Origin of the sequence: Psychromonas arctica (genome assembly GCF_036697365.1) — a bacterium.
Classification (GTDB): Bacteria; Pseudomonadota; Gammaproteobacteria; order Enterobacterales; family Psychromonadaceae; genus Psychromonas; species Psychromonas arctica_A.
The window spans coordinates 173,014-230,684 of sequence record NZ_JBAHZA010000001.1 but is presented as its reverse complement, the minus strand read 5'-3'; the positions used below and the strand labels follow the sequence as shown (position 1 = coordinate 230,684).

The following is a 57,671-nucleotide window of genomic DNA, read 5'->3' as shown; positions in this document are numbered from 1 at the left end:
CAACACGTCAGGTGATAGCTGGTTTATTGATGACTTACTGTGTACTGAAGATGATGATGGTGTAGTTACTCACCCATTAATTCGTTTAGAAAGTGCAACTGCGATCAATGATGACGGTGTGGTATTAGCTGAAGGTTTCCAATATGACAGTGATAGCGACTATAACAGCAGTATTAACGCAACAGCGATCATGGTGAAATTAACACCTAGTACGACAATGGAACCCGATGATAGTCCGAACTGTTGGGATTCTGAAACATTATCAGATTCAGACTCTGATTCATCTCGAAGTGGTGCGGCAAGCTTATGGTTATGGCTACTTGTTTTACCGTTAGCACTTGTTCGTCGTGTTTATAATAAGAAAGTGTAAAATTAAATAATCATATAAATGATTGATAAAAAAGGTTTATTGCTGAATAGTGATAAACCTTTTTGTTTTTTGTGAATAAAATAATTCACATGTAATGAAAGTGTCATATTAAACCTTCATATTAAGCAGCATCGCTACGAAGCGTAATGAATATTTTGTTAAATAGATAATAAAATACAAATCGTATAAATTAACTTAGTAGAAAATGGAGTTTTGAATGAAACTTAAAATGTTAGCCGCAGCGGTTACTTTAGGTACTGCGTCATTAATGTCAACAACTGCTATTGCAGCAGATCACGAATTACACTCTTACACAAAAGTAAGCGGTATTTCAGGTAATCTTTCATCTGTTGGTTCCGATACATTAGCAAACATGATGACTTTCTGGGCAGAAGAATTTAAGCGTCAATACCCAAACATCAACATTCAAGTTCAAGCAGCTGGTTCTTCAACAGCGCCACCTGCACTAACTGAAGGTACTTCACAATTCGGCCCAATGAGTCGTCAAATGAAGTCTAAAGAAATTGAAGCATTTGAAAAACATTACGGTTACAAGCCAACAGCTGTTCGTGTTGCAATCGATGCACTAGCTGTATTCGTAAACAAAGATAACCCAATTGAAGGTCTAAAAATCAGCGACGTTGATGCAATCTTCTCTTCAACTCAAAAATGTGGCGCAGACAAAAATGCTACACGTTGGTCTGATGTTGGTTTAGGTGGAAATTGGGCAGAGAAAGATATCCAATTATTTGGTCGTAACTCAGTATCTGGTACTTACGGTTACTTTAAATCTAAAGCACTTTGTAAAGGTGACTTCAAGAGTTCTGTAAATGAGCAACCAGGTTCTGCATCTGTAGTTCAGTCAGTTGCATCTTCACTAAACTCTATTGGTTATTCAGGTATTGGTTACAAAGTTGCCGGTGTTAAAGCAGTACCACTTTCTAAGAAAGGCACTGATTACATAGCAGCAACAACTGAAAATGCGATTAGTGGTAAATACCCGCTATCTCGTTTCTTATACGTTTATGTAAACAAGCACCCAAACAAGCCATTATCTCCACTGCAAGCTGAGTTCATTAAATTAATGTTATCTCAAGAAGGTCAAAACATCGTAGATAAAGATGGTTATATTCCACTACCAGTATCTGTAGTAGAAAAAGAGTTGGCTAAATTAGGTTTATAATTCACCTAGCTTAATAAATTAACAATTAAAAACAGCGCTTCTTAGCGCTGTTTTTGTCTGTGTAGAGGAAAGTAATCAAAAGGAAAACGAAAATCATTCGCTGCCCCAAAAATCAACCTGGCAACTAAAAACTATTTAAAAGATTCAACGCACTCTTATTCATTAATATGACTAGCAATGTGTCAGTCGGATCTAGATAAATTACTAATGCCAAGCATAATTTTCGATGTAAGGAGAAGACGAGATCAGTCCATCACTAGTTAACCCTGTTTTTTCAACAAAATTCCATCTTATATTCAGGTTTATATTTGTTTCATTATAATCAGCTGCATAATTCGAGCTAATTAAACCTGCAATTTCCCAATGTGGTGAGAGTAGCCATTGTCCTTCAATAAGAAATTGACTGCCGATACCGCTGTCATTATCTTGGCTGATTGTGCTAGAAGTTGACGCATAAGGGAATTGTTCAATACTACCTGGTGTTACCCAGTAATATCCCAAGCTTAACTGACTACGAATTTGCCAATCAATATCTTCTAGTGTTAGTAATTCAGCTCTTCCACCTAAACTAATATAATTTTCAGGACTGAAATAACCGCCATTTCCTTCTGTGTAATAATTTAAATTTTTATCGTAACTCATCCAATTAAGGGTAGGGCCAACTCTTAGGTAATCAAGCTTATCTGAATATAGTGCTGTTAGATCTCTAGTAAAACCTAAATTCAATGCTAACTTAGTATTATCTTGAACACTTTCACCGGTTAGCTGAGCTATATTTAGTTCTGGTGTCACCGACCACTTTGGTAAAAAGGTATAGGAAGCTAGAGCGCGTAATCCTGTTTCGTTCACCGCTCCCCACCTTTCAGTTTCAGACCCATAAAGCCCCATCAAGCTAAGAAAACTGTCATCAACTCTTTCTCGGTATAAAGTTGCTGCGGTTATTAGAGAGGGAGAGTTAAACCATACGGCGGATAATTTGGCCGATAAACTAGAGGCTAAATCACCGTCTGCTTGTGTATATTCAACTTCAGCAAAAGTATTCAAGCGTCTGCTTTGACGTTTTATAAATCCACTAATACCAGTTTCAACTGCCTCATTATCCCCAGATAAAGAAGAGGTCAATGTTTCCTGCCAAAAATCATCGCCGACATTAGATGTATCGCTATTTACCATCTCATAATTAACACGCATACCATAGCGGTAATTATTCCAAAACTTTATAAAACCTAAATAGTAATTGAGGCTTTGTAAGTTGGCTACTTCATCTTCACTACTTTGTTTGCGCCAATCAAGGCCAGCTTCTAAAGTCAGTTGCTCTTCAGTTTTTTGTTGATCTTCAAGGTTATTGAAGTGATCAAATTGCTTGCGTGACCACGCGATTTGCATCTCACGTTTTTTTAATTCAGCAGCCATTGCAGGTGATTGTATTGCCAGTTGATCCAGTTGTTTCTGGTCATCAGCTAATAGGGTCATTAATATTTTGGCATAATCACTATTATCAGGCTGATTTGAAATTAAAGTTGAAAATGCTGAAAGGCTTTCAGGTTGATTATTTAAGTTATATTGAGACCATGCGTATAAAGCAAGTTGATCATCATTCAATGCTTTATATTCTTGTATTTTCGCTGCAGCAACTAAACTAGATTGATATTGTTGTTGATTGTATTGGTCAAGTTGGATCACCGATAATGCATTAACGCAGTAGTCAATTAATGACGTTTGAGTTGGATTATTACAGGCTAAGCGAGTTGCTTCTGTTTGACGACCTTGTTTCTCTAAAACAACTAATTGCGCATCATAATTTTCAGTAAATTCAAACCAATCTAATGCTGTTGCATATATCTTTTGATCAACTGCTTGCCAGGCATGAGAATCAATCATGTCGTTAATTGGTTGGTCAGGATATTGCTTTATCAGCGCAAAAAGACTGGCTTTATCTTGCTGTTTTACTGCTTCGGAAACTAAAGCTGTAATCGCTTTGGATTTTACGTTATTAGCACTAGGGTTATTTAAATTCGTCTTTTCTACCATTTTTATATGGTCAAGTGCTGTTTTGTAATTCCCCCTGTAAACAGAAACCCAAGCCATTAGCGTATTGTTGCTCAATGTTTTGTCTTTGAAAGCAAGGGTTGATGCAAGTTGATAATGTGTTTGGGGCATTTTTTGCCAATAATTTGGCCCTTTTTTAGCAATATTTACAAAATTGATGATGATTGCTTTCGGGTCTTTAGCTTGTTCTTCTGTAACTTGATTAGTTGAGGGTTGACTGGCTATTTGATTATTCAACTTAATCGGTTTAGAAAGGTTGTCTATCGCATTGATGAGTGCTGTTTCAGGTTCCCAATTAGGAAATACTCGCTTAAGGTTCGCATATTCTTGTTGTGCTTGCTCAGTAAATTGATTATTGATGTAATACCAGATAGGAGTGGTATCGACATCGGTTTGAGTATCATTTAACGGTTTTTGGGCATCGTTAGTACTCTGTACGTTAATGCTTTGAGCGCTGTACTGGACTGCAATTTGTTCTGCATAAGTAAGCTGACCACCAACACATAGAGTAGTGACTACCATTACATTTTTTAACTTCATAATATCAAATCACTTTTTAACAGGGCAAGTTGCGATAACAAAATAAGGCTTGCTGAATAATAATCTGTTGTATCGTCTATCTCAGGTAAAGCCGTAGCTTGTCGGTTAACAATCGATTGAGTTGCTTTTGCAATTGCCTGCATGCCGCTATTATAACCATACTCAGCAAACTCCCCAGTCTCCAGATTGATCGTGGCGGGAACCATTTCTTGTGACCAGAATGCGATAAAAGGATCAATTAGTGTTTTATTTTTATCTTCGGCCAACATTAAATAAATGGGTAATCTACATGCGTTATATCCATAATCGCTAGATAATGCACCATCCAAGGTGATTCCATTCTCAGAAATAATCGCCCAATCAGAAGGTAGCTGCCAATCAGTAAAACGTGCGATTTCCATTAAAGTAAGGCCTGATTGATAGAGCTCATCCCAAATTGGATCATTGGTAACTTCAGAAAATAAGTTAAGTGCAGGAAATACCCAATAGGATAAATTAACTTGAATACTGCCATTAGGCTGCTTAAAGCCAATTTCACCAGGTAAAATAAGTTGATATCCAAAACTATTTATAACCAATTTAGTTTTAATGGGGGTTAATATGGCATTAGCTTGCTTTAGATAAGCTTGAGTCCCCCATTTTTTATGTGCCTCTAGTAACGCCCAAGCAATTAGGATATCACCATCGGTTGCATTATTAGGATCAGTAATACATGCTTTATCGCATTTTCCGTTTTTTGAAGGCGTGTATTGCCAACTAAATAGTTGATCATCTCGTTGTAAAGTTTGCTGAGTCCATTTCCATATTTTTTTAAATTGTTTTTTATCATCAGCAAAAACAGCAAACAATAAGCCATAACCTTGTCCTTCACTATGCGATATATCTTGATTACCAGTGTCGATGACACGACCAGCATCGATAAACTGTGTTTTATAAGTGGCCCAGTTTTTTTGAAATGGCGTCAACTCAACTTCATTCCATTGATTCCAAGCTAATATAGTAATGACAATTAATATTACGACATACTTGATGTTTTTCATTCTTTCCAATCTTCCTTAATTTTTTGATGACGTAATTTCAACAGTAACCAAGTTAACACCATAAACATAAATACAACCGAAACTATAATCAATAATAAATACCAAGGGTGTTGAGTTCCCCATGCACCTAAAGCAGTCCATGAGTCAGCTTTACCTAGCATGTAAGCGCTAGATACTTGCATTACAATTAAAGGAGAATTCGCGTCACTCCAAGCAAAGAAGTCTCCACCTAATTGACTCCACAATGAACCTTGAACAAGCTCTTCTACACGCTCGTTCAGCAGTTCAGGTGTCTCGGCTGCAACAATAAATAAGGTACCTGTGCTAGTAGAAATTGGGTTTTTAGCTGCAAGCAATAATGAAAAATCACCTAGAGTACTTTGCTGAGTAGTAAAGCCCGCAGCAGTGTTTGGTTGTAGATTAGAGTTATTCTTAGCGGTTATACGATTATATAGTTTATTTTGTAAACGATATGGCCACCTTTTACTATCGGTGATTGCTGTCGTTAAATCACCATACAACTCAGCGGTCAAATCATCTGGAGTCGCTAGCACCATCGCTGTATCAGTTAGCGTTTCAGAAATCCCCATTTCAACGTATAGATTAGGAATTAAATTACCCGATGATTGAGCAATTTTACCAGCCATGGTTAATGCAGCTGATCGCATTGACTCTTGTGTAATATAAATACCTGTATCATTTTGTGTCTGATATTGAGCAAAAGGGTAGCCCGTTTGTGCCATTAATTTAAGATCAGGCTGTCTCGCTAGGTGGGCAACTGTGGGAATCTCAATTACAGAATCAGTATCCAATTGGAAATGTAAATAATCGCCGTTTACACTTCGACATTCACCAATCAACTGTATTGAATTTTGATTAACAGTGAACGCGAGCTCATTCTTTCCGCCTTCAAATAACCTAGCTGGAATAGAAAGTTCGTAATTATGGTAAAAATCACCATCTTTGCTATCTAGTTTTAGACCATGAATGACTTTATTATTCACGGTGATATTGAACGTCGAGCCATCTTCATAGCCAGCACCGTAACTAAAATCCAAAGCTAATTTTACAGTGTCTGTTTCTCCTGCATAAAAATCAGCGGGTAGTCTAATATCGACTTTTTTGGTGAACAAACCTGGACCATTAAAGCTAATGCCATTCACCCCTAATTCAGAAAGTATGTATTTTTTGCCTGGAAGTAATGTCACTTGTTGTTGTGGATTAAACGCATTGTTAACGGTGGAGTCCACATTAATGGCTTGATCTGGGTTTAGTCGGTCATCCATATAAGCTAACGTAGTAGCCGCTCGAACAACATCTTGTTCAGAAAGTCCTGATACAATTAAACGAATTTGTGGTGCTACTAATTCACCATTACCAACGGTAATTGCAGGAGTTCTTTCTATTTTTAGATAAGGCCCATTAATTTCCTTTAGGGTCTTTTCTGATAAAGCCTGTTGTAATGCTGTTTTATTCCCCACGAGTACATGAATATCATTATTTTGTTTCCCAGTAATATACCAGCTACTTCTTCGGTATTCTGATTCAGATATCTGTGAGCCCAGTTGATTCAAAGCTACGTCATTACTATTAATGTTTTGGTAATCAATATTTAGGGATTGGTATTGTGTTCTTAATGCAAGTGCTTGAGTAACGGTTGAGATAGCAAATTTTTTGATAACAGAGTTTGCTTGATTATCATCTAATGTGAAAATCTGAGTTTGATGTTGCCCGCCAATACCTGGGTTAAAAAAGTCAGATAATTTTTGTAAATTTAATTGATCAATAACTTTAGTTGTATCGAAGGTAATATACGAATCATATAAATTGATTTCACTCCATAAGTCTGGCGCATTAGTATCTTGGCAACGATCAACATATTGGCTAGCGGCAAAGGTTAATGTATTGAATTGTGGACGCCATAATTCACTAGGGATTGTTATATCAGCCTTTAAGTTAGGCTTATTAGGGTTAAGGGCTATTTGCCCGATAGTCACATTATTGAAGCGCACATTTAAGGTGGAGCGTTCTTGTAACATCGTAATCGAAGAGGTGGCTTTTAAGTGTAGTGTTGCCGAGCTCACCGCTAATAAAGGAGACAAAGTAATACCTAAATCTTGAACAGGTCTTTCACCATTGAGCCTAAGCAATGAATTGCCTCCATAAAATTCACTCAAACGAAACTCGTTCGATGTTTTAGCATGTGTTTGCAGACTAAAAAACGCAATAAACAATAGCGTTAATAATTTAATTTGAGGTTGAATCGATTTTAAAATTAACATTAGCTTCTCTGTTTTAATTTCATATAAATATGCAAAAATAAAGGTTTCATACTGACGCTGACCACATGCTTGAGCCCGTAAAAGTATGATATAGGTCTTGTTCTACGTTTTTGAAAACTATCCCAACGCTCGCTATCGCAAAGTGTATAAGCAATAACATTATTTTTTTCTTGATCATTTCGAGTTAAAAACTGCAATCTGACTTCATTGCTTTCTTTATTTTGATACATCACCTGACAAGCTATTTTTACTCGTTTATTGAGCGCATTTGAGTAGCCAATTAAACAGATTTCTTCAGGTAGTGCCTGTTCAAACTTCAAGGTTAAGTTAGCTCCCGTTCGCGATAAATTGCGCAAGTTACCTTGCCAAGTCTGCTGTTCTGAAATAACTATTTGTACCTCGTCGTAAGCTGGTAGTCTGGATGCTTTACGTACTTGTTTTTTTTCAATCAATACATCTAATAAACTGACACATAAAATAAAGTTAAAAGCATTCCAAGCGAATACAACGAAGGTGAGCTCCCAAGATTCTGGCGTATTATAAAAGTGATAAATAGCCCCTAAATTACCGATAAATAACATTGCTAATAACCAATAAAAAGAGTTAGCTAGCGATGAAATATAGGTCTTACTTTGATCTTCTCCTTTTGGTGTGACTAAAAAACTTGGATCATTAGGATTTTTAATCACCGTTATTAATGCTCTGAATAAAAAGGTACATTGTAAAATTTCATATAATTCAGAGACTAAAGGCCAACGGTTTTTACCAAATAAAACATGAGAGAGCCGAAAACTAACGATGATATGAGGGACGGTATAGATGAGAATTTCCGTAAATGTGGCATGGATCAGTTCTAGTCCAAACAATAAATAACCTAATGGAGAAAGTAAAAAGACTAAACGCGCAAAGGGGAAAAACCAAAACAGGATAGAGCTCATGTAACCACATTTTTGATACCAACTTAATCCTGAATTTAAGAATGGTTTTTTCAGGATCAGAATTTGCGCCATTCCTTGTGCCCAACGTTCTCGTTGTTGAATAAATGATGAAAAACTTTCTGTTGCTAAACCACTGATCATCGGTTTTTCTACATAAACGGATTTATAACCTAAAGCATGAAGTTCTAACGCTGTTTCAGCATCTTCTGTAATAGAGTCACCGGCAATACCACCTACCAGATCAAGGTGGCGCCTTCTGAGCACCGCCGCTGAACCACAAAAGAAAGAGGCAGACCAAAAATCTAATCCTTTTTGAATGGTGTTATAAAACATATCATTTTCAGATGGCATTCTTGTAAAAGCAGAAAAATAGTTGCGTTCAATAGGATCTGGGTTATCCATAAAGTGCGGAGATTGTACTAAAAATACCTTTTCATCCTTAATCATCCAAGGTGCGGTGCGATCTAAAAAGTCAGTCGTCGGTACGTGATCAGCATCTAAAATAACGACTAATTCACCATTCATATTTAATAAGGCGCTGTTGATATTACCGGCTTTAGCATGTTCATTTTTCTCTCGGGTATGGTATTCAGCGCCCAAGGATTGGCATAGAGCCTGTAGTGTTTTACGTCGGGTTAAAGCTTGCTGGCCAGCAACAGCATTTTCTTGAAAGACTTTTTGGTCGGTTCCTCCATCATCTAACAGATGGATTTTTAGTTTTTCTGTTGGATAGTCGAGCATCATTGCTGCTCGGATTGTTACCTCTAATAGATCTTCTGACTCATTATAGCTTGGGATAACTAAATCAACCGTTGGTATTTGTTCAGTTTTAAATTGTTTGATGCTTTGTCTTGGGCGATTTAAAGGAAAAATATTAACGAAGCAGCCTAACAGGTGAATAATGCCTGAATATATTTCAGCCATAAATAACATGAGCATAGCAATAAATGAGAAGATATCGTCGGATTCTAATGTATTCACACCACGCCAAATTAAATAACGAAGCGATAATAAGCAACCAATAATAATTGCAAATAGGCGAAATAACTCTCTTTTTTTACTGTGTTGGATTGCTTCAGAAGATGCGGTGTATACAAATACGATAACACCCATGGACAGGGCGAGTTGACTAGCTGCATGTAACGGAATACTGGCAAGTGCAATCAGAAGAAATAAAGTCACCAAAGTTAATAATTTTAATGTCAACTTAGGCATTGTTGATTTTAAACGTTGCAATAGAGGTGAAGTGCTCTTCTTAGTTGCCATTCTATTATCGTTCCATTTGGCAATAAATTCGCGAATTACATCGATTAATTAATAAAATTTTTGAATCAGAAAACTCAACATTAAAATCTTCTTCATAGAACTTTTTAGATAGCTCATTTCGGTGAGTTAAGCTCAAGTTTGTTAGAGGTGTCACCCACATCAAAGTAACAACAGAGATGATTAATAAAACAAATAAAGTGATAAACATCAACCCAGGTAAAGTTTGAGGTGTTAGAGCATTAAAAGTAATAGCAGTTAGAGAAAGTGTGATAATGCTAAAGCTTAATAATTTAAATAATTGGCAACGACGCAATGCATATTCTGCGTTTTTCCAATGCATTAAGCGTTTTGCTAGCAAAGCATATTGAATTGAAGTGGGTCGATCGGATAAGACTATCCTTGGTGATACTTGTGTCATTGCTCACTCTAATAATAATTATTGGTATTTTAATGTAATTACCAGTTTTTAATACGAATTAGGTATAAATTTAGTTTCGTATTCTAAACAAAGTTATTTAAAAGGCAAATTAAGTTCTCATTTAATACTTTTATATGTTGACAGTGCAACCTAAATGAAATACGTATTTTTTAGTTGTGTGTGAGGAAAATTGACTTTTGAGGCTATAAAGGGCATTTAATTTTAACCTAACGCATCATCTCATATTAAATGACGCCTTAGGTTAAAACTGGGGTGAAGAGGAGGTATTAATAACTGGATTAATGATCACTGACACCAACTTGATTTCGGCCATTATTTTTAGCTATATATAAGCCTAGATCAGCTCTTTCTATCCAAGACTCAAAGTTAGGAATGTTATCCGTAATCTGTGCAACGCCAAAGCTAGCAGTAACTTTTACTTGTTGATTTTGATATTCAAAATGGATAGCTTCTATGGCTTCTCGTAAACGTTCCGCTACTAATTTAGCTTGTTTTAAATTGGTATCGAGTAACAGTAGAGCGAACTCTTCACCGCCTACTCGACCAATAACATCTTGTTTCTTACTTTTTTGACGGACTGCTTCAGCTATCCCTTTCAGTACTTCATCACCGAAAGGATGGCCATAGGTATCATTCACTTTTTTGAAATGATCGATATCAAAAATAATCATCGATGTCGGATTAGCTGAGTTCTTACTATTGATAAACTCATTTTCACACAAATTACGCCAGTGGCCCTGATTATTGAGTTGAGTTAAGCTATCAGTATGGCTCAAGTATTTTAACTGGGAGTTTGCTTCTTGAAATGCCTGTTTGGTTAAGGCGATATCGGTTACATCATAAACAATCATACAAATTTGTGTAATTTGCCCTTGGAAGTCAGCCAAAGGTAAAAAGGTCACGTTTTGATACATGAACTCAGCATTAGTGGTAATAGGGCGATAGCTTTTAAATTTAAAAAGGTAAGGACGTTGTTCCCAAGTAGTAAATGCTTTGTTTTTTAACAAACAAACACTATTAATTTTTTGCTGCAACCAAGTTTTTGGAATGCTGGTAAACACATCGGTAATTTTTTTATCGATCATGTGTGCCGCTAGTAAACCCGAATGATTTTCCATAAACCCATTCCAGACTTTAACGGTATAATCTTTCTCAATAATCACCAGACCTACATCGATATTATGGACCATATCAATCAGCCAATGAATGTCTTTCAAATCTATATTGGTAGTCATTAGTCTAGTAAGTATCCTAGTTGAGTTTGAATAACTGGAATGGAATCTTCTGTGAATAAAAGTAACAAATCACATTTGATATCGTGATCTTGAATACGATAATTCACTTCAATTGTGAGCATTTTTTGCCAGCATTCTTGCTGGTTTTTGATGATATCTTCAATTTTTGCATGTTGACCTAATACATTAGGTTGGCCTTGACTGAAAGGAATACTCAATTGTTCCGCTAAACCATTTAAAAATGCACCAATCAAAATATTAGCAATGTCATTCATTACTTCAATTTCTAAATGGTTACTTTCTAAATCTTCGTATTGCAATAATTTAGCCATGTCACTAAAGCTCGCATCATGAAATATGATAATAGCTTCACCATTAATCCCAGAACCAATAAAGCCTTGGCTTACCGCAGAAACCTTTTCATACTGCGCAATGTGGCTCAGCGTCATGTGTAGCTCACTGCCTTCGAGCGTATTCACATTGGGAACGGGTAATAAAATAAACACATCTAATAAACGACCTAACAAATCACCGGCATGCCCCATTGCGATATTAGAGACTTCTTGTAATGCATCACGCAGTTCAATTCGCTCTGTAATTTCTGGTGCTGAACGTGAGTTATAACCGCCTGGTTTGTAAATTCCATATTGCTCTAACAGACTTGTTAACTTTTCGTTATTAATTGGTTTTTCAATGAAATCAATCGCGCCTAATTCACGTACACGTTTATAGGCTTCAGACTGAACATCACCAGAAATGACAATGACAATGGCAGGTAAATCTTCACGTTTAATGGTTTCTAATACTTCATAACCGCTCATTACTGGCATATTAAGGTCAAGAAAAACGACGTCACCTTTATGCTGTCTAATACTTTCAACACCTTCTAGGCCATTGTTGGCGAAGTGTATTGATATATCCCAATCTTTGGGTAATGACAGTGCTATTTGTTTTCGGGCTAAGGCCGAATCGTCACATATTAAAACAGGTGTAGACATAGTATTCCCATTGTATTTCCATATATATCAACAGTCTAAGTAACATAAAATCAGTCTAAAAGACAAAATAAGGGGGAGCAGCACAAAGTAAAATACAACTGATTTCTAATACTTTTTAGGTGTTTATATCATAAGACAGAAAAGTCAAAATTACAAAGAGGAGTAGTGTTTTTATACTTAAATGTTGCAAACTTATGCTCAAATTATACAACTCATTATAAAAAACATGTTTATTTTGTATTACTGATGGATTTTTGCTTTTAAGTTTTTATTTTTGTGCTTTTTGAAGTGCTAACAACATATCATCTGGGTTGCGGATAGCTCTCACTGATTGTAAAAAAGTGTCTGCTTCGACATGCTGTAGCTTCATAAACATTAGCCATTGTTTAATGCGGCTTGGCATAAACTTCTCTTTATCTTCAATTTGGCGTAACCATTGAAAATATTGTTCCATGACAGCAAGATTTTGCTGCCATGAATAAGGTGCTTCAATACCTTTTAACGCATTAGCTAAATTGGGAACAGCGAGTGAACCTCGTCCAATCATTAAATGATCACAACCACTCATTTCCATGCATTTTTGGGCATCTTCGACATTGAATATGTCACCATTAGCAATAACCGGGATATCAATTGCTTGCTTGATTTTCTTAATCCAGTGCCAATGCGCTGGTGGTTTATAACCTTCCTCTTTAGTACGGGCATGAACGGCTAATTCAGTGGCGCCAGCTTCGGCAATCGCCTGAGCATTTTCAATAGCTAAACTTTTATCATCATAACCTAATCGAATTTTGGCGCTTACCACATGTTCACTTGGTACATTATCTCTTACTGCCTTTACAATTCGGTGTAATGCTTCAGGGTCTTTTAACAAAACTGCACCACCACGACTTTTATTTACAGTTTTAGCGGGACAGCCAAAATTTAAATCAATACCTTCAGAACCAAGCTTTATGGCGCGTAATGCATTTTCAGCTAAACACTCAGGATGCTGACCTAATAATTGTACTCGTACTGGTGTGCCAAACTCTGTGCGACTCGCATTTCTTAATTCCGGACATAAGCGATAAAAAACACGAGAAGGTAAAGGTAACTCAACCACCCGAACAAACTCAGTTACACATCGATCTATGCCACCAATGTCTGTTAAGAATTGGCGCATGTGAAAGTCCATTACACCTTCCATTGGAGCAAGCGTTATATGCATTTAAGTTCTCGGTTAATTCAGCTAAATAAAGAGCGCGGATTATACCTACTCGCTTAATATAAGCAAAATAAACACCATGCGCTTCATTTCGTAAAATGAAGATAAAAAAGAGTGAGAATATGAATAGTAAAAATCATAATAAAAGAGGTTATTTTATGTTACTTATTTACACCTTTTGGCACTTTCGTAGACTTTTTAGTCAAATATCAAAATACTTTGCCAGTTTATGACAAGACACCTTGCACTCCTGCAAGCAACTATTTAACCTTATACAATTAATATAGACAGGAAAGTAAAGAAGCTCATGCAACCAATAGCATTAATTAAAAATAGCATTAAAAGTATCGAAGATTATCCAATCCCAGGTATTATCTTTCGTGATGTAACTAGTTTAATCGAAAACGGTGAAGCTTTTGCTGCAACCATCGAGCTATTTAAGGCTCGTTATGAAGGCCAAAAAATTGATAAAATTGTTGGTACTGAAGCTCGAGGTTTCATATTCGGTGCTCCTTTGGCTGCAGTGTTAGGTGCTGGCTTTGTCCCTGTACGTAAACCTAACAAGTTACCGCGTGAAACAATACAAGAAAGCTATGAATTAGAATACGGTGATGACACGTTACAACTTCATAAAGATGCCATCAAGCCGGGTGAAAAAGTATTGTTAATGGATGACCTATTAGCAACGGGCGGTACAGCTGAAGCATCTGTTAAGTTAATTAAACGTCTTGGTGGTGAAGTAGTGGAAGCTGCTTTCGTTATTGAGCTACCTGACTTAAAAGGTAGCGATAAATTAACTGCTTTATCTGTACCTGTTTTTTCTTTGATTGAATACGCAGGTGAATAATCAGTGAGCTATCAAGTTCTAGCAAGAAAATGGCGACCACAAACCTTTAAAGAAGTGATCGGTCAACCACACGTGTTAACCGCATTAGAAAATGGGTTAACACAAGATCGTGTACATCACGCATATTTGTTCAGTGGCACACGTGGTGTGGGTAAAACCACCATCGCTCGTATTTTGGCTAAAAGTCTTAATTGCGAAACGGGTGTAACTGCAACACCTTGTGGCGTATGTGCGAACTGTCAAGATATCGATCAAGGTCGGTTTGTAGACTTGTTAGAAATTGATGCGGCGTCACGTACCAAAGTAGACGATACACGTGAGCTACTAGACAACGTGCAATATAAACCAGCGCAAGGGCGCTATAAGGTTTATTTAATCGATGAAGTACACATGCTGTCTAAGCACAGTTTTAACGCTCTGTTAAAAACCTTAGAAGAGCCACCAGAGTATGTGAAGTTTCTACTAGCGACCACAGATCCTCAGAAACTACCCATCACTGTTTTATCGCGTTGTTTACAATTTCATTTAAAAGCGATTTTACCAGAGCAGATAGAACAGCAATTATCGGCTATTTTAACTCACGAAAAAGCAACTTTTGAACAGCCTGCTTTACGTGTTATCGCCAAAGCCGCTGATGGCAGTATGCGTGATGCATTAAGCCTTACGGATCAAGCCCTCGCGTTTGGTGCAGGGCATTTAGAATATGCTGCAGTGCTTAAAATGTTAGGCACTATTGACCAATCACATTTACATTACTTGTTGCACTATATTGCATCGGGTAACAGCCCAAAAGTGTTTGAAAAAATTCAAGAGTTTGTACGATTAGGTGCTGACTTTTCTGCGTTGCATCAAGAGTTAGCTAGTCTGTGCCATCAAATAGCGTTAATGCAGTTACAGCTCAATGCCAATGTCACTGAAAAAACGACTGTTCAATTGTTAGCGGAGCGATTAACACCTGAAGAAGTTCAACTATTTTATCAAATTGCAGTACAAGGCTTTAAAGATTATGCCTATGCGCCAAATGGTAAAATAGCTTTAGAAATGACGGTGATGCGTTTATTAGCCTTTAAACCTGCTAATTACGTGGATGTTGACGAGTCAATGATGACCAAAGCAGAGCAAGTAGAGCCGATTACTGCAGATCCAATAGTTGCACAGCAACCTGTATTACCGACTCCAAGTGTTCAAGCAAAAGAACCAACAGTAAATACACCTGAAAGTGTCGCACCTGCTAATCATGTATCTGTGCAGCCTGAAGTGTCTGCTGAACCGCAACAGTCAGTCCCACAGCCTGAGCCACAAGCAACACCTAATGTGAATCAACAGCATAGAGCAGAAGCTTCAACTGAATCTTCACCAGTACAAATTCCAGCACAAGCAGTGCAACCAGAGACTGTGACTGAGCAAGTTGCTCAAGCAGAGCCTACTCATGAACAAGTTGCGGAAATGGCTCGCATGGCGCAGCCTGCGGTTGAGGTACAACCAACTGCGCCAGAGCCTCAGCCTGAAACATCTAGCTTTGATTTAGCGGCAACCAATAACTCTCGTAACATGTTACGTAGCCATAGAATGAAGCGAGAAGCGCTAAAAAAGACTGAAGCGACAGCTGAACAACCTAAAGCTCGATCACAGGACCAGTATGTCGCATCACAAAGTTCAGTAGCTACTCCAAAAGCGAAACCAACACCTGCTCCAGTTGAAACAGCGATTGAACCGGAAATAGTTGCACAAAAGCCAAATCGAACTGAGCAAAGTGAATCAAATCAACAGGAATTACCTCCTTTAGATTCTTATAACGAGCAATCAAGCAGTCAAGCTTACGAACAATATCAGCCTAGCGGACAAGACTACTTTACTGAATACCAAACTGATAATTATCAGCCGCAAGAAGCAGAGCTGCCGAATGCACATTCAGTAACTGATACTTCTCCTGCAACGCAGGCTGCAATGGCCCGTGATCAGCAAGTGTCAGCACCAGCAGAAATCGCGAAACAGGTAGCACCAAAAACACCAGTAACCAAACCTATCGGTGCTGATGATATTTCTGCATTGGGTACAAGCAAAAGTATGGCGACTGAGGTTACATTAATCAACGAGCCTAATATGGCCGTAGAAGAGATTGATGTAGCTGGTTACGTTGAAGATAAAATGACAGACCCTTGGTTTTTAGATATTAAAGCGATGCAACTGGTTGGTTTTGAAAAATTATTAGCGAAAAGTTGTGTGATGCAAACGCAACAACAACATATCCTCTTGTTATTAGAAAGTGCACAAGCACATTTACTTAATAATCAGAGTTTATGTGAAGACTTGAAAGCAAAGATACGAGAATACTATGGAGCACAATATACTGTGAGTATCGAGCAGGGAGAAGTCGAAGGACAACATACTCCTGTTCAATTAGAGAAAATAGTATTTGCTCAATATCTCGACAACGCAAAATCATCGATTAAAAACGATCCAATAATACAGACTTTGGTAGGAGATTATTCTGCAAAGGTCTATGAAAATAGTGTCGTGCCGTTATAATCGGCATGGTAAACCTTCACTAATTATAAAGAGAGAAAATATGTTTAATAAAGGCGGAATGGGCGACTTAATGAAGAAAGCCCAAGAGATGCAAGAAAACATGCAAAAAGCACAAGCTGAAATCGCAAACACAGAAGTGGTAGGTGAGTCGGGTGCTGGCCTAGTTAAAATTACCCTATTAGGTAACCACAACGTACGCAAAGTAGAAATCGATCCAAGCCTATTGGAAGATGACAAAGAGATGCTTGAAGATCTTGTCGCTGCTGCAATGAATGATGCTGTTCGTCGTGTAGAAGAAGTTAACAAAAGTAAAATGAGTGGTCTAACCGGCGGTATGGATCTACCACCAGGCTTCAAAATGCCATTCTAGGCCTTTTGCCTTTTCAAAACAGCACGTTATGTTTTGTTTAGTTGAATGGGGTCAGGTAGGGGTCAATACTATGTGTTTTTTACTCTTATCTCTCTTCAAATAAATAAAGGGCCATTTAGGCCCTTTATTTATTATTAGTATCTGAACATCATCTCTTTTATTTATTGGAGTTTTGAGTTGATTGCTTTTTTTCTGCTTCTTTAAGCTGACCTAATTTTTCTGCCAATTCATTTCTATATTCTGGTCGTTCATTTGGGATCCACTTTCCATATATCTTTCTAATCATCCCCCAATCAGTATGCCCTAATTGTTTTGCCAGCCAAATCGGATCTGCTCCTATCATTAACATTTGACTAGCAAATGTATGCCTTAGTTGATATGGCTCTCTATGAATCAGTTTTGCTTGTCGAAGCCAATCTGCCCATTGTTTAGGGACTGTAGATAATTCAGGGCGTTTGAATGGTTTGTTTTCTCTACTTAAAAATACACGCCTTCTAATTACTTGTTGAGTTTTACCTAGCTTATAATGCACTGTTTCAATTAGAGGCGGTATTAAATAAGTTTGACTACGTTGACGTTTTAAAACATCTAAGGCCAGCGGTAATAACTCTATTTTTCTTATACCTGATTTGGTTTTTGGAGGCTTTAATTGCCCCTGACGGTTGATGTTGTATTTAACATGAGCAATCCCTTCTTTCAAATCAATGTCTTCCCAGGCAAGCGCTTTCATTTCACCTGGTCTCATGCCTGTCCATGCTAAAAACTGAATCATCTCTTTTGTTTGTTCTACGTGAACAACTGCAAGTAAGCGTTTCAGCTCGCCTTGTGTAAACGGTATTGTTTGTTCTTTTACGTTGTACATTTCATCTGATTTAATACGTCGAACACGTGAAAAAGGACTGATTGTTATCGAACCGTCATTCACTGCTTCTTGAATAATGCGCTTAAATAATATTGTGTAATCATCCACTGTAGATTGCTTTAACGTTTTTAAACTATTTTTGATAGCAGACTCTATTTCTAAATGGCTTAAACTAATCACTTCTTTATTAATCAGCTTATGTTTTGTTAACCATGTTTTAAGTGATTTCATTTTAGACTGAATACTGAAAGATAATTCTCCCTCACGCAGTTGTTTATAGTAATCAATGTAATCACCAACTGTTGTATAATGAGAAAGGTTGCTTGTATCTGTTGGAAAATGTTTTCGCCAAAACTGTTTAGGGTTAATGTCATAAAGGCCTGATGCAATATCTGTTTTAATTGCACCAAGGCGATTATTCGCCACATTCAGATTATGATCGGTAGGTACTAAACCTAATGTTTTTCTAATAGATGTTTGTGCACCCGGTAGCCTAAACTGTAACCGAAGCGAACCATTGTGAACTGATACACCTTTAGTGTTTTTTATTTTTGTTTCTAGTCGTTTATTCATGAAGTCAGTTTTCGTTGTTAATATCTGTTTAGAAAATCAGTCGCATTAAGCTTTAAAAAATCTTATTGAGTTCTTTCAGGTTGATCATAATGGCGCAGCCTTTGCTTTTTTGTCGCCATACAACATGCTCAGGATAATGTTCATTAACAATACGTTGTGCTAATGCATCACGGCTTATTCCAACTAAAGAAGCCGCTTGTTTAATGGTCATCCATCCTTGATATCCACCATTTCTTTCAAGCTTTTCGACTTTTTTATGAAGGTCCTGCATTACTTCAAGTAACATATTAATGTCAGGCATAGTAATGGGGGATAGGTTAGTTTGTTGTGCTTGCATGATTAACTCCTTCAGTTTTAAATTCTTGGTTGTAAGCTGTAGACCAAACAAGCTGGGCTAATGGCCTGTTGTATCTTTTTGCCATGAAATGTTGATATCTATAAAACTTTCTAATATGCCAATTCATCATCGTTAGCACCTACTCGTTAGTTACTCTATAAATTGCTCCTGGTGAAACAATACATTCATCATCACGCATTTGACTTAATGGTGAACCACCATCCTCATCAATGTAAGCGGGTCTATCGAACATCATTTTTTGACCATTGCTTATAATCCAAACAGGTATTTTTGAGTTTCCAAAATCGATTGTTTCAATACTTTTTTTCATGTTCTTCACTTCCTCTTTCTCGGTAGCTATAAGTTGTCGCCAATCATTAAATATATCGCTGCTTTGGTATGTCTCTAAGTGACGGGTGCACTTTAAGCAGTCTAACCATTCATGGCCACAGCCATCTGCGTCATATTTAACTTCGCCGTCACAATGACACTCTATGCTCATATTATTGATTCTTCTTAATAAAGTTAGATGGCTATTGTTATGTAATCGCCATCTAAACCTTCACCATTTACTTTTAAACATCGCTCTATTTCGACTGCGCTTTGTTTAGTTAGGTTTTGGTCAATGATTCTACCGCCAATATTTAATACTTCTTTTGTCGTTGTTGGTGTTGGTTGGCTGTCCGGTATCCAAACCACAGTAAACAGCTTCATTTTTTTCTCTCATTAACTGTAGGTAATGGCATCCAGGCGATTAATGCACCTGCTGTTTCGTATTCGGTATCGAAAAATGTGTCATTCCATTTACCTTGATATAAGTTCACTTGAACAACCGAGAATATCCATTGAGATTCTGGTTCATTCCAGGTGCATAGAACCGGGAGTGAGGAGCACTCAAAAATAGCAATAAATACCTCATCTTTCGGTGCTGTTCGTGCTGGTTGCCATTGGCTAAAAATTTCTTTATTAGACATAATTAATTCTTTTGAAGGTTGCTTTGGTTAGTTTAGGGTTAGTCACCCACATAGAAGGACATTTATTACCATTCTTAACTTGATTTGGTGTTTGAATAAGCAACTCCTGTTTTATTGCATATGTGAGTACTGATTTGGTTTGTTTGGCGTTATGCTCCCATTGAAAGTGCTGCTCAATGCTTTTTATGCTTTTTTCGATACTGCAATAAGCAAGCAAGGAAATGAGTAATTCAAAGCTAAGTTTCATTAGTTAACCCTCTAAAATTAAGCAACTGTCTTTGGTTTTTACATCGTCGTTATAATTCACCGCCATCATATCTTTGTCTTTCACTACTCCACCTTGAAGGCTATTAACCGTATATAACCAATTTTTAGCAAACTCCTTTGTTTCTGGGCTCGGTCTTAATCCAGCTCTAGGTGATTTAGATAGGTATGCTTCCCCATCGTAAGGATCAAAATGAATAAGTGCTGCTCGCCCACTTTGATGCATGTAAAGTAAAGATCGGGCTTCAAATTGTTCACCATCTGGGCGCTCTACAATGGTTTTCTCAGGCCAAATAATTAAATGATGTTCTCCATTGTGATATAGGCCTGAACCAGTATTGTGAGCGAGTTGTTTATTTAATAGACGAATCATTTCATCTTTTGTGTGCAATAGGTTAGTTGCTTGTGCAATGGCTCTACGGGCTTCTTTTAATGCACCTTCTTGTACTGAAAGGCGTTTTTTATCACTGGTACTTTTTTCTTTAATACGTTTAATTTGTTCACGTAAGCGTTTAGGGTTTTCCCCACTTTTTAAAGTGGAAAGTTCTTTTTGTAGGCTGGATATTTGCTGTTTACTTAATAGCAGTTCTCGTTGTGTTGCATGATGTTGATGTGCTTTTTTCTGCGCTTCTAAGGCATTCTGTTCATAATCTACGAGCTTTGATTTTGTTTCCGCTAAAGTGCTTGTTAAATCGGCATTTATTGTTTTTTGTTCATCAAACTCGGTATAGCTTTGTGCTAGTTTGGCTTCAAGTAACTCTATTTTATCTTCGTTTTGCTCTGCTACGATTAAATCAGCATTGTATGCATTTATGAAGTTAGTTAAAAAACCACTCGTGTCTGCTTTGTTAATTTTTATATAGTCGTTAAACATGCTCTGTACCTTTGTGCTTTGGTTGGTGTTTTGTTGTATTTTCTAGACTTTGGTAATAGCCACTCGATTATTATTTTGTAAACCAGTTATTTGGTTTCTTTGGTGTGCCATTAGACGGATGAAATAAGCTTCGGTGTTATCAATACTTACAATAGGTGACGTATTAGTTTGTTGTTCGATTGATGTTGTTTGATGCTTTTTAAGTAATGTTACTAGCGATATTTGTCTCATAATTTCTCCCTCATATTCCAAGCGCTATTTATGTTATGGGATAAAATATAAGTAAACTTACTTTTGTTTGCAAGTTTTATTTATAAGTAAACTTACTTTTTTGTAAGAGTAATCATACTTTAATGGTATTAGGTAAAGTTAAGTAAGTGAGTTAGGTTGCTTTGGTGGGGGATAATATGAATGATGTTTGGAGTGAGAAAGGGCGGTTAAACCCTTATTTTAATTTTTATGTATGGACTATGCTACATTCATTAATTCTAAAGAGGGACAGACTTCTATATTATTACTGGTAATAAGTAATTCTGTTCCTTTACGTTTTTTTGCAGCGCTATAGTTTAAATTAAATCGGTATTTAGACTGATTTGAATATAGTTTTTCTATTTCAGGTGCATTGTCATAGGTTAATATCCAAGGACGATCTAACTTTAAAATAGCTTCTGATACTTGCTTATGATCATCTGGATTATAAAAATTTGTGTAGAGCGATGAGCCCTTTGCAAAGTAAGGGGGATCAATACAGTACATACTATTTTCCGGTAAGGCTTCATTTGTTTTTTGTATAAAGTCAACCGCATCTAAGTTATACAGGTGAATACGATGACGATATTGATAGATACGTTTAATGCGCTCAATTAATCCAGACTTATTAAAACGACAGTCTAATTTGTAATCGCCTGCTTGCTTTAAGCCTCCAATTACACCGGCTTTTAGGATAATACCTGAACGGTTAGTACGGTTAAGAAAGAATGATGAATAAGCTAATTCAAAATCATTAAAATCATTTTTATTTTGTTGAATATTTCGTTGTATATGCCATTCATCAATGGTGATGTCTGTATTTTTAATTTTATCAATTAAAGATTCAGTATCATTTAATACTGTATGCCAGAAAGACCATATAGAGCGATCTATATCGTTTAAATGAATCTCGTTCACTAAATCATTAAATAATAAAGATAATGCTAAACCTCCGCCGCCAGCATAAGGCTCTGCATAGTCGCCATCACCGAGATTATTATCTTCAATAATTTTTGATACCATGGGTAAAATAGACGTTTTCCCTCCTGGGTAGCGGAGTGGTGATGGTGTTATAGCCATAATTTTGCCTTCAATATAATATTATCAAATCTATTTTAACACTGCTTTTAAAACATGGCCATCTTTTATTCTTCAGCAATTTTATTTAACATATAACGAATGATTTCTGCGATATTATCCCATTCAATTTTTAAATCATTTGCAGTTGGGTAATAACCACCATGAGCATTCGCACCTAATGTTTTAGGCGATAAAAGATGTCCTTGAGATTGTATTCGCTTTAGTGCAGCTAAAGCATTTTTCTCTAGTTTTGTAAGTTTTTCATCTTGTTCAATAATTGCTGATATTTTACCAATTCGTCTATTGGTATCCATTTCAGTATGGTTGCCTTGCATTTTAAAGTGGTAACGCTCATATAAAAGCTCTAAGAACACTCGAAAAACAAGTGTTGAGCCTAATGTTTGTTCATCCACTGAAATTGATTTTAGCTCACCATAAGCCCTGCGTAATGTGGCATTGGGGATTTGTGCTGTAAAGGATTGAGGGATTAATTTTGTCCTTTTATTTGGATGAGCAGAATCTCTAGGTGCACGGTTTGGTTTCTGACTCTTTGAGCTAGATGAGGTGCTTTGTGTCATTTCATCATTTGTAGCCTGCTCCATAAGTGCAATAGCATTTTTAAGCCTTTTCTTTGGAGCTTCCTCATTTTCGATTAAGCTGCGGGCATATGAACCTATTTTCTTGACGTCATGCCTTGAAGTTACTTTTTGGTTCTCTAAAGCATCTTGTAAAAATATTTTAATAACGCGATCAAATTCGGTAACTTCAACATCAATTAAGATTTCTGGGCTTGAACTTTTAGATCTTAAGCCAATCGTGTTTCTGAAGTATGGGTTACTCACATACCGTGTAACGGTTGTTAAAATTTTATTCTCTAAATTCTCTGGTAAATAACCTTGTTGCTGCCCATAAACTAGCAGGGAGGTTGCTAATGCATTTTTATCTGCTTTTCCTCTACGTATATTGAATCTACTTTTCTGCTCCGCATCCCATTGTGTAGTCCCTTTACCCTCCTGTTCCCCTGAATGACGACGTTCGATCCATATATCAGCTGCTTCTCTATTCTCAAAAACAGTGCATCGAACTTTTTGTGGGATAAGTGTGCCATTTTCTTGCAATTTGGCAAAAAAATCTTTAGTTGGTTTATGTTTTTGCGGGCGATTTAATAGTGTTAATGCACAAATACGTCGATTACCTTCGACCACAATATATTTGCCTGTATTACTTTCATCTTCGATAACTGCAAGAGTATCAATAGGGCTAAGTCCATTCACTGCAATATCTTTAGCAAGGTTTTTTATGTTTTCTTTATCAATAAGGTGTTTGATTATTTTTTCTTGTGTATCAAGGCTTGCATCGTGACGCGGATTTAGAATGTCTAATTGAATTTTACTAATTGAGATCTGTTTGTTTAACACCTAATTTTCCTTAATATAGTATAAGCTAAAACAATCTGCCTGCAAATATCACTACGCCGACTATTGTGCAGTTGCCGTTAACAGGTTGTATTGGGGTTGGCCATTGTGGATTTGCCGCTTTTAAGAACTTATGGCCATCTTCTATGATTAGCTGCTTTAAAGTGGCTTCGTTCTCGTCATCTAACCTGGCAACGACATACTTTCCATTAATAGCATCGACTTCTGGGTCGATAAATATTAATTCGCCTTCATTAAATATAGGTGCCATGCTTTGGCCTCGTACTTTTAGAAGGAATGTTTTGTCACTGCATTTTACTGGGCAGGGGTAATGATCTGCCTCATGGTAGGGTAATTCATTAATTGCAGACCAATTACCTGCTTGTACCCAATCCAGTACTGGATACTGCCCTTGTAGCTTGTTTAATGGAGTAACAGTATTTTTTTCTGGATTACCTTTTCCATGCAATAACCAGTCAGGGTCACACCTTAGCGTTTTAGCTAATAAAAATAAATTTCCTCCTTTGGGGGCGGTTTCATCTTTCTCCCACAGAGTTACGGATACAGAAGATACACCAACAGACTTACCAATTGCAGCTTGGGTTAACTTCAGTTCTTTTCTTCGCTCTTTAATTCTATTACCTAATGTTTTCATGTAAGTAATCTTACATCTTGTTGATCTAAGTTATCTTTATATTGTAAGATAAGAATACTTAGATTTTTGGGTGGGCTTATGAAGAAAGCAGTAGCAATAAAATTTTTTGGAAGTGGAGCTAATTTGGCTAAAGCATTAAAAATTAACTCGTCGGCAGTATACCAATGGCCTGAAGTCATTCCTCGTCTCCGTGCATTTGAGATTGAGCGTTTAACAAAGGGTAAGTTAAAAGCTGATTGATCTATGAGTGTCAGTATAAAACGCTGGCAATAAAAATAACTATTTGAATAAAAGGGATGTAAACAATGGATGGCTTAGATTTAGCAATTTATCAAACTTCGCATGTCGATTTACCGGCACTCGCTAAAGCGATGGGACTGAATGAACAGAGCTTGCGCAATAAAGTCTGCTTAACCAATGATGTTGCGAAATTGTCTGTACAAGAATGGCGTTCGATGATGTTGATTACGCAAGATGTGCAATCGCTTCGTGTTATGGCTATGGATTTGGGGATGCAGTTAGTGGGGCAGGCAGCTGATTCCACAACAGTACTAGATGCCTTATTAAGTTTTAATAAAGAGCAGGGAGATGTTTCATTGAGCATTCAATTAGCATTTCAAGATAATCATTTAAGTGAACGTGAATGTGCAAAAGTTCGTGGTGAAATTAATGAAGCTCGTCATGCATTGGATGTACTTGAGCAATCTATCGTCGCTAAAGTCGGGGAAAAAATATGAATAATAGAGCAATGTTATTAGTGAATGATGAAAATGAAAAAGCCCTGCACGAACAGGGCCATACACTTTCAACCAAAATACCAACCAAAGCACAAAGGAAGGAAGTACAAGGAGACTATCAAGCATTTAAGGACGTTGCAATTAATTGTTTTCAGTTTATTAATCGTGAACCTAGGCATGCAAGTTTACGGGTTACTCGGTGTGATAGGCATGGGAACAGTATACGCATTGCGATTAATGGTCGAGCTGGCCGGAGTGATTGCCACTTGGTTAGTGCTGAACAAGTAAATGATTTAATTGAACGTTTAACTCAGTTGAAGTTTGGGTTGGTGGTAGCTGAGAATAGAGGTAAGTCATAGTGAGTGTTTTATTAATGGCTAAAGCATGGCAGGCGAGTGTCAAAAATGCAGCTCGTAAGCTTGTGTTAATGAAGTTAGCTGATAATGCTGATGATGATGGTGTTTGTTGGCCTAGTTATAACCATCTTGCTGCTCAATGTGAAATGAGTCGTCGAACAGTTATACGTCATGTCGATGATTTGATTTTGTGTGGCTTTATGAAGAAGACGACTCGTAAAGGGGGTCTCCATTTTAATAAGTCGAACATGTTTCAACTGTTGATTGATGAAGGTGATATTAATAATTTAGAAACAAAGAAAGCAGCGGCTTTAATTGCTAAAAAACAGGGTAAAAATAAAACACCTAGTGACAATTTGTCATCAGGTAGAGTGGTGGCAGAAGATCACCCCTCTAGTGTCACAGGATCACCCGACCTAGTGACAGAAACGACACTACCTAGTGTCACAGGATCACCCAGAACCATCATAGAACCATCAGTTGAACCACCATTAGAACCATTATGTAAAAATCAAATTAAGAAACCTGATTATATTCGCTATTTATTCGAAGCTTACCCTGCACATCGACGTGGTGGAACGGATGCTCAATTCTGGAAAGTTTGGAAACAAGAAAAGTTAAATGATCAGGATGCTGCTTTATTTTTGAATTGGGTTGTTTCAGCTGCTAAATCTGACCCTCAACAATGGGGTATTCATGCAAATGGTCAATTTGTTGTAGGGCTTACTAAATTCATTCGTGAACGTCGTTGGTTAACTCCTGTACCGGTTGCTCAAGTTCAGCCAAATATAAATCAACCTGCAAATTTTCATTCAGGTGATGTTGGCTGGGCTGAAAATTTAGGGGATTTGTAATGCGCAATATAAATTCGATGCTTAGAGATACTTCTGTAAATCAGGTTGTGCGTTCTGCACAGGTTAATATGGATGGATTTCAGTCTACTCCAAAACTTTCTCATGAAACATCGATGTTGGTTAATCGTTTGTTTTCTGAGTTACAGGCTATTTTTCCTGCTTGGCGAAATACGTTTCCAACGGAGGAAGCGTTAAATCATGCAAAGCGTTCTTGGGTGAAAGGTTTTTTAGATGCGGATATTCGCACCTTAGAACAAATTAGATTCGGGGTTAAACATGCCAGGTTATCTGTATCTCCTTATTGGCCTGCATTGGGTGCATTTATTGAATGGTGTAAACCAACGGCTGAAGATTTTGGTTTGCCATGCCGTGAAGATGCTTATGCAGAAGCTATTGCAAATTTGGGTTGCTATATCACTGCTAATTGGTCTCATGCTGCTGTTCAAGAAGCGGTTAGAAATACCACTACATATGTTTTAAAGAACAAATCAGAGCATGTATCTCGTGCCGAGTTTTATCGTAATTATTCGGTATTAGTTAAGCGAGTGATGTCTGGTGAGAGTTTACAGTTTGATGTGCCTAAGGCAATTGCCGAAAAGCCTGATTATTCACCTGTTCCCCGTGAGGTTGAGCTTAACTACCTTTCTAATATGAAAAAAATGGTAGGTTTGTTATGAGTAAAACACGTGTTGTACGTATTTCTGACTCTAAAATTAAGCAGTTTATGAATGATGATTCAGTAAGCCAGTTACGGGATACTCGCCATTCTACTTTACGTTTTCGCTTTGGGGTTAGAGGTCGTGGTTCTTGGTATTTGGTTTTGCATCGCAATGCAAAAACAGAGTGGAAAAAGATTGGCAATTTCCCTGCTGTTGGAACAAGCAGTGTTTTGAAACATTTACCTGAGCTGTTAACACAATATTCGCTTATTCCTCACACTACGGTGCAATTATCTGAATGGGAGTTAGTTGGCGATTTGTTGGGGTGGTATGTCGAAAGGGTGGAGCTTAATGGTTTTCTATCTTCAAAGCGTAAGGCTTCAATCCGTTCTGTCGTAAAGGTCCATTTACTACCCAAGTTAGGTGAGTTTCTCATCGAGGATTTGGACCATGCATTATTAGACAGAGAACTGGTTTGGCCTTTGCAGTGTGATTATGAATTATCTACTGTGCGTTTGATTTTATCCGTTTTAAAGAAGGCTTTTAAACAAGCTCGAACGTTAAAGTTGATCCCATTTAATCCTATTGCTGAAGTTAAGTTTTCTGATTTTACTGATGCTCAAATTATGCCTAAAAGCTGTGCTATTCAAGCAAGTGCTTTACCTCGTGTAGTTAGACAATTAGAAAAGGTTATTGAAAGTGAGCGTGTATTTATACTGATGATGTTGTTGCACGGTACCCGTATTGGTGAAACGCGGTTAGCAAAATGGGATCATATCGATGTTGATAATAAGACATGGTTTATTCCTAAAGAGAACACAAAAACTAAGGTCGATTTAGTGCTGCCACTTACTGATGTCGCATTGTCTCTATTAACGGGGTTTAGTGATAAGCATCAAGGCTTTATTTTTAAAAGTAATGGATTAACAGGGTTATCTGAAGTTGCTGCTAATGATGTCGTGCAGCGAGTTAGTTTGCGAGAGTGGCGAGCACATGATTTGAGAAAGTTTGCTCGCACTTCATGGATGGATTTAGGTGTTGATTATTTAGTTGGTGAAATGTTGTTAAACCATGTGTTGAATAAAATGGATAAAACTTATATTCACACTCATGCAAATAATTTAATGCGCCAGGCGTTGGTTACTTACCATGATTGGTTAAGTGAGCAGGGGCTGAGTAGACTACTAAATCAGAAAACAGCAGGGTGGGTTTAATGTATCCGACTCGACCAAGAGAGCATGCTTATCGCATTGCTAAACTACCTACATTAGCAGAACGCAGACAAGCAATTTTAGATATCCCTGAAGCGTATCAAGCTATGGTTAAAACACATTTGAAAATGATATTTATAGATAGAAAAACGAGGCAGATTAGATGACAGTTGCTAAATCGGTGAAAGAACGCAAACAGAAGCAACGTGCTAAGTTAAAAGCTCTAGATATTAGTGTCGTAGAGGTTAAGCTTTCCGCTAATGAACGCATTTTGTTAGATGAAGGTTGTGAATTACGCGGAGGTATTAGCGGGGCTTATTCTCGTGATGAGTATATTGCTACATTGATTCGCAATGATAATGAAAAGCTTAAGCGTGACTTGTCACAATTAATGCCTTGTGGAAAGTGTAGTGCTGACTTACCTAGCGGTTGTGATGGCTTGTTTAAAGGGGATGCTCAGTGTTTTCATACTGTTAATGCCCGTAATTTAATGCTTTAGGGGGCTTTGATGGTTCAACTTTCATCTAAAAATACAGATTGGTTGTTATCTCAATGGGCATTATGGTCTAGAACGGGCAGCTCTAAACCAAAAGGGTACGGCGAAGGTGTTATGTTTAATGATGTTGCACGCTTAACTAAATCTAAAGCGATTTTAATTACTGATGATGAAGGTCTGTTAATAGATAAAATAGTGGCACAGCTGAAAATACGTGATCGAGAAATGGCAATGGCCATCATCATTTATTATTTTAGTGGTGGTAATGCTTCGCACGTAGCGAGAGTTTTGTCTGACCGTTCTGAGGAAGTGGTAAATCGTAAACGCGTTGATGTATTGGTTAAATCTGGCACCGCTTGGGTAGATGCTTGCTTGTTTATGGAGTGTGAGGGGTGATGAAGTTAGCCGGTGTGTTGTCGTTGGCCTCTTTATTACTATTTAAACGGCTTATTCGTTAATATAAATGCTTAAATATTTAAAGGTAAAGGGCTGTTTAGCCCTTTTTTAATATGTAATAAAACACATATGTTTAAAATATTAAATCCACATGGAGTTATTGGGGTTATTTTTGTTGACGGGTAGGGTTATTGGGGTTACTATATTTAATATCTTAAAATTATAATATTAAGGAGGTTAAATTAGTGAAAAGCAGCGAGCTAATAAAGCTGCTTGAAAGTGCTGGTTATAAACTTGTTCGTGTAAAGGGCAGCCACCACATCTTTAAGCATGAAAGTAGAAAAACAATTTGCGTACCTCATCCTAAAAAAGAATTACAGGTTGGAATAGTAAATAGAATTAAAAAAGATGCGGGACTATAGTCCCCACTTTTTCTACTTAGAGTTAAAATTATAGATAACTCAATGGCTCGAAATTTTTAAATTAATTTAAACGACTGGCTATTATTGTGCCTGGTTCTTTATTTAAGGAACAATAATGCATATAGCAATTTTATTTTATATAGATTTAAACTTTAATTTCACAATAAGAGATAAAGTTTATTAAAACATAATTGATGTAATTATTAATTTTACTTTAAAAGGAATCGTTTATTTAAATCTACAAGTGTAGAAAATAAACATGATGTAAAAAAACAAGGGGAACAACAATGTTTTTTCCTATAGCAATTGAGACAGGTAACGAAAACTATGCATATAGCGTTGCTTTTCCGTCTATAGATGGATGCTACTCCGCAGGAGACACGCTTGATGAAGCAATTTATAATGCAAAAGAGGCAATTGAGTTATTTTTTGAAGTGATGGCTGAAGATGGGATCATACCTCCATCAGCAATTACTTTAGAAGAAGCTGCAAAATTTGAAGAATATCAAGACTGGAAATTAACAGTCATCGACATTGATATGGAACCTTACTTAGGTAAGTCTTCAAAAATTAATGTAACTATGCCAAATTTATTATCAAAAAAAATAGATGATGTTGTGAAAACTAATCCAAAATATAAAAATAGAAGTAGCTTTTTGCAGTTAGCTACAATGCATGAGTTAGGTTTAACTGAAGTTTAATCATTAAATTTAACTAAATGAAAACCCGCCATTGAGCGGGTTTTTTATTGCTTGAAAAACAACATATATACCGTGATATTACTGAGATAATATTTTTTATTAATGTTGAGTTTGAACAATGATGACGTGGCTTATAGCGATTTTAAATATTTATCATAGAGGAACATATTTAAGGGTAAATATCGAATTAGTTAATAGAAAATTTACAAGCGATAAAGGGTACAAGGAAACTGGTCTTTTATATTTACATACATTTTTTTTGATGTTGCCGTATTTTCACCGTAATTATTGTAAATTGTCGCTTTTTACATGGTATAAACTTCACTTTAAGATTGTAATTGCTTGTTTTACTGTTGAGTTGGCGTAATATAAATCTCTTTTTAATATATTAATTGATATCGTATTTCCTCATGAAATATGACATTTTGTAAGCTAATATACTGTTATAAAACTAGGGGTGGTAAGCGTGACACAAAAAGAGAGTGGCCATAAATTAATGAAAATAGTCGCAATCACAATTTTTTTACTGTGGTCTTTAACTTGGTTATTAATGCTTCTTGAACCAGAAAATAGAGGGACTATTGGTGATATGTTTGGGGTGGTTAATGCCTTGTTTTCTGGCTTTGCTTTTCTGGGGGTTATATACGCAATTCTATTACAAAGAACAGAGTTATCTCTTCAAAGAGAAGAGCTAACTCTTACTCGTGGGGAGTTGAAAAAATCGGCTAATGCACAAGAAAAATCTGAAATAGCTTTAAGAATGCAAGCGGAGGCTATGGCTAAAACAGCGATGATAAACACTCTTACAGCTTCTTTAAGTTCACTAGAAAAAAGGGCTAATGGTATCAGTCTATCTGGAGAAAGTAGTAAAGTTGCAATAAGAAAGAAACAAAAAGACAAGCTACAAAGTAAAGCCCGAGAAATAATTATAAAATTAGATGGGTTAGTTGATGAGTCACTGACCGAATGATTTTATAACAAGGCAATCAACAAGGACTAAAAACAGCGGGCTGTTTGCTCTGCTCCATTTTAGCCCACAATTTTTAGCCTGTTATTTAGGCGTTGGGGCTGTAGAATAACTCCTTTTTTGTAAATTCACGATAAATCTGGATTTTTAACTTGTTGTTTTATTTGATTAATAAATTTTAAAAAATAGCTGTGTTTTCTTGAAAAAAGAGAAATTCTACAGCCTCGCTATACAACCACAACTAACCACGGAGGTTAATTATGCCCCTTAAAACAATCTCCAATAAATACTGAGTACTTATATGATAGATAGTTTAAATTTCCTAATAGCAATAAGCACTTTCTACTCAATTGCCCAATTAACTTGTGCTATAACACACCCGCAAATTTATATTAAGAAATTACAAAATTTCTTTTACGGTTGGTTGGTATCAGTAATAGTCCTTGTTGGTTTGTTTCTATGGGATTTTTATGTTTTAGGTACAGAACCCTTAATTCGCAATGCGATCCCGTTTGTCATGTTTTTACTTTTTGTACATATCTTTTGTGGTTCTTTAGCTAATAAACTGGATGAATCCTAGGACACTCCATAAGACTATAAGCACTAATATAACTGAGACTACAGTAGTTAGGTTATGGTGCTCTCGCAAAAGAGTTTCGTGCTTATTTTTGAGCTTAATCCATAAGTTTTTTAACATTATTTATCCTTTTTATTAGATCCTGTTTGTGTATCTGACGAAAATTAATTTTAACACTACCAAAAGAGGTTTACGTTATGAACGATCCCGTTGCAATGGAATTGAACGAGCTTAATGAGATGTTGAAAACTTACCTTATAGAAGCTCCACTGTTTAATAAAAACTTAAAAGACAATAAAGATTTAGAAGTACTAATAAATAACTGGCATATAAATCACCATAGAGACTATGATGGCACACCTAAATGTAAACAGGAGTGGGTAGATAATATATCAAGTCATTTTGAAAACATTAAGAGTGAACTTGACACATCTGTTTGGGACTTATACCTGTTATATAAAAGTAAATTATCAGTAAGTAAGGGGTTCTCCGATCCAACTTCGTAGTACATCAAGTTCTCGATTACAGAGGTTACTTTCCTCCAAGAACTTTAGACGTTTTACAGCTAACATGGCTTCAGTGAGTTTCTGTTCTAAACCTTTACGAAGTTGTATTTGTTCGTGATCATCTTCCTGACCTTTAGAAGGATCTATTAGATAATCTATTTTAATTAAATGGCTTGGTCGGACTATAAGAAAATTTAACAGGACAAGCAGCAGTGTATCTAACTAAAATTTATAGATATTATATGCTTGCCTGTTAATTTAACGTTATACGTTTAAGGTAATTATGAATGTAATCTACAATTTAAAACCTCATCATATCGTTGAACTGTGTAAGTTATACAAAAGAGAATGGTGGACCAATACGCGTACATTAGAAGAAACTCAGCAATGCGTTACTGGTTCTCAAATTTGTATTGGCTTAGTTAATGAGGATGATTCATTGGAAGGTTTTGCAAGAGTCTTAACTGACTTTACATTTAAAGCGTTAATTTTTGACGTTATTGTTTCTGAAAATAGTAGGAAATGTGGCTTGGGAGATAAATTAATCAACTTAATTAAAGATCACCCACAACTTTCAACGGTTAAGTCATTTGAGCTTTATTGCTTGCCTGAACTTCAATTATTTTATAAAGAGCATGGCTTTACCACTGATGTTGGCGACATAAATTTAATGCGGTGTACAAACGTATAACAAGCGCATCAAATCTGACGTCACACATTGTCCTATTTTTTGCTTAAAAGAAAAGGCGCAAAAGCGTCCAACATGCTCCGTAGCTTATGTGGGCGTTATATACAATGGAGTTTTCTGTGTTTATCGTATCACTAACTTATAAAGTGGAATTGTCAGAAGTTGATAAACTTATCAGCGACCACATAGTTTTCCTTGAAAAATATTATGCTCTAGGTAAATTTATTGCATCTGGTCGTAAAGTTCCACGAATAGGTGGAGTAATTTTAGTTAATGCGTCAAATAAAGAAGAAGTGGGTTCAATAATAAAAGAAGATCCATTTCATATTGCTAATGTAGCAAATTACCAAGTAACAGAGTTTATCCCAACCATGGCAGCCAAAGAATTTGATGCCATTAAAAATTGCATATAACAAGCAATCAACTGGACGTATTACGGTTGTCATCGTTTTGCTCTTCAAAATGAAAAATCACTGCTCTTGATGTTTTATGGCTTTATTTGTAATAATTTTTGGATGTTTTTAATAATTGAGCTTATAATTTTTATTGTATATCGGCATACCCTTAGCTTTGTCTTATATACAAACATTTTGCCTCACTCTGGAGTTTCCTAAGTGAGGTTTTTTTATGTCTATAGAATTGTTAGAGCATCAATAAATACTTTGTTTAAACAGAGATATATCCGAGATAGGATTTTTGGGCAATATGTGGTTAAACCAATAATAGTAAGGGCTACCATGTTTTTAAATATTTATGATAGGTGAACATATCTTTAGAATAATTATACTTTTTATACAACTTTCTTGAATTGTACTTAAAAAGTCATAGGTTATCTTTTTATTATCTATATATGGTTATTATTTTTTTGATTTTTTTAAATTTTAATCATAATATTAAAAGATGGACACGATATTTTTTAAATTCATTGAGAACTTAAAATATATCTATTTATTAATAGTCATCCCTTTAAGTGCACTTAAGGGACATTTTGACGAATAAGGAAAAAAATGAAAGTATTTGCCGCAACTATTATGTGTTTGTTTAGCTTTAACTCTTTTGCTCTTGGAGTTTATGACTCGCTTGGTGAACCACAAAAAACATTATTAAAATCAATCGTATCGCAATTAGGTTTAGTTGATAAAAATAACTCAATAAAAACCAAAATTTATAATACGTCTAGTTTTGCATTTGATGGTGGTTGGAATTCTAAATGGTTTGGTTTAAACGACTTAAGCGGTTCAAAGTATGAAGATGATACGGAGAAAGGTTTTATTGAAGTTTCAATAAATCATGCAGATCAAGGTACTATTTTTATAACATATCTATATAAACCAGAAACCAAGCAAATAATTGTATTTACTAAGCAGGTTAGACATGGCCCTAAGAACTTAACATTGGAAATATTTGAAGAGAATAAATCTGATAAAGATTCTTATGTTTTAACCCATGAAGGTCCTAACTATGCGTTGTTACAATTAAAAGGTTTTGTAAGTTACCAGTTTTACAATATACAAAATGAAACGGGCTCTTTAGTATATACACGTCAGAATAAGATCGATTTATAGATCATAATAAGTTTCTTAATAAAATAATATAAATAGATAAAAGCTTAAAAAGGGCTAACTATATATTTAATCAAATTAATAGTTGCAAAGTTGGCACCAACGAAGTAGTTTAAACCACATATCCTTAGATATTCACGCCTCGACATAGTTCGGGGCGTTTTTGTATCTGATATAAAATTATCTTAACCCTATATTGCTTCGGCGGTATGGGGTTTTTTTATGCCTATTTTTAAGGAAGTGAAATGAAGCTTAATATGAAAGAGTTAACCATCGCAGACAAAATTGCGGTGTTTCTACCGTTTATTATTCTTACTCTGGTTGGTTTCGGACTGAAGTTTCCACCAGGGATTATTCAATCAGTTAGTTATAAATCGTTTGTTGCTGTAATAGCTTGTCTTAATTTATGGGCAGTATTGAGAATAATGGATTTGCAATCAGGCATTACTTTTAAAATGTGGTGGAGTAAAACTAATGAAAATAATAAAGGTATTTACATTGCTTGTAGGCTTGTTGCTTACGCCTTGGTTGTTTGCTTCATCTTTGCATTCGCTTAAATATGATATTCAATTTAAAACTGCTTTCAGTCGATACATGCCAGGGCATGATTATCGATTATTAAAAGCACAATGTTTCCAAGAAAGCCGTTTTGATAATAGAGCGGTTTCACCTGTTGGCGCTAAAGGCTTATGTCAATTCATGCCGTTCACTTGGAAAGAAGCGCAGGCCGCGCTTAACTTTAGCGAATCAGCCTTTAGTTCAAAGCACAACATCAATGCTGCAGCATGGTATGACAGTAAGATGTTTAACTTTTGGTCTAGTCGAAGGCCAATGCAAGACCGTTATAATTTAATGTTTGCTAGTTATAACGCGGGTGCTGGTAACTTACATAAAGCTCAGAAGCATTGTAATAATGCTTTGTTATTTAATGCCATTATGAAGTGCTTACCTTTGATTACAGGTAGACATGCAAGAGAAACCAGAACATATGTGAACCGTATTAACCAGTATTTAAAGAGGCTGAGGTGATTAAAAGTTTATTGATTGTCGTTACTGTGTTGGTTGTTGTTTGTCTTAGTCTATGGTGGAGAATAGATCATTTGAACTCAGCTAACCTGGCATTAAAAGATAATGCGAGCCAGTATAAAAAAACGATAGAGGCTAATGAGGTAACTATATTAGCTCTGAAAGCTTCTTTCATAAAGCAAGATAAGTTATTGGTTAAGCAGCAACAATCTAATCAATCACTTCATACCGCATTAAAACATAAGCAAAGAGAGCTATCTAAGCTAAGTGAATCGAATGAAAGTATTAAAAGTTGGGCTAATGAGTCTATTCCCGTTGATATTAATCGCTTGCTCATCAACACCAAAAGTGCTGATTAAAACCAAATATATAAGGGTCTTACCGCCTCTATCTCTAATACAAGATGTGCCGGAGCCTAAGTGGGAAGGGAGAACCAATCAAGATCTTGTTAAATACATAATTGAACAAGAATTAGTTATCAAGCAATGCAACAGTGATAAGCAGTTGCTAAGGGAGTTTTTAAATGAATGAACTACTAACCAAGATAAGCTATTCATTCTCTGCTTTTTTGTCGTTTATCTCTTTAACCAGCCTTAATGATATTGCTTTGTTGATTGGTATTTTCTTAGGTGTAATGACCTTCATTGTCACTTGGTTTTACAAGCATAAAACTTACAACTTACAAGTTAAAACAGCTTCTTTGATGGCAAAAAGTAAGCAGAAATAATGTTGATATGTTATCCGCTTGCATAAAGAAAAAGGTACTTCTGGGGCGCTGATACACACGGGGGCGCTGAACTCCCGACGATTGGCTACTTCTCGGTTTCTAAGGGCATCAGCAGCAGGCTTATAAAACACTCTAAAATCACTTCGAGAATTCCATGACTAAGAACCAGCATCAATACAATATTTCTCAGATTGGTGAGATGTTTGGATTTGGACGAAACACAGTTCGTAAAAGGCTTAAGCAAGGAAATGTTGTGCCATCTGGGCGAGAAGGTAATGCTGATTTATATTTACTTTCTGAAGCTGGGCCTGCTGTTTTTGAAAGTATGGGGACAGCTGGATCAAGTGGATCTTTAATTGATCCTAATTTACTTAAACCTGGTGATAGATTGTCATGGTATCGGTCTGAAACAGAGCGTCTTAAATTTGAGCTAGAAACTGGACAATTATGCTTAGCTGAAGAGGTAAGAAATGAAATGGCAAACCTTGCTAAGCCGATGATCGCAGAGTTAGAAATTCTTCCTGATATTCTTGAGCGAGATTGTGGATTATCTCCTGACGCGGTAGTGATGGTCCAAGAGAAAGTTGATGATTTACGTAATTCAATTTCACAAAAGATAATGCAGCTATGAATTATGCAGATGTTACCAAGATACGTTTAGATATCGCGTCCAGTATTGCTGCTCCATTGCGCATGCCTGTCGCTGATGCTGCTGAAAAGTTTATGAGGGTACCTAAAGGTGGTTCTAATTCGATTCCTTGGGATGCAAGTCTAGCGCCTTATGTTATTGAACCTATGAATTGTTTAGCATTACGTGAATATGATGCGGTTATATTTGTAGGTCCTGCTCGAACGGGTAAAACCAATGGATTGATTGAAGGTTGGTTAACACATGTATTAGTTTGTGACCCTTCAGATATGTTGATTGTTCAATTAACGGAAGAAAAAGCACGTGAGTTTAGTAAAAAAAGAGTTGATCGCTGTTTGCGTGTTAGCCCTGAACTCAACAAACGTTTAAGTCCCTTCCGTAATGACAACAATGTGCACGATAAGATATTTAGGGATGGTACCTATTTAAAAATTGGATGGCCTTCAATCAATGTATTGAGTTCGTCTGATTATCGATATGTTGCACTAACGGATTATGACCGTTGGGATACCGATATTGATGGAGAGGGAGATGGTTTTTCATTAGCCAGTAAACGTACTACAACTTTTATGAGCTCTGGTATGACAATGGCTGAAAGTTCACCTGGCTTTGATGTTGATGACCCTCGTTGGAGACCTAAAACACCTCATGAAGCACCACCATGTGAAGGTATTATTTCATTATATAATCAGGGCGACAGACGAAAGCTATATTGGCAATGTCCACATGCAGAGTGCAATGAATATTTTCAACCAGTTTACGAAACTTTTGCCGGCTATGAAAATGCACCAGATGCTAAAACGGCTTCAGACGGTGTCTATATGGTTTGTCCTCATTGCAAAAAACGAATTGATAGCCATCAAAAACGTGGTTTAAATAAAAAAGGAGAATGGTTAAAAGAAGGTCAAAAAATAGATAAGCATGGTGTTGTGACAGGTCACGCAAGAAAGAGCCGAATTGCGTCTTTTTGGATGGAAGGGCCTGCAGCGGCTTTCCAAACTTGGCAGCAGATAGTTTATAAGTTTTTAAGTGCTGAAGAAGAATATGAATTAACTGGATCCCAAACTAAATTAAAAGCAGTCACTAATACCGATTTAGGTAAACCATATATTCCTAGAAGCGGTGTTGATAATTGTACCGTTGAAGAGTTAATGGCGAGAGCTGAACCAGGACTTAAAAGAACCGTACCTCAAGGTGTTCGTTTTTTAGTTGCAACAATCGATGTTCAAGGTGGTAGAAATTCTCGATTTGTAGTTCAAATTGTTGGCTATGGTCAAAGTGGAGAAAGATGGCTAATTGATCGGTATAACATTAAATATTCAACTCGTTGCGATGACGATGGTGTTGCTGAACGTATTAACCCTGCAGGTTATGCAGAAGATTGGGATTTAATTATTTCTGATGTTATCCATAAAGCATATAAGTTAGATGATGATTCAGGTAGAAGAATGCCGATTCAATTTACAGCTTGTGATCATGGTGGTGAAGATGGTGTTTCAGATAATGCTTATAAGTTTTATCGTAGACTGAAAACAACTGGCTTGCATCGTCGTTTCTTTCTCGTTAAAGGAGCTAGTAGTTTAAATAGTAAAATAATCAACCAAACCTTCCCTGATAATACAAACAATTCAGCCCGTAAAGCTAAAGCATACGGTGATGTGCCTTTGTATTTATTGCAAACAAATGAGTTAAAAGATCGTTTAAGTGCATCACTCGAACGTGATCAAGCTGGGCCAAATTATATTCATTTCCCAGATTGGTTAGGTGAATGGTTTTATGAGGAGTTAACCGCAGAAGTACGGAATAACGGGAAGTGGACCAAAATATCTGTTAGGGCCCGAAATGAGGCTATCGATTTGTTTTGTTATGCCAATGCTATTTTACTGCTTAAAGGTTACGACAAAATAAAATGGGATAGTCCACCAGTATGGGCTAAAGCTTGGGATGAAAACCCTAATCTTATTAATGGCCATGAATCAATTAAACCTCTTCGAGAGCCTCTAAAAAAACAGATAACACCCCAAAAACCTAAATCACCGGCGACAAATAATAATTTTCTATCAAACACTAATAAAGGAAGCAGCTGGTTATGATCACTAAAGATAAATGTCTCGCAATGATTGCTAAATATGAGCAAGCAGAAATAGAAGTGCTTGAAGGTAAAAATGTGATGATAGGAAACCGTATGTTTCAGTCTGAAAGTTTAGGTGAAATTATCAAAGGCCGCCAAGAATGGGAACGTCGTTTATTGCGTTTCAATCGTCGTAGCAACTCTCCAAAAACAATCCGTTTCATTTAAGGTACCTATGAATTTATTTGAAAAGAGCATCTTGGCTATAGCGCCTGGGTGGGCATCGTCACGTGCTGAAAATAGACATAAAGTAAATGCATATGAAGCTGCTCATCCAAGTCGAACACATAAAGCAAACAAAGAAAGGCGCAGTGCAAACCAAGCTGTGTTTGCAGCAGGGAAATCACTTAGAGAACAAGCGCGTTGGTTAGATGAGAACCATGATATTTCGATTGGTATTTTAGATAAGTTTGAAGAAAGGGTTATAGGGCCCACAGGTATCATGATTGAACCGCAGCCACGTAAGTTAAGTGGTGATATTGATATTGAATTAGCTGAAAAAATAAGTGAAAAGTTTAAAAATTGGAGCTTAAAACCTGAAGTGACAGGACGCTTTACTCGTTCCCAAATGGAACGCCTAGTTTTACGTTCTTGGTTACGAGATGGCGAAATGTTTGCTCAACAGATCAAAGGTAATGTTGCTGGTTATCGATATTTGACTGACACCCAATATGCCATTGAATTACTAGAAGCTGACTTTGTTCCTATTTTCAGCGATGTAAGTAAGCGTATTAATCAAGGTATTCAATTAAATAATTGGGGTAGAGCCATTGGTTATCATATTTTATATGACCACCCAGCCGAAGCATTCAGTACAAAAAGCAAAATAGTACCTGCAGATAAAATGTTACATCTAGCATTAATTAAACGTATTCATCAAATTCGTGGCGTCACTATTTTTCATGGGATCATTACTCGACTAAGTGACTTGAAAGAGTACGAAGAATCAGAACGTGTTGCGGCACGTATTGCAGCTGCCCTTGGGATGTATATAAAAAAGGGCTCCCCAGATTTATACGATGTTGAAAATGCTAAAGAAACTTCTCGTCATTTTGATTTAGCACCAGGTTCCACTTTTGACGAATTATTACCTGGTGAAGAAGTTGGAATGGTTGAATCAAATAGGCCAAGTGCACAAGTCGTTCCATGGCGAAGTGGTCAAATAAAAGCTGTTGTGGCTGGTGTTCGTGGTAGCTACAGCTCAGTTGCGCGTGATTATGGTGGTTCATACTCTTCACAACGTCAAGAGTTAGTCGAATCCACTATTGGTTATGAAGTTATTCAAGATGAATTTGTCTCTCAATGGTCACGTCCCATTTACCGAAATTGGTTAGAAATGGAATTATTAAATGATCTGCAATTACCTCCTGATTTAGATCGAGATACTTTATTTGATGCGCTTTATTTAGCCCCAACAATGCCATGGATTGATCCAAAGAAAGAAGCTGATGCATGGGAAACCTTAAAAGAAAACCATGTTGCCAGTGATGCTGAATGGATTAGGAGTCGTGGTAAATCTCCGCGTGAAGTGAAGCGTCAAGTTGCAGCAGAGCAAGCAGAAACCCCTAAGCCAGTTGAAAAAACGAAGAAGGAAAAAAACATTGAAGAAGAATAAAACTGGCATGTTCATGCCCAAAGCAAAAGCAAATGATGAAAATGCTAATTCTTGGTTTTCTATAAAAGCACAAAGTAATAACAACGCTGTTATTAAACTATATGACGAAATTGGTGGATGGGGTGTAACGGCTAGAAATTTTGCCCAGGAGTTAGCTAATTTAGGTGATATTAAAAATATTGAGTTACGAATTGATAGTCCAGGTGGGGATGTTTTTGAAGGTATTACTATTTATAACCTTTTAAAAGGTCTTGATGCCTACGTGACTGTTTATATCGACGGGCTTGCTGCATCAATGGGCAGTGTTATTGCAATGGCAGGTGACAAAATCATTATGCCATCCACTGCTTTTATGATGATTCATAAGCCATGGGGAGGGCAAGTTGGTGATGCCGATGATCTAAGAGCTTATGCAGACTTATTAGATAAAGTAGAAACAACATTATCAGAAACCTATATGAAAAAAACAGGATTAGGTGCTGAAGAAATTGCTGCTTTATTAAAAGAAGAAACTTGGTTCAGTGGAGCTGAAGCCGTTGAAGCGGGTTTTGCTGATGAATTAAGTAATCAATCACAAACAACCCACTATGCAAATTCAAAAAGAATGGAGAATTACAATATGCCAGATAAATTAAAAGCGTTGATGAAACCAAAAGCTTCGACAACACAACAACCTACAGTGCCTAATGCTGTTGCAACTGAAGCTGATATTCTTGCTAGAGTTCAAGAAGCAGAAGTGACTCGTCGCGCAGGTATTAGTAATATCTTTGCTAATTTTGGTGGTAAACATAAAGATATTGAAAATGAATGCTTATTGGATATGTCTTGTTCTGTTGATGCAGCAAAAGACAAAGTATTAGCTCATTTAGGCAAAGGTACAGTACCAGCAATACCTCAAGACCAATCACATTTTCATGCTGGTAATGGCAATATCGTTGGTGACAGCGTTGCTTCTGCTATTTTATCGCGTGCCGGTCATCAAGCCCGTGATGCTGATAATATTTATAATAACTATAACTTACGTGAATTAGCACGTGCATCGTTAGCAGATCGTGGTATTGCATGTTCTACGCAGGCACCACTTGCCATGATTGGTATGGCATTTACACACACTAGTTCTGATTTTGGTCAAATATTGATTGATGTTGCTCATAAGTCATTATTAAAAGGTTGGGAAGATTCAGCAGAAACCTTCGAAATGTGGACTAATAAAGGTTCACTAAGCGACTTTAAAACGTCTAATCGAGTTGGTTTAGATGAATTAGGTTCACTGCGCAAAGTGAAGGAAGGAGCTGAATATAAGTACATTACAACATCAGACCGAGCAGAACAGATTGCATTGGCGACTTACGGCGAAATTTTTGCTATTACTCGACAAGCCATTATTAATGATGATTTATCTGCATTAACACGTATTCCTACTATGATGGGACGCGCTGCAAAAGCCACTATTGGTGATTTGGTTTATGCCATTCTAACCAGTAACCCAACAATGAGTGATAATAAAACTTTATTTCATTCTGAACACGGTAACACTGGTACTGGTTCAATTAGTGATATTAATGCATTAGATAAATTGCGTCAGTTAATGCGTAAACAAAAATCAGGTAAACGTAACCTGAACATTCGCCCAGAATATATCTTAGGTCCAACCGCATTAGAAGCTCAAGCAAATCAAACGATTCGTTCAGCTTCTGTTAAAGGCTCTGATGCAAATAGCGGTATTGTTAACCCATTACAAAACTTTGCGACTTATATTGCTGAGCCGCGTTTAGATGATGATAGCGCTGTAAAATTCTACATGGCAGCTGCACAAGGACAAGATACCATTGAGGTTGCTTACCTTGATGGAATTGATACACCGTACATAGAGCAGCAAGAAGGATTTACTGTTGATGGCGTATCAACGAAAGTTCGAATTGATGCTGGTGTTGCGCCATTAGACTATCGTGGTTTTGTTCGTTCAACAGGAGCTTAATCTGCATTAATAAACATTTCAGCCTCTGTTTTTACAGGGGCTTTTTATTACCTGAAATTTAATAAGTGAGAATAATCATGGCTAAAAATTATGTTGCAAATGGTATGACAATGGATCTGCAATTAAGCAAAGATGTTGCTTCTGGAGATCCTGTCGTGGTCGGTAAACAAGTTGTTGTTGCTGCTGTTGATGGAAAAACGGGTGAAACAATAACAGTTAATACATGCGGTGTATGGAGCTTGCCAAAGACGACAGGGGCTATTGGACAAGGCGATGAAGTATTCATTACTTCTGATGGTGATATCACCACAACTGCAACAGATAACACTGCTGTGGGTTACGCGTTTGAAGCAGCTGGCGCATCAGACACAACCGTTAACGTAAATATTGGTTAATACAAATGGGATTCAGTGAGCGATTTGCTAAAAAAGAAGCAATGGCATTAAAACGGCTCGGTGATTCAGTGGTTTATCATGAATATGATAAGCCACCTGTAGAAACGTTTGCCATTATTGATCTTGATGTTGAACATCCTGGTGAATATGGAACAGACACTCTGACAGAAATAACTTTATCACGTGAAACTCATTTAAATATAGCTAACAACGATGAAGTCACTCGAGGAGGGGTGACTTATCGTTTAACTAGAAAGCTACGTGTAGAAGGAAGTCTAATTACCTACAGTGGTGTAGAGGTTTAATATGTTCGAGGATGATTTAAAAATAGCCCAAACAACGTTAAGGGGGCTTCCTAGTCATGTTGATAAGGCTCAAACGAAAGCTATCAATGCTGCTACACGTAAAGCATTAACGCTTGCTGTAAATGACATCAAATCTCAAGTAAACCTTAAATCTGCTTACATTCGTTCTAAATTAAAAATATCTCAAAAAGCAACAATCAAAAAACCTGAAGGTATTTTGAGTGCGGAGTCCCGGGGCGTTTTATTAGATAGGTTTGATGGGCAGCAAGTTGTAACCCGATCTAAAAATATTAAACGTTCAAAAGGCGATCGTTTTCGAGGTATTTCTGCTGGGTACAAATCTAAAGGAGTTACGGTAAAAGTTAAAGCGAAAGGAGCGACTAAGTTTTTGAAAGGGTTTTATATTCCTTTAAAAAATAATACTGGTGTTAATAACATGGGAATTGCCGTTCGTACTGGGCGCGATAAAAATGATTACAAAGTTTTATATGGACCGAGTGTAGGGCAAACATTTCAAACCGTTCGTAAAGATATTTCTCCCATGGCACGTGAATTACTCATTACTGAACTGCTAAATGAATTGGAGTTGATTTCATGAATGAAAATTTAAAAATATTGGAAATAAGAGATGAAATTAAAGGCCGTTTAAATTTGCTTGAAAACGTTGAAGTACGCGATGGTTATTACGCAATGTTTACCGAAGTAAAGGGGAGATTGGCCGTAATTCAATTTGATGCTGAAGGTATTGAGTTGAGAAACCAGCAAAGCTACAAAGCCTCTCGTTCTTTGTATATCGTTTTATCAGTACCTATGAGAATCGGTGCTTTTGATGAGTTAGAGCAATTGCTTTTTGATACTCGGTCACTTTTATTCGCCGAACGACAAAAAAATTTAAATGGTTTAGTTGTTTCATTTAAAACATCAGGTGATTCGGTATTTGAACCTGCTAAAACAGGCAATTTTATCACTGTAACTATTCCAGTTAACGTGGTTTATACACAAAATCTTTAATAAATAGGAGTCATTATGACTGTAGAAACAATTAATGAACAATACATTGGTTCGGGTATCGTTTATGTAGATGGCCGAGATGTAGGTAACGTAAGTGCATTAGATTTTACGCTTGAAGTGGAAACAAAAACTCGCCCATCATATCGACCTGGCGGTGGTAATATTGCTTCATCTTCACGTGTTCGAAGTGTTTCATTATCTGCAACACTTGATTCATTTAATAACTCTAATCTATCGTTAGCATTACGTGGTGTTGTTGATACTAAAGAGTCTAAACAAATCACTAATGAAAAACTTATTGCAATTGTACCTGGCTTAGTAGAAACATCTGAAATGCTTGATATTGCAAAAACGATAACAGTAACGAACGTTATTACTGAGGGAAGTACCGAAGATCTTAAAACTTTTGAAAAAGGAGTTGATTTTGAAGTTACTGCAGCAGGCATAAAACCATTAGTCAAAGGTGATATCACAGAAGATATGCTGTTGAACGTTACTTATACCACTCGCGCGGCATCTGCATTACAAGCTTTAGTTGAATCAGGTAAAGAAGTTAAAATGATTTTTGATGGCATTAATGATGACAATGGTAGTCCATCAGTTGTTAAAGTTTATCGTTGGAAACCTGCGCCAGCTGCAGGGCTTAGTTTGATTGGTGATGACTACGGTGAATTTCAGTTAGCCGGTGATGTATTGGCAGATGACAGTATCACGGCAACAGGTAAGTCTAAATTCTTCGTTCGAGAAGCTGCCAGTATTTAAGTAAGTCTTTTAATATTTTTAACAATTTCTTGCAAATGTGGAACCAGTGACGTAATTTAAAACGCATATCATTAGATAGCCACATATAAAGAAAACCCCAACAATGTTAATTCGTTGTTGGGGTTTTTTTATGCCTGTAGAAAAATTTACAACATTAAGAAAAGGTGCATCATGAGTATTAAAGACACGCTTATTTCATTAAAAATTAAAGCGGAAAACTTACTCTCAAAAGATGCTAATGAAGCCGCTGATTCATTAGGAGTGTTGCAGGGTAAAAGTAAGGAGTTAAGAACCAATTTAAAACTACTTGAAAATCAAAAAACGCTGATTAAACAATTTCAATCGCAAACTGCTGCAGTTGAAAAAAATGAAGCTGCATTTAATTTATTAAGTGAACGTGCAGTTACATTACGTAAAAAAATTGAAGAAACAGGTGATCCAACAGGGCAATTTAATGTTCAATTAGAAAAAACAGAATCTGCTGTTAAAAAATCTGCGAGTGCTTTACTAACAAAAAACACGGCCTTGAACAAAGTTCGAAATAGTTTAGATAAAGCTAATGTCGATACAAAAGACTTAACGAAAAGTGAAGCAAAACTTAATACTCAAATAGACAAAAGTAAGTCTGTATTGGCTAAGTTTTCAGGCCAAATGCGTAACTTAGGCGAAGAAACAAAAGTTGTTGAGGAAAAGTCTAAGGGCTTTTCATTTGTAAAAGCCGCTTATTGGGCAGCAGGTGTTATTGGCGTTACCAGTTTATTAAATAGAATTAAATCTCTATCTGTTGATGTGTTAACCACTGGCGATAAATTTGAAGGCTTGCGTATTCAAATGGATGCTTTGATGGGCTCTATTGCTGAGGGAGAGCGGGCAACTGAGTGGATTAAAACGTTTACACAAAATACACCTTTGCAACTTGAACAAGTTACAGAAACTTTCGCACGCTTAAAATCTTTTGGGTTAGACCCAATGGATGGTTCTATGCAGGCCATTATCGATGCGTCTGAAAAGTTAGGTGGGGGGATGGAGCGGGTAGAAGGTATCTCCCTTGCTCTCGGACAAGCTTGGGCTAAACAAAAACTGCAAGGAGAGGAAATCTTACAACTTGTGGAGCGTGGGGTTCCTGTTTGGGATTTACTTGAGAAAGCAACTGGTCGTAATACCCTTGAACTACAAAAATTAAGTTCACAAGGTAAATTGGGTCGTGATGTTATTAAACAGCTAACAGCTGAAATTGGTAAAAGTGCTGAAGGTGCTGCTGCTGCAAATATGGGCCGTTTAACTGGTTTGGTTTCTAACTTAAAAGATCAGTACCAGCTATTTTTAAATCAAGTAGCTGAAAGTGGGGCGTTAGACTATGCAAAGGACCAATTAACATTATTAACTCAAACTATTAAAGCAATGTCGGACGATGGCTCATTAAATAAATGGGCTAAAAATATATCTGATACTTTCGTTAATTTTGTTGAAGGTGTGAAATCATCCGCTCAATGGTTGTATAAATTTAAAGATGCAATCATTGCTGTTGGTGAAACTGCATTAAAAATAAAACTTGCACAGATGTTTTTGGGATTTGGTCTTTCAGCATCGAAAGCAGTGGCGTCCTTATTTACAGTTAAAGGTGCTGTAGAGGCAACAACATCGTCTTCAAAAGTTCTTTCCAATGTTTTAAAAGCAACGCTAGTTGGTGCGCTTGTTTTTACTACCACTCAAATCTATCGGGTTGTAGATGCATGGCGAGAAATGAAAGCTGCAGAAGACGCTGCAACTGAATCGGCAAAAACAGCAAAAGAAATAGCCGTTCAAAAAACAAAACAGTTAAAAGAAATATCGAATCAACTTGGTATTAATATTTCTTCAATGGAACAGTTTTTAGAGCTAGAAGAAAAAGGAGTGATTGTATTTAATGAAGCCACAAATAGTTACATTAAATCCAATGATGAACTTGCTAAACAAACTGAACTGCAGCAAAAAAATGCGGAAGTATTAGAGGCAGCAACGATACCGAGTATAGAGCGTTTAAAGTTAAAATTTGAAGATCTGCAACGAGAGGGAAAAAGCACTGTTGATGCTATAGGTGATATTGCAGAAGCGATTGATGTTGATAATCCAGAAAGCTTACAGTCAGTTATTGATACCTTGAAAATACTCAAAGACCAGGGGCAAGTAACTGCTACAGATATTGAAACGGGTCTGCGTCTTCAACTTAAAAACCTAAATGATAAAGAACTCGCCATTTTAAAAAAGAGCGTACCTGAAACATTTGATTTGTTGGGTGTGAGCATTAAATCCGTTGCCAATGAAGTTGATCCATTACGGACTCTTTTTACTTTGCTTGACTTAGATTTAAATGAAATTAGAGGTGGCTTTACTGAAACGGGTAAAACAGCTTTAAGTACCTTTAATAGTATTACTGAAACGGCTACAGCCTCATCTGACGATATTGTTGCTGCTTTTGATGGCGTGATCACAAAGGTAAAAACAGTGTCAGAATTGGATACGCTACGTGAAAAAATTGAAGAGTTAGGTAAAGATGGAGTGATTTCTATCGAACAACTGGAGGAAGCATTAGATAAAATAAATATTAAAACTGCTGAAGTAACACCAGGCATTAATTCACTTAGTGAAGCTTATAAGCAATTAGGGTTTGAATCACAGTCCGCGTTAAATAAAGCGAATGAATCTCTTCGTGAATCCTATGATTTAATTAAAAATAGTACTGCTCCCATTGAAGATAAAAAGCTAGCGTTTTTAGCTTATGCCAAAGCGACCATTGAAGCTAATAGTGGAGTAATTACATCAGAACTAAAAGTGCAGGCCTCTATTCTTGGTGTTAAAAATGAGTTGATATTACAAGATAAAGCATTACAAAATAACACAGACCAATGGATAAATAGATCAAATGTTATTGCAGAGTCTTCAGAAACTATTTCACAAGCATATCAGAAGCAAAAAGCAGCTGAAAAGACTGCACAAGATAGTGCAGGTAAAAGCTATTCTGCAATCTTAGCAACTCGTGATGCAACTGATTTAACGACACTATCGATTAGTGAACTTAATGATGAGATTGAAGAGCAAAGTAATCGAATATATGCCAATAGACAAGTTCAAAGTGCTTGGTGGAAAACGATTGCGGAAAATCAAATAGTGTTCGACCAACAAACATTGGCTATTGCAAAGCAAACATTATCGTTAAGGACATTAGAACAAGCTTTTGATGCTACTGAAACTCCCACACTTGCAATGATTAATAATACACAAGGCGCCATTGATAAGCTCGATAAGCTTGATGACACAACCCTAACATCACTTAATGCACAGCTTGATTCCGCGAGGAGCAAATTACAATCTTTACAAGAAAATGCAGAGTCTGCATTAAGTAGTGTTCAAGATGAATTGGATTATCTGAATGGTAACTCAGAAAGCATCGAAAACAGAGCTTATGAAGCTAGTATTTCCGCATTAAGAGAGCAGTTAGCAACCGCAACTGATTATCAAGATTCTCAATCAATTAGAGACTTAAACGAAGCTATAGCATTAACAGAAAAACTGCATAATCAAAAAGTTGAAGCAATTCAGGCTGAGTCAGAAGCTGCTTTAGCTGCAGAAAGTGCTGAGCTTGTTAATAACAGTACCGGTAATGAAAGCGAAACGATCTCAAGAGTGACCGAGACGGTTGTTGTAGAGTTAAATTTAGGAGGGGAACAAGTATCAATCCCTACAACAACAGAAGGCAAAGATGATTTACTTTCATTACTCTTAAATAATCAACTGGTGACTGTTTAAATCGTTTCATCAATTCGAATCAATACCTCTTTTACACCCCCTTTAAAAACTCACTTACATAATAAATAGGATTTCATTGCATGATTTCATTGAATGCCATTGAACTACCGTCCGGTTTACGTTGGTTAGCTAACTTGAGCTACTGCCCAATTAAACAAGAATCTAGAACCTCAATAACAGGGCGACTAATTTTAAATCGAGGAAAAATGTTAGACGGGCGCCCAATTGTGTTGGTAGGAAATAGTAATGCCTGGTTAACACTTGCAAAAGTAAAAGAAATCAGCGAATTACGCTTAACACCTACTTTAATGGAACTTAATTATCACGGTACTACTTATAAAGTTCGTTGGGATTACGGCGATGAATCTCATTTTGTCGCTACACCTCTTTTCGATAATAGCGATGCTGAAAGTGACGATGATGAATACACGTTGGATACCATTAAATTAATCGAGGTACTCGAATAAATGACAATCTATAAAAGCGATATAAAGCTGTTTGCCTCAAAAAATATGACAGATGAAGATGATGGCGGCGGTGCGATGACGAATGTTGAAATTGTATCTGGTCAGCATAATTCTATCTTTCCAGATATTTCAGACTTAGATAGAGCTTATGGTTCTGTCAATATTCGAAGTGTGCATTTAAAAGCGGATGCTGATACTGATGAAACTTATTACGGTGCAACTATTGGGCTATCTGAAACACCGGTTGATGATGACGTTGCCGTTACGTTAATGAGCGTGAATGACCCTTACGCAACACGTAAAGAATCGCAGGAAATCATTGAAAGTTATCTTGCTAAATCAGCTAAATATTCAGGCGAAGTCTATGGTGCTCAATTAATTGGGCAACGTTCTATTCGAATTATTCAAAGAAAAACCATTACACCACCGTCAATTGGTGATGTGTTTGTTCTTTTAAATCCATCTAATGGGGAAGAACAATACATTAAAATCAAATCAGTTGAGACGGAAATACAATATTTTACTTATCCCGTGAATATTGATTTTGAACGTTTAATCGTTACATGTGAAATAACGGCCCCATTAAAATTTGAGTTTTTAGGTGTTGATGCCAATCCTTATGACCCGACTAGCAGCACCTCTGCAATCTATGGCACAACAGTTGCTGATGCAGCTAATTATTACAGCACTAAGAAATTAAAGTTTGATGCTGAATTTGGTGCAAGTGCGTTGCAAGTGGACTCTATTTATACGCAACTAGTCCCATCAACCACCGTACAAACGGCACATGTTAATCAATCAGTTGTTAAAAATGTGGATGTCACACTGGATGCAGGTAATGGTGAATTAGTTGACGTTCCTATGACAATTGAAACGCAACAAATAAATATTACGTTAGCCAATCAGGGATATGTTTATACACAAACGTTAGTGCCTGTTCCCGATCCTGGTACGCTTACTATTTCTTATATGGTGCAAGGTGACTGGTATGATTTAGTCGATAATGGCGATCGTACATTGTCAGGTGCAAGTTCGAGCTATGGCACGGCTCAATATGATGAATTAGGCAATTTATCAATGACATTAGGCGCATTACCTGATGTGGGCAGCATCATTTTAATGCAATATGCACAGGCAAGTAGCTACCTTAAAAAGGTTGATGATATTGATTTTACACGTGAGATTGAATTGGTTTTTTCTAGCCATGTAAACTTCCATTCTTGTGTGATTAGTTGGGAAGATGGTAACAAAACGGCCACTATTATTGATGGGGTTATTTCAGGCGATGCAACTGGGGTAATGGATTCATCAACCTACTGCACATTAATACCAAATGAAACGCCTGCTTCAGATACGGTTTTTCTATTTGAATGGGATGATTATTTAGATACTACGCCATATTACATTAGAAACCTTACACAGGAATATGTTCGATTTAGTGCTGATGTGTCAGGCCGTGCCTCAATACAGTTACGCGCTAATATAAGTGAAAAGAACGTTAGTATTTCATTTAATGTTGTTCCATCAGTCTCTGAGATTATTAGCGGTACTGAGCTTTATATCCCACGTGAAATTAAGTTGTACGATGATGGGTTGGGACTGATTAAATTAGCGGCAGGCAGTAACGCCCTTAACCCTGTGGTCGGCACCATTGATTACGTGAGCGGTAAAGTGCTAATAGACGAAGTATTTGATGTTGATTTTGTTAAACGTGTCATGACGTCTTATTTGTATTCCTATGGTAGTGACGCACACGGCGGTTCAAGAACGATTTATCGTCAATCAGGTACAACCACAGCAAGAGTGCCTGTGAACTCTTTAAATGAAAGCAATCCGATTATTTATGTTGAATATACAGACAATTCTGAAGATACCGTGTCGTCTATCTTTGCAGGCCAATTAGAAAAGGCTATTCCTTCCTTCAAAGCCTCTATTGAAACCTATCAACAAGAACTGATTAGTGGCAGCGTTTCATTTTATTACAATGCGCGACTCATTAAAGAAAGTGGTGGCTTGTTGTTTGATGGCGGTTCAGAGGTCGGCACCTTAGATAATGATTCAGGTGAGATAGTACTTAACACTTGGCCTAAAGGTGATGGTTTGTTATCACTAAATAGTGGCTTTGTTTATAACGGCGTAGCACCTCTTACCCAATCAATCACATTTTTGACCGCAGGCAACCCAGTTGTATCTCAATCACTGAGCGTTAATGCTAAGAATTACGCCAATGAAACGATTAATGCGATTACTGATGAAAATGGTGTAATTTCAGGTGAAAACTTTGATGGCCACATTGATATTGATTTAGGCATCGTGACCGTCATTAGTGATGCGCTATTAGACACCTCAAGTATTTATTACAACTGTGTTTCTTATAGCTACCTGCCGTTGTCATCCGATATTTTAGGGCTAGATACGATTAAATTACCGAGTGATGGCCGTGTTCCTATCTACCGTGAAGGTGATGTGTGTGTTGTTCACCAGGACGAAGAAATTGAAATTGAAGTAACTGCAAATCAACAGTACCAATTGCCTCATGTTCGTATTGCTCAATTATCGGTGGTAGGCGTTAATTATTCAGTTGACCTGGATGCAGGTGTGGTCACTTTTACTGAAGCGGGTAATGCCATTATTAACTATCGTTTTGAAGATATGTTTTTGGTTGCAAGCGTTGATATTTCAGGGGTAATTAAAGCGGCTCGCCCATTATCTCATGCTTACGATGCAGAAAAAGCCAAGGTCGCCAGTGTATTAGTGGCTGATGATATGTTTGCACGTTACACCAACTTATTTGACCAAAATACTTGGACGGGTGTGTTTAGTGATGATCGAATTGGAACAGAAGCGTCTGTTGCTTATAACGACACGTTATACCCTGTTCAAGTCACCAATGATGGTTGTATTACAGAACGATTTGCCATCGTGTTTACTACATCAACCGCATTCAAGTTGGTCGGTGAAAATGTTGGTCAAATTGCCGTTGGTGATGTCAATACAACGTTCGCACCCATCAACCCCGTATCAGGAAAACCGTACTTCACAATGAACCATTTAGGGTGGGGTTCTGGTTGGTCAGCAGGCAATGTTGTTCGTGTTAATTTCGTTGGTGCGGTTTATCAGCTGAACTTGATAAGAACGGTTTTACAGAGCGATCCTAAAGCCTCATTAGATAACGACCAATTTGCTATCCAAACCCGTGGTAACACGAACAAAGAAACATAATTTAATATTAAATTTTAAGGTGAATAATAATGAAAATATATCCAAATAAATTTTTTGGTAGCAATATGCAAGGTGCCCCACAAGTTTCAGAGGATAGTTCGCCAGGTCAGGTTTCTGCTCTTTTAAAAGCAGTTTTAGTCGATGGTTTTGGTTCGCTAGCACCTGACTCTATTGTTTTTGATGCTCAGACTTCATTGGCTAAAGCAAGTTTTTCAAGCGGGCATTCCTACGTTAATGACTCTATTTTGTTGTTTGAAGGTGTCACTCCTTCTGATTACAACGGTGAGCATCGAGTTATCAGTGTTACCTCAACAGAGGTTTATTTTGAACTTGATAACGACGTATCACCTATTAATGCAACGGTGCGCGGAACAGTTAAAGTAGCTCCGCTTGGTTGGTCTATTAGTTTTGCTGATGCAAATAATGAAATTATTATTTTTACCGCAGCAGGTGACTTGGGAAATGTCAGCTTGAGAGTTGACAATAGTGCTTATGATGGATGGTCAGGAAACTATGCAAGATTATGCAAAATTTCAATGGTTGAAAATATCACAGATATAAATACTTACGATGAAATATACAGCTCATACTGGGCTGCAACTGGGAGATACTCTTCAAAAGGTTGGGATTTAGTCGGTGACAATAGAATATTTTATTTAATGATGCAGTACGGAGCAAAAAATAACTTTGGTGGCTTTGTGGCTGGGTACATTGACACGATCCGTGCTGGTGATAGATACCACTTTATTATGAATCATTTAAAAGACACCAACGCAGGTAGCGAAACATCTGGAAGGTGGGACCTATTCAATTCAAGCTCTTATGATTACTATACTTATTTCGCTAGTAACGATGTAACTACACAAAATCGTTTAGCGCGTAAATACCACCAGTTGGAAGGTACTGACACATGGAAAAAACGTGGCATGGGTGGTTATGGCTCTGATGTGATGTTGTTACCAAACCCTGCTGACAATGGTTTTTATATTAATACACAACCACAAATGATTCAGGAGACTGGTAATTGTTATCGAGGCACGTTGCCGATATTAATTGAACCGCTCACAAATCATTCTGCTTTGTATCGTAAAAACTTGCAGAACTTGCCAGAGCATGAAGGGAAGATATTTCGATTTTTAAAAGCGACCTATGGTAATCGTTCTGATTTCAGTGATGTATTGATTGGGTTTGATGTTAGTACGGTGGAACAGTGATATGAACACTCTGAAAAACACAATATTATCAATGAGTAAACTAATTGCATACTACCCATTAAACGGAACAGGAAAAGAGGAAAGTGGGAACTATAATGACCTTTTGAAATATGGCGATAGAGAGCATTTTTTTAACAGCCTACCATTAACAAAGGACTTAACTTTTAGTTATGCTATAGATCAAAAAGAAAATTTTGATTTCGGCTATTTGATAGCGGGTTATCTATACACTGTACAGCCCACCAATACAAAATGTCTAACTATGTTTGCAAGGCTACGTGACACATCTGACTATGATGATTTTGCAGGTCTTTTCACGTTCAATGGAGCCACTGGAGAAGAAAACATTGATTATAGGTTTTTTTCTCAAGTAACATCATCTGGTGATTTATATATAACAGATGGATTGTTAAATAATAGTGTTGAATTGAAAGACACTGGTGTAAATCTCTCTGAATATTTCGACAAGATATTTTTGTTTACCATACAAGAAACCTCAAATTCGTCGGGCATTGAGGTTTATATTAACGATATACTTATATTTTCTCGCAACACTGGAAATGGATTTGCAACACTACAAAACCATCCCACACGTTGGTTTGTCCCTGCGTGTCATACGTACATGGATAACCAAAGCCAAGTAGCCACAGATGCTAGTGATGTTTGTTTGTTTAATGATCGCTTAACAATTGCTGAAATATCATTACTGTCATCTTTCTTAGTTGGTGATGTGTCAATTAATAACATCAAAGCTAATAACTTTATTTTCTCAAACAAAGAAACAAGATCACAAGCAAACCCGCAACCCGATGTTTTACAGTATCTAAAACAATCACAATTACCAAAGTTAGCCACAAAGCAAGGTAATTATTCAAGCTCGATAGATCAAGAAGGTAACCCAAGGGCAATGGGTTACTATGAGAGCAAGGTTCTTATTCAAGGTTCACCTGCTGCGAATAGAAAGGTGATGTGTCTTACTCAATACGGGCAATTACTTGATGAAGTCTATTCTAGTGATGATGGAACATATCGTTTTGATTATCTTCTGTTAGATACAAAGTATTTGTTTGTTGCACTTGACAATCAATTAACAACAAATACCCCACCAGATTACGCTGCCGTTGCTGCGGATTGGCAAACACCAATACCTTACAAGGAATAATTATGGATTTTTCTATAGCGGTAAAGAATGCCCGTGCCCAGGTGTTGTGCGACAAAATAGATGAGAATGGCGCTAAGCTAGTTATATATAACGCCCCTCAAGAAGTCATGTGTACTTTAGATTTTAAGGTGCCATCTAAACTAAGCATAGTAGGTGGCGTTCTAACATTTCAAACACTAGAAGAGTCAATGATATTAATTAGCGACTTGGCAACCAACGCAAAAATAATATCTAACACTGACGAAACTCTTGCTAACGCCTCAATGGCTGAAATCAATGACGATGAAAACAGCAATGCTGACTTGAAGTTACCTAGCCTTAATCTCTATGCAGGAAGCTTGTTGCGCTTAGTTGGTTGGACAATAACCGAATTGTAAAAGTGAGTGTTGCGAATGGAATTTAAAAAGCTGTGGACGAATACAGGTGAATTGGATTTTACCAATGATGCTGCTGTATTTGATATTACGGCTAAAAGCCAATCAACACGCCCACTTTCAAACGGCGTTTTCACCCCTGTTGATAGATGGAATAGTAAAGGGGAACTATCCTTCTCAACGCCATGGGCTAATAATGGACAGCTTGATTTTGTGATTGAAAGTGATGGTTCAACCGCTCCTTTATTAGTCGATGTGATAGGTAATAGTTACGCTATAGCGCCAATATCATCAGCGAATTTAGATCTGGTTTGTGACTTATCTGCTGTTACTAACAATAAAATGGTTAGTACAGGAACGCTCGATTCAATTGCAGATGTGATAGCCTACAGCACCAATAAACCTGTCGTTTCCAATCATGAAATAGGGTTTGATATTAATGTTGATAGAGGCATTAAATCCGAGGTTAAAAGTGACTACCAAAAACCATTAAAAGTAAGAAGAGATAATGCGAATTTCTTTAAACAAAGCCCAAGTATGAAGCGTGGCTTTGTTTCACATGTTCAAGATGCCATTAACCTACATAAAGAAACCATTACATTACAGACGCCAATAGATAAACTAGCGGTTAACAACATTGTTTTAATACGAAACGCTTTGCATATTCAATCTCATGTAAATCAAATCAACTATAAGTTAGATAGTTTAGATAATGTTTTTTTATCTGACTTTGCAGAAGCCGCATACTTATCCAACGAGATTGATAGCCGTTATTTATACCCTGCTCGCGCTGATTGTGAAATATCAAATTATTGGCAAGAAACAGAGAAATTACGTCACTCTGCGCATTCTAACTTTGGCAATGGCATTGCTATCAAAAAAGAATGGAATAGTTATTTTGAAGACGGTATTTACCCTGTTGGTGAACGTCTTGATGTGATCGTTCCGCCAACCCCAATCCCTGATTTACCTATTGAACCTTTAGAATTTAAATCACTTTGGAACAACAGTGGTAAGTTAGATTTCTTAACAATTGAAATGGATGCACTAATAATTATGAATCAAATAACTGTCTACTACATAGCCAATGATGGTAATAAAGTGAGTATTAGTCCAATCAACGCCAGTTTAAACTTTGATATTGACTCGCAGGTATGGAGTTTTAAAGGCCAGCTGATAGGGGCAGATAGCCTTACCTATTTAGGTTACCGTTCTCAATACGAAATCCATATAAATGGTCATGAATTCTTATTCACACTACGCGAATATGCGCGATCCACATCTTTTCAAAGTGAAAGTTATACATTTACAAGTGTGACAAGCTCTCAATGGTTATTTTCTCCTTATGTAAACCTTTATAGCAAAACGGTTGACACAGAAGTAGGAGCTTGGCAAATAGTTGATGAGATTTTAAACAAAGAAAGCTTCACATTAAGCCGTTCTGAATTAACTCCTGAATGGGTCTTAGCACCAGATTCATTTAGTTATTTAAATAAGCCGGCAATAGAGTTGATTATGCAAATTGCTGATGCTTGTGGATCCATCATTCAACCAGATAAAACAAAAAACATTATACATGCTCAACCCCGTTATAAAGTTAGTCCTTGGAATTGGCCTTATTTAACGAATTCAGAGTGTGATCATGTAGTTAGTGCTGATTACGTAATTACTGAATCTAGTAGCGATAATACGACGACACAAATAAATAATGTACTGATCAGTGGCGAAGCTCATGGTGTTATTACAAATGCTATCAAGACAGGAACAGCAGGTGACGTAAGAGCAACAGATGTTATTAGCGTATTATCTCAAAGTAATACGGTTAACACTGAGCTAGCTAGAAATATTATGAGTGATAGTGGTAAACAAGAAATTTTAGGGATTAACATTCCTTTATTATCAACTGATTCAGACTGTGGCCTATTTCTACCAGGTGAAATTGTCCGTATTATTTATGAAGATAAAGCCGTTACTGGTTTATGTTTAAGCAATAATATTGCAATTCAAACGTTAACTGATATATCTCAGTCCGTGAAATTAGAGGTTAATAATGGCTACAGTTAATATTACTAAACAGTTTAAATCTTTATTAACAGAAACAGTTAAATTCAGAGCCGAAGTGGTAATGATTGATCAAAATCT

At 36.8% G+C, this 57,671-nt stretch carries 63 protein-coding genes (2 of these 63 only partly in view); 44 read left to right on the top strand and 19 right to left on the bottom strand.

Going from position 1 to position 57,671, the window contains the following annotated elements; genetic code table 11:
- Together V5290_RS01015 and V5290_RS01010 are read left to right on the top strand one after the other, a co-directional pair.
- Nucleotides 1-370 carry the 3' portion of a DUF3466 family protein gene (locus tag V5290_RS01015; protein ID WP_333380829.1) on the top strand. Its footprint begins 1,439 nt before the window's first position, so only the last 370 of its 1,809 coding nucleotides appear in the window; the start codon falls outside the window, past its left edge; it ends in the stop codon at nucleotides 368-370.
- Between the two features lie 217 nt (nucleotides 371-587).
- A complete protein-coding gene (locus V5290_RS01010; protein ID WP_333380827.1) occupies nucleotides 588-1,553 on the top strand; it encodes a phosphate ABC transporter substrate-binding protein in 966 nt (321 codons plus the stop codon).
- A 204-nt stretch (nucleotides 1,554-1,757) separates the two neighbouring features.
- On the opposite strand, the gene V5290_RS01005 is transcribed toward V5290_RS01010, so the two are convergent.
- From V5290_RS01005 to V5290_RS00970, 8 genes are all read right to left on the bottom strand, one after another.
- Nucleotides 1,758-4,142 carry a cellulose synthase subunit BcsC-related outer membrane protein gene (locus V5290_RS01005; protein WP_333380825.1) on the bottom strand — a complete coding sequence of 795 codons (2,385 nt, stop codon included), beginning with the start codon at nucleotides 4,140-4,142 and terminating at the stop codon, nucleotides 1,758-1,760.
- Nucleotides 4,139-5,182 carry a glycosyl hydrolase family 8 gene (locus V5290_RS01000; protein WP_333380823.1) on the bottom strand — a complete coding sequence of 348 codons (1,044 nt, stop codon included), beginning with the start codon at nucleotides 5,180-5,182 and terminating at the stop codon, nucleotides 4,139-4,141. Before V5290_RS01000 ends, V5290_RS01005 begins: the two co-directional genes overlap by 4 nt.
- Nucleotides 5,179-7,464 carry a cellulose biosynthesis cyclic di-GMP-binding regulatory protein BcsB gene (locus V5290_RS00995; RefSeq protein WP_333380821.1) on the bottom strand — a complete coding sequence of 762 codons (2,286 nt, stop codon included), beginning with the start codon at nucleotides 7,462-7,464 and terminating at the stop codon, nucleotides 5,179-5,181. The genes V5290_RS01000 and V5290_RS00995 overlap by 4 nt, the downstream gene beginning before the upstream one ends.
- Nucleotides 7,464-9,668 (bottom strand): UDP-forming cellulose synthase catalytic subunit, encoded by a 2,205-nt coding sequence (gene bcsA / locus V5290_RS00990; protein ID WP_333380819.1) that lies wholly within the window; start codon nucleotides 9,666-9,668, stop codon nucleotides 7,464-7,466. Before bcsA ends, V5290_RS00995 begins: the two co-directional genes overlap by 1 nt.
- A 4-nt stretch (nucleotides 9,669-9,672) precedes the next feature.
- Nucleotides 9,673-10,086, bottom strand: a complete 414-nt coding sequence (locus V5290_RS00985; RefSeq protein ID WP_333380817.1) for a hypothetical protein — start codon at nucleotides 10,084-10,086, stop codon at nucleotides 9,673-9,675.
- Nucleotides 10,087-10,385: 299 nt separating this feature from the next.
- Complete coding sequence (locus tag V5290_RS00980; RefSeq protein WP_333380816.1) at nucleotides 10,386-11,342, bottom strand: GGDEF domain-containing protein; 957 nt, start codon at nucleotides 11,340-11,342, stop codon at nucleotides 10,386-10,388.
- Nucleotides 11,342-12,340 carry a response regulator gene (locus V5290_RS00975; protein WP_333380814.1) on the bottom strand — a complete coding sequence of 333 codons (999 nt, stop codon included), beginning with the start codon at nucleotides 12,338-12,340 and terminating at the stop codon, nucleotides 11,342-11,344. Before V5290_RS00975 ends, V5290_RS00980 begins: the two co-directional genes overlap by 1 nt.
- A 268-nt stretch (nucleotides 12,341-12,608) precedes the next feature.
- Entirely contained in the window at nucleotides 12,609-13,547 is a 939-nt protein-coding gene (locus tag V5290_RS00970) for a tRNA-dihydrouridine synthase (protein ID WP_333380812.1), read from the bottom strand.
- Nucleotides 13,548-13,851: 304 nt separating this feature from the next.
- Between V5290_RS00970 and apt the strand changes: the two genes are divergently transcribed.
- The 3 genes from apt to V5290_RS00955 are packed head-to-tail and all read left to right on the top strand — an operon-like array spanning nucleotide 13,852 to nucleotide 17,290.
- Nucleotides 13,852-14,391, top strand: coding sequence for an adenine phosphoribosyltransferase (apt, locus tag V5290_RS00965; protein ID WP_333380810.1), 540 nt, complete (start codon nucleotides 13,852-13,854; stop codon nucleotides 14,389-14,391).
- A gap of 3 nt (nucleotides 14,392-14,394) precedes the next feature.
- Nucleotides 14,395-16,920: a DNA polymerase III subunit gamma/tau gene (dnaX, locus tag V5290_RS00960; protein ID WP_333380809.1), complete on the top strand. Its 2,526-nt coding sequence runs from the start codon at nucleotides 14,395-14,397 to the stop codon at nucleotides 16,918-16,920.
- 40 nt (nucleotides 16,921-16,960) lie between these two features.
- On the top strand, nucleotides 16,961-17,290 hold the full coding sequence (locus V5290_RS00955; protein WP_113818687.1) for a YbaB/EbfC family nucleoid-associated protein: 330 nt from the start codon (nucleotides 16,961-16,963) through the stop codon (nucleotides 17,288-17,290).
- 157 nt (nucleotides 17,291-17,447) lie between these two features.
- On the opposite strand, the gene V5290_RS00950 is transcribed toward V5290_RS00955, so the two are convergent.
- The 11 genes from V5290_RS00950 to V5290_RS00900 all read right to left on the bottom strand — a co-directional run bounded on the left by V5290_RS00950 (nucleotide 17,448) and on the right by V5290_RS00900 (nucleotide 24,573).
- On the bottom strand, nucleotides 17,448-18,725 hold the full coding sequence (locus tag V5290_RS00950) for a tyrosine-type recombinase/integrase (protein WP_333380806.1): 1,278 nt from the start codon (nucleotides 18,723-18,725) through the stop codon (nucleotides 17,448-17,450).
- Nucleotides 18,726-18,777: 52 nt separating this feature from the next.
- Nucleotides 18,778-19,062, bottom strand: a complete 285-nt coding sequence (locus V5290_RS00945; protein ID WP_333380804.1) for a hypothetical protein — start codon at nucleotides 19,060-19,062, stop codon at nucleotides 18,778-18,780.
- Nucleotides 19,063-19,201: 139 nt separating this feature from the next.
- Nucleotides 19,202-19,564, bottom strand: coding sequence for a hypothetical protein (locus tag V5290_RS00940; RefSeq protein WP_333380802.1), 363 nt, complete (start codon nucleotides 19,562-19,564; stop codon nucleotides 19,202-19,204).
- 23 nt (nucleotides 19,565-19,587) lie between these two features.
- Nucleotides 19,588-19,776: a hypothetical protein gene (locus V5290_RS00935; protein WP_333380800.1), complete on the bottom strand. Its 189-nt coding sequence runs from the start codon at nucleotides 19,774-19,776 to the stop codon at nucleotides 19,588-19,590.
- A complete protein-coding gene (locus tag V5290_RS00930) occupies nucleotides 19,773-20,036 on the bottom strand; it encodes a hypothetical protein (RefSeq protein ID WP_333380798.1) in 264 nt (87 codons plus the stop codon). Before V5290_RS00930 ends, V5290_RS00935 begins: the two co-directional genes overlap by 4 nt.
- A complete protein-coding gene (locus V5290_RS00925) occupies nucleotides 20,029-20,283 on the bottom strand; it encodes a hypothetical protein (protein WP_333380796.1) in 255 nt (84 codons plus the stop codon). Before V5290_RS00925 ends, V5290_RS00930 begins: the two co-directional genes overlap by 8 nt.
- Nucleotides 20,284-20,286: 3 nt before the next feature.
- On the bottom strand, nucleotides 20,287-21,174 hold the full coding sequence (locus V5290_RS00920; RefSeq protein ID WP_333380793.1) for a hypothetical protein: 888 nt from the start codon (nucleotides 21,172-21,174) through the stop codon (nucleotides 20,287-20,289).
- 42 nt (nucleotides 21,175-21,216) lie between these two features.
- Nucleotides 21,217-21,405: a hypothetical protein gene (locus tag V5290_RS00915; RefSeq protein ID WP_333380791.1), complete on the bottom strand. Its 189-nt coding sequence runs from the start codon at nucleotides 21,403-21,405 to the stop codon at nucleotides 21,217-21,219.
- A 237-nt stretch (nucleotides 21,406-21,642) separates the two neighbouring features.
- Nucleotides 21,643-22,503, bottom strand: coding sequence for a DNA adenine methylase (locus V5290_RS00910; protein WP_333380789.1), 861 nt, complete (start codon nucleotides 22,501-22,503; stop codon nucleotides 21,643-21,645).
- A gap of 65 nt (nucleotides 22,504-22,568) precedes the next feature.
- The gene (locus tag V5290_RS00905) at nucleotides 22,569-23,921 is read right to left on the bottom strand and encodes a hypothetical protein (RefSeq protein ID WP_333380787.1); all 1,353 of its coding nucleotides are present in this window, start codon (nucleotides 23,919-23,921) and stop codon (nucleotides 22,569-22,571) included.
- A gap of 25 nt (nucleotides 23,922-23,946) precedes the next feature.
- Nucleotides 23,947-24,573, bottom strand: a complete 627-nt coding sequence (locus V5290_RS00900; protein WP_333380786.1) for a S24 family peptidase — start codon at nucleotides 24,571-24,573, stop codon at nucleotides 23,947-23,949.
- Nucleotides 24,574-24,651: 78 nt separating this feature from the next.
- Here V5290_RS00900 and V5290_RS00895 point away from each other — a divergent pair, with 78 nt between their 5' ends.
- The 39 genes from V5290_RS00895 to V5290_RS00710 form a co-directional block, all read left to right on the top strand.
- A complete protein-coding gene (locus V5290_RS00895) occupies nucleotides 24,652-24,813 on the top strand; it encodes a Cro/CI family transcriptional regulator (RefSeq protein WP_333380783.1) in 162 nt (53 codons plus the stop codon).
- Between the two features lie 65 nt (nucleotides 24,814-24,878).
- On the top strand, nucleotides 24,879-25,310 hold the full coding sequence (locus V5290_RS00890; protein ID WP_333380782.1) for a phage regulatory CII family protein: 432 nt from the start codon (nucleotides 24,879-24,881) through the stop codon (nucleotides 25,308-25,310).
- The gene (locus V5290_RS00885) at nucleotides 25,307-25,669 is read left to right on the top strand and encodes a hypothetical protein (RefSeq protein ID WP_333380780.1); all 363 of its coding nucleotides are present in this window, start codon (nucleotides 25,307-25,309) and stop codon (nucleotides 25,667-25,669) included. Before V5290_RS00890 ends, V5290_RS00885 begins: the two co-directional genes overlap by 4 nt.
- On the top strand, nucleotides 25,669-26,520 hold the full coding sequence (locus V5290_RS00880) for a helix-turn-helix domain-containing protein (RefSeq protein WP_333380778.1): 852 nt from the start codon (nucleotides 25,669-25,671) through the stop codon (nucleotides 26,518-26,520). The genes V5290_RS00885 and V5290_RS00880 overlap by 1 nt, the downstream gene beginning before the upstream one ends.
- Nucleotides 26,520-27,197, top strand: a complete 678-nt coding sequence (locus tag V5290_RS00875; RefSeq protein WP_333380775.1) for a replication protein P — start codon at nucleotides 26,520-26,522, stop codon at nucleotides 27,195-27,197. Before V5290_RS00880 ends, V5290_RS00875 begins: the two co-directional genes overlap by 1 nt.
- Nucleotides 27,194-28,393 (top strand): tyrosine-type recombinase/integrase, encoded by a 1,200-nt coding sequence (locus tag V5290_RS00870; RefSeq protein WP_333380774.1) that lies wholly within the window; start codon nucleotides 27,194-27,196, stop codon nucleotides 28,391-28,393. Before V5290_RS00875 ends, V5290_RS00870 begins: the two co-directional genes overlap by 4 nt.
- On the top strand, nucleotides 28,393-28,557 hold the full coding sequence (locus tag V5290_RS00865) for a hypothetical protein (protein ID WP_333380772.1): 165 nt from the start codon (nucleotides 28,393-28,395) through the stop codon (nucleotides 28,555-28,557). The genes V5290_RS00870 and V5290_RS00865 overlap by 1 nt, the downstream gene beginning before the upstream one ends.
- Nucleotides 28,554-28,889, top strand: a complete 336-nt coding sequence (locus tag V5290_RS00860; protein WP_333380770.1) for a hypothetical protein — start codon at nucleotides 28,554-28,556, stop codon at nucleotides 28,887-28,889. Before V5290_RS00865 ends, V5290_RS00860 begins: the two co-directional genes overlap by 4 nt.
- 9 nt (nucleotides 28,890-28,898) lie before the next feature.
- Nucleotides 28,899-29,282 (top strand): antiterminator Q family protein, encoded by a 384-nt coding sequence (locus V5290_RS00855; protein WP_333380768.1) that lies wholly within the window; start codon nucleotides 28,899-28,901, stop codon nucleotides 29,280-29,282.
- 245 nt (nucleotides 29,283-29,527) lie between these two features.
- Nucleotides 29,528-29,704, top strand: coding sequence for a type II toxin-antitoxin system HicA family toxin (locus V5290_RS00850; RefSeq protein WP_333380766.1), 177 nt, complete (start codon nucleotides 29,528-29,530; stop codon nucleotides 29,702-29,704).
- Between the two features lie 287 nt (nucleotides 29,705-29,991).
- Nucleotides 29,992-30,405: a type II toxin-antitoxin system HicB family antitoxin gene (locus V5290_RS00845; RefSeq protein WP_333380765.1), complete on the top strand. Its 414-nt coding sequence runs from the start codon at nucleotides 29,992-29,994 to the stop codon at nucleotides 30,403-30,405.
- A 466-nt stretch (nucleotides 30,406-30,871) separates the two neighbouring features.
- On the top strand, nucleotides 30,872-31,375 hold the full coding sequence (locus V5290_RS00840) for a hypothetical protein (protein WP_333380763.1): 504 nt from the start codon (nucleotides 30,872-30,874) through the stop codon (nucleotides 31,373-31,375).
- 771 nt (nucleotides 31,376-32,146) lie between these two features.
- Nucleotides 32,147-32,455, top strand: a complete 309-nt coding sequence (locus tag V5290_RS00835; RefSeq protein WP_333380761.1) for a hypothetical protein — start codon at nucleotides 32,147-32,149, stop codon at nucleotides 32,453-32,455.
- Between the two features lie 283 nt (nucleotides 32,456-32,738).
- Nucleotides 32,739-33,146, top strand: coding sequence for a GNAT family N-acetyltransferase (locus V5290_RS00830; protein ID WP_333380759.1), 408 nt, complete (start codon nucleotides 32,739-32,741; stop codon nucleotides 33,144-33,146).
- 116 nt (nucleotides 33,147-33,262) lie between these two features.
- Nucleotides 33,263-33,556: a YciI family protein gene (locus V5290_RS00825; protein ID WP_333380757.1), complete on the top strand. Its 294-nt coding sequence runs from the start codon at nucleotides 33,263-33,265 to the stop codon at nucleotides 33,554-33,556.
- A 594-nt stretch (nucleotides 33,557-34,150) separates the two neighbouring features.
- On the top strand, nucleotides 34,151-34,708 hold the full coding sequence (locus V5290_RS00820) for a hypothetical protein (RefSeq protein WP_333380755.1): 558 nt from the start codon (nucleotides 34,151-34,153) through the stop codon (nucleotides 34,706-34,708).
- 242 nt (nucleotides 34,709-34,950) lie between these two features.
- On the top strand, nucleotides 34,951-35,262 hold the full coding sequence (locus tag V5290_RS00815) for a hypothetical protein (RefSeq protein WP_333380753.1): 312 nt from the start codon (nucleotides 34,951-34,953) through the stop codon (nucleotides 35,260-35,262).
- Complete coding sequence (locus V5290_RS00810; RefSeq protein WP_333380751.1) at nucleotides 35,180-35,734, top strand: transglycosylase SLT domain-containing protein; 555 nt, start codon at nucleotides 35,180-35,182, stop codon at nucleotides 35,732-35,734. The genes V5290_RS00815 and V5290_RS00810 overlap by 83 nt, the downstream gene beginning before the upstream one ends.
- Entirely contained in the window at nucleotides 35,731-36,090 is a 360-nt protein-coding gene (locus V5290_RS00805) for a hypothetical protein (RefSeq protein ID WP_333380749.1), read from the top strand. Before V5290_RS00810 ends, V5290_RS00805 begins: the two co-directional genes overlap by 4 nt.
- Nucleotides 36,008-36,262 (top strand): Rz1-like lysis system protein LysC, encoded by a 255-nt coding sequence (gene lysC / locus V5290_RS17595; protein WP_422662755.1) that lies wholly within the window; start codon nucleotides 36,008-36,010, stop codon nucleotides 36,260-36,262. Before V5290_RS00805 ends, lysC begins: the two co-directional genes overlap by 83 nt.
- Entirely contained in the window at nucleotides 36,255-36,458 is a 204-nt protein-coding gene (locus V5290_RS00800) for an HP1 family phage holin (protein ID WP_333380747.1), read from the top strand. Before lysC ends, V5290_RS00800 begins: the two co-directional genes overlap by 8 nt.
- 154 nt (nucleotides 36,459-36,612) lie before the next feature.
- Nucleotides 36,613-37,089: a DUF1441 family protein gene (locus tag V5290_RS00795; RefSeq protein ID WP_333380746.1), complete on the top strand. Its 477-nt coding sequence runs from the start codon at nucleotides 36,613-36,615 to the stop codon at nucleotides 37,087-37,089.
- Nucleotides 37,086-39,200 (top strand): phage terminase large subunit family protein, encoded by a 2,115-nt coding sequence (locus V5290_RS00790; protein WP_333380744.1) that lies wholly within the window; start codon nucleotides 37,086-37,088, stop codon nucleotides 39,198-39,200. Before V5290_RS00795 ends, V5290_RS00790 begins: the two co-directional genes overlap by 4 nt.
- Nucleotides 39,197-39,406 (top strand): hypothetical protein, encoded by a 210-nt coding sequence (locus V5290_RS00785; protein WP_333380742.1) that lies wholly within the window; start codon nucleotides 39,197-39,199, stop codon nucleotides 39,404-39,406. Before V5290_RS00790 ends, V5290_RS00785 begins: the two co-directional genes overlap by 4 nt.
- Before the next feature lie 7 nt (nucleotides 39,407-39,413).
- A complete protein-coding gene (locus V5290_RS00780; protein ID WP_333380740.1) occupies nucleotides 39,414-40,853 on the top strand; it encodes a phage portal protein in 1,440 nt (479 codons plus the stop codon).
- Nucleotides 40,840-42,831: a ClpP-like prohead protease/major capsid protein fusion protein gene (locus V5290_RS00775; RefSeq protein WP_333380738.1), complete on the top strand. Its 1,992-nt coding sequence runs from the start codon at nucleotides 40,840-40,842 to the stop codon at nucleotides 42,829-42,831. The genes V5290_RS00780 and V5290_RS00775 overlap by 14 nt, the downstream gene beginning before the upstream one ends.
- 77 nt (nucleotides 42,832-42,908) lie before the next feature.
- A complete protein-coding gene (locus tag V5290_RS00770; protein WP_333380736.1) occupies nucleotides 42,909-43,226 on the top strand; it encodes a DUF2190 family protein in 318 nt (105 codons plus the stop codon).
- 5 nt (nucleotides 43,227-43,231) lie between these two features.
- On the top strand, nucleotides 43,232-43,531 hold the full coding sequence (locus tag V5290_RS00765; protein ID WP_333380735.1) for a hypothetical protein: 300 nt from the start codon (nucleotides 43,232-43,234) through the stop codon (nucleotides 43,529-43,531).
- 1 nt (nucleotide 43,532) lies between these two features.
- Complete coding sequence (locus V5290_RS00760) at nucleotides 43,533-44,129, top strand: phage tail protein (protein WP_333380733.1); 597 nt, start codon at nucleotides 43,533-43,535, stop codon at nucleotides 44,127-44,129.
- Nucleotides 44,126-44,542, top strand: a complete 417-nt coding sequence (locus V5290_RS00755; RefSeq protein WP_333380731.1) for a hypothetical protein — start codon at nucleotides 44,126-44,128, stop codon at nucleotides 44,540-44,542. Before V5290_RS00760 ends, V5290_RS00755 begins: the two co-directional genes overlap by 4 nt.
- 15 nt (nucleotides 44,543-44,557) lie before the next feature.
- Nucleotides 44,558-45,304 carry a hypothetical protein gene (locus tag V5290_RS00750; RefSeq protein ID WP_333380729.1) on the top strand — a complete coding sequence of 249 codons (747 nt, stop codon included), beginning with the start codon at nucleotides 44,558-44,560 and terminating at the stop codon, nucleotides 45,302-45,304.
- Between the two features lie 171 nt (nucleotides 45,305-45,475).
- Nucleotides 45,476-49,090, top strand: coding sequence for a tape measure protein (locus V5290_RS00745; protein ID WP_333380727.1), 3,615 nt, complete (start codon nucleotides 45,476-45,478; stop codon nucleotides 49,088-49,090).
- A gap of 80 nt (nucleotides 49,091-49,170) precedes the next feature.
- Nucleotides 49,171-49,557, top strand: a complete 387-nt coding sequence (locus tag V5290_RS00740) for a hypothetical protein (protein WP_333380725.1) — start codon at nucleotides 49,171-49,173, stop codon at nucleotides 49,555-49,557.
- Complete coding sequence (locus V5290_RS00735) at nucleotides 49,558-52,779, top strand: hypothetical protein (protein ID WP_333380723.1); 3,222 nt, start codon at nucleotides 49,558-49,560, stop codon at nucleotides 52,777-52,779.
- A 29-nt stretch (nucleotides 52,780-52,808) separates the two neighbouring features.
- On the top strand, nucleotides 52,809-53,993 hold the full coding sequence (locus tag V5290_RS00730) for a hypothetical protein (RefSeq protein WP_333380722.1): 1,185 nt from the start codon (nucleotides 52,809-52,811) through the stop codon (nucleotides 53,991-53,993).
- Nucleotide 53,994: 1 nt separating this feature from the next.
- Entirely contained in the window at nucleotides 53,995-55,155 is a 1,161-nt protein-coding gene (locus tag V5290_RS00725; RefSeq protein ID WP_333380720.1) for a hypothetical protein, read from the top strand.
- A 2-nt stretch (nucleotides 55,156-55,157) separates the two neighbouring features.
- The gene (locus tag V5290_RS00720; protein WP_333380718.1) at nucleotides 55,158-55,532 is read left to right on the top strand and encodes a hypothetical protein; all 375 of its coding nucleotides are present in this window, start codon (nucleotides 55,158-55,160) and stop codon (nucleotides 55,530-55,532) included.
- A 15-nt stretch (nucleotides 55,533-55,547) separates the two neighbouring features.
- Nucleotides 55,548-57,593: a hypothetical protein gene (locus V5290_RS00715; protein WP_333380717.1), complete on the top strand. Its 2,046-nt coding sequence runs from the start codon at nucleotides 55,548-55,550 to the stop codon at nucleotides 57,591-57,593.
- On the top strand, nucleotides 57,580-57,671 hold the start of the coding sequence (locus tag V5290_RS00710; RefSeq protein ID WP_333380715.1) for a hypothetical protein. 148 nt of this gene lie beyond the right edge of the window; only the first 92 of its 240 coding nucleotides appear in the window; the start codon lies at nucleotides 57,580-57,582; the stop codon falls past the right edge of the window. The genes V5290_RS00715 and V5290_RS00710 overlap by 14 nt, the downstream gene beginning before the upstream one ends.

What these genes read in the sequence shown, in the direction of transcription:
- V5290_RS01010 (WP_333380827.1), top strand. Translation starts at nt 588, where the DNA reads ATGAAACTTAAAATGTTAGCCGCAGCGGTTACTTTAGGTACTGCGTCA.
- V5290_RS01005 (WP_333380825.1), bottom strand. Translation starts at nt 4,142, where the DNA reads ATGAAGTTAAAAAATGTAATGGTAGTCACTACTCTATGTGTTGGTGGT.
- V5290_RS01000 (WP_333380823.1), bottom strand. Translation starts at nt 5,182, where the DNA reads ATGAAAAACATCAAGTATGTCGTAATATTAATTGTCATTACTATATTA.
- V5290_RS00995 (WP_333380821.1), bottom strand. Translation starts at nt 7,464, where the DNA reads ATGTTAATTTTAAAATCGATTCAACCTCAAATTAAATTATTAACGCTA.
- bcsA (WP_333380819.1), bottom strand. Translation starts at nt 9,668, where the DNA reads ATGGCAACTAAGAAGAGCACTTCACCTCTATTGCAACGTTTAAAATCA.
- V5290_RS00985 (WP_333380817.1), bottom strand. Translation starts at nt 10,086, where the DNA reads ATGACACAAGTATCACCAAGGATAGTCTTATCCGATCGACCCACTTCA.
- V5290_RS00980 (WP_333380816.1), bottom strand. Translation starts at nt 11,342, where the DNA reads ATGACTACCAATATAGATTTGAAAGACATTCATTGGCTGATTGATATG.
- V5290_RS00975 (WP_333380814.1), bottom strand. Translation starts at nt 12,340, where the DNA reads ATGTCTACACCTGTTTTAATATGTGACGATTCGGCCTTAGCCCGAAAA.
- V5290_RS00970 (WP_333380812.1), bottom strand. Translation starts at nt 13,547, where the DNA reads ATGCATATAACGCTTGCTCCAATGGAAGGTGTAATGGACTTTCACATG.
- apt (WP_333380810.1), top strand. Translation starts at nt 13,852, where the DNA reads ATGCAACCAATAGCATTAATTAAAAATAGCATTAAAAGTATCGAAGAT.
- V5290_RS00955 (WP_113818687.1), top strand. Translation starts at nt 16,961, where the DNA reads ATGTTTAATAAAGGCGGAATGGGCGACTTAATGAAGAAAGCCCAAGAG.
- V5290_RS00950 (WP_333380806.1), bottom strand. Translation starts at nt 18,725, where the DNA reads ATGAATAAACGACTAGAAACAAAAATAAAAAACACTAAAGGTGTATCA.
- V5290_RS00945 (WP_333380804.1), bottom strand. Translation starts at nt 19,062, where the DNA reads ATGCAAGCACAACAAACTAACCTATCCCCCATTACTATGCCTGACATT.
- V5290_RS00940 (WP_333380802.1), bottom strand. Translation starts at nt 19,564, where the DNA reads ATGAGCATAGAGTGTCATTGTGACGGCGAAGTTAAATATGACGCAGAT.
- V5290_RS00935 (WP_333380800.1), bottom strand. Translation starts at nt 19,776, where the DNA reads ATGAAGCTGTTTACTGTGGTTTGGATACCGGACAGCCAACCAACACCA.
- V5290_RS00930 (WP_333380798.1), bottom strand. Translation starts at nt 20,036, where the DNA reads ATGTCTAATAAAGAAATTTTTAGCCAATGGCAACCAGCACGAACAGCA.
- V5290_RS00925 (WP_333380796.1), bottom strand. Translation starts at nt 20,283, where the DNA reads ATGAAACTTAGCTTTGAATTACTCATTTCCTTGCTTGCTTATTGCAGT.
- V5290_RS00920 (WP_333380793.1), bottom strand. Translation starts at nt 21,174, where the DNA reads ATGTTTAACGACTATATAAAAATTAACAAAGCAGACACGAGTGGTTTT.
- V5290_RS00915 (WP_333380791.1), bottom strand. Translation starts at nt 21,405, where the DNA reads ATGAGACAAATATCGCTAGTAACATTACTTAAAAAGCATCAAACAACA.
- V5290_RS00910 (WP_333380789.1), bottom strand. Translation starts at nt 22,503, where the DNA reads ATGGCTATAACACCATCACCACTCCGCTACCCAGGAGGGAAAACGTCT.
- V5290_RS00900 (WP_333380786.1), bottom strand. Translation starts at nt 24,573, where the DNA reads ATGAAAACATTAGGTAATAGAATTAAAGAGCGAAGAAAAGAACTGAAG.
- V5290_RS00895 (WP_333380783.1), top strand. Translation starts at nt 24,652, where the DNA reads ATGAAGAAAGCAGTAGCAATAAAATTTTTTGGAAGTGGAGCTAATTTG.
- V5290_RS00890 (WP_333380782.1), top strand. Translation starts at nt 24,879, where the DNA reads ATGGATGGCTTAGATTTAGCAATTTATCAAACTTCGCATGTCGATTTA.
- V5290_RS00885 (WP_333380780.1), top strand. Translation starts at nt 25,307, where the DNA reads ATGAATAATAGAGCAATGTTATTAGTGAATGATGAAAATGAAAAAGCC.
- V5290_RS00875 (WP_333380775.1), top strand. Translation starts at nt 26,520, where the DNA reads ATGCGCAATATAAATTCGATGCTTAGAGATACTTCTGTAAATCAGGTT.
- V5290_RS00870 (WP_333380774.1), top strand. Translation starts at nt 27,194, where the DNA reads ATGAGTAAAACACGTGTTGTACGTATTTCTGACTCTAAAATTAAGCAG.
- V5290_RS00865 (WP_333380772.1), top strand. Translation starts at nt 28,393, where the DNA reads ATGTATCCGACTCGACCAAGAGAGCATGCTTATCGCATTGCTAAACTA.
- V5290_RS00860 (WP_333380770.1), top strand. Translation starts at nt 28,554, where the DNA reads ATGACAGTTGCTAAATCGGTGAAAGAACGCAAACAGAAGCAACGTGCT.
- V5290_RS00855 (WP_333380768.1), top strand. Translation starts at nt 28,899, where the DNA reads ATGGTTCAACTTTCATCTAAAAATACAGATTGGTTGTTATCTCAATGG.
- V5290_RS00845 (WP_333380765.1), top strand. Translation starts at nt 29,992, where the DNA reads ATGTTTTTTCCTATAGCAATTGAGACAGGTAACGAAAACTATGCATAT.
- V5290_RS00835 (WP_333380761.1), top strand. Translation starts at nt 32,147, where the DNA reads ATGAACGATCCCGTTGCAATGGAATTGAACGAGCTTAATGAGATGTTG.
- V5290_RS00830 (WP_333380759.1), top strand. Translation starts at nt 32,739, where the DNA reads ATGAATGTAATCTACAATTTAAAACCTCATCATATCGTTGAACTGTGT.
- V5290_RS00820 (WP_333380755.1), top strand. Translation starts at nt 34,151, where the DNA reads ATGAAAGTATTTGCCGCAACTATTATGTGTTTGTTTAGCTTTAACTCT.
- V5290_RS00815 (WP_333380753.1), top strand. Translation starts at nt 34,951, where the DNA reads ATGAAGCTTAATATGAAAGAGTTAACCATCGCAGACAAAATTGCGGTG.
- V5290_RS00810 (WP_333380751.1), top strand. Translation starts at nt 35,180, where the DNA reads ATGAAAATAATAAAGGTATTTACATTGCTTGTAGGCTTGTTGCTTACG.
- lysC (WP_422662755.1), top strand. Translation starts at nt 36,008, where the DNA reads ATGAAAGTATTAAAAGTTGGGCTAATGAGTCTATTCCCGTTGATATTA.
- V5290_RS00800 (WP_333380747.1), top strand. Translation starts at nt 36,255, where the DNA reads ATGAATGAACTACTAACCAAGATAAGCTATTCATTCTCTGCTTTTTTG.
- V5290_RS00795 (WP_333380746.1), top strand. Translation starts at nt 36,613, where the DNA reads ATGACTAAGAACCAGCATCAATACAATATTTCTCAGATTGGTGAGATG.
- V5290_RS00790 (WP_333380744.1), top strand. Translation starts at nt 37,086, where the DNA reads ATGAATTATGCAGATGTTACCAAGATACGTTTAGATATCGCGTCCAGT.
- V5290_RS00785 (WP_333380742.1), top strand. Translation starts at nt 39,197, where the DNA reads ATGATCACTAAAGATAAATGTCTCGCAATGATTGCTAAATATGAGCAA.
- V5290_RS00780 (WP_333380740.1), top strand. Translation starts at nt 39,414, where the DNA reads ATGAATTTATTTGAAAAGAGCATCTTGGCTATAGCGCCTGGGTGGGCA.
- V5290_RS00770 (WP_333380736.1), top strand. Translation starts at nt 42,909, where the DNA reads ATGGCTAAAAATTATGTTGCAAATGGTATGACAATGGATCTGCAATTA.
- V5290_RS00765 (WP_333380735.1), top strand. Translation starts at nt 43,232, where the DNA reads ATGGGATTCAGTGAGCGATTTGCTAAAAAAGAAGCAATGGCATTAAAA.
- V5290_RS00760 (WP_333380733.1), top strand. Translation starts at nt 43,533, where the DNA reads ATGTTCGAGGATGATTTAAAAATAGCCCAAACAACGTTAAGGGGGCTT.
- V5290_RS00755 (WP_333380731.1), top strand. Translation starts at nt 44,126, where the DNA reads ATGAATGAAAATTTAAAAATATTGGAAATAAGAGATGAAATTAAAGGC.
- V5290_RS00750 (WP_333380729.1), top strand. Translation starts at nt 44,558, where the DNA reads ATGACTGTAGAAACAATTAATGAACAATACATTGGTTCGGGTATCGTT.
- V5290_RS00745 (WP_333380727.1), top strand. Translation starts at nt 45,476, where the DNA reads ATGAGTATTAAAGACACGCTTATTTCATTAAAAATTAAAGCGGAAAAC.
- V5290_RS00740 (WP_333380725.1), top strand. Translation starts at nt 49,171, where the DNA reads ATGATTTCATTGAATGCCATTGAACTACCGTCCGGTTTACGTTGGTTA.
- V5290_RS00735 (WP_333380723.1), top strand. Translation starts at nt 49,558, where the DNA reads ATGACAATCTATAAAAGCGATATAAAGCTGTTTGCCTCAAAAAATATG.
- V5290_RS00730 (WP_333380722.1), top strand. Translation starts at nt 52,809, where the DNA reads ATGAAAATATATCCAAATAAATTTTTTGGTAGCAATATGCAAGGTGCC.
- V5290_RS00725 (WP_333380720.1), top strand. Translation starts at nt 53,995, where the DNA reads ATGAACACTCTGAAAAACACAATATTATCAATGAGTAAACTAATTGCA.
- V5290_RS00720 (WP_333380718.1), top strand. Translation starts at nt 55,158, where the DNA reads ATGGATTTTTCTATAGCGGTAAAGAATGCCCGTGCCCAGGTGTTGTGC.
- V5290_RS00715 (WP_333380717.1), top strand. Translation starts at nt 55,548, where the DNA reads ATGGAATTTAAAAAGCTGTGGACGAATACAGGTGAATTGGATTTTACC.